Origin of the sequence: Pseudomonas parakoreensis (assembly GCF_021602155.1) — a bacterium.
In the GTDB taxonomy this organism is placed as follows: Bacteria; Pseudomonadota; Gammaproteobacteria; order Pseudomonadales; family Pseudomonadaceae; genus Aquipseudomonas; species Aquipseudomonas parakoreensis.
Genome location: NZ_BQHY01000025.1, coordinates 1 through 54215 on the forward strand (window position 1 = coordinate 1; position 54215 = coordinate 54215).

Annotated in this window: 67 protein-coding genes (1 of these 67 running past the window's edge); 53 read left to right on the forward strand and 14 right to left on the reverse strand. The window is 60.0% G+C overall.

Annotated features, from left to right (window positions below):
• The first annotated feature begins 74 nt into the window (after positions 1 to 74).
• Complete coding sequence (locus L6D63_RS26060) at positions 75 to 590, forward strand: lysis system spanin subunit (protein WP_236170457.1); 516 nt, start codon at positions 75 to 77, stop codon at positions 588 to 590.
• A 145-nt stretch (positions 591 to 735) separates the two neighbouring features.
• Here L6D63_RS26060 and L6D63_RS26065 read toward each other — a convergent pair whose 3' ends face one another.
• Positions 736 to 1416, reverse strand: coding sequence for an SOS response-associated peptidase family protein (locus tag L6D63_RS26065; protein WP_236170454.1), 681 nt, complete (start codon positions 1414 to 1416; stop codon positions 736 to 738).
• Positions 1417 to 1441: 25 nt separating this feature from the next.
• Entirely contained in the window at positions 1442 to 1780 is a 339-nt protein-coding gene (locus L6D63_RS26070; protein ID WP_236170455.1) for a hypothetical protein, read from the reverse strand.
• A 565-nt stretch (positions 1781 to 2345) separates the two neighbouring features.
• On the opposite strand from L6D63_RS26070, the gene L6D63_RS26075 reads away from it, so the two are divergent.
• From L6D63_RS26075 to recX, 45 genes are all read left to right on the forward strand, one after another.
• Positions 2346 to 3080, forward strand: coding sequence for a LexA family transcriptional regulator (locus L6D63_RS26075; RefSeq protein ID WP_047291917.1), 735 nt, complete (start codon positions 2346 to 2348; stop codon positions 3078 to 3080).
• Positions 3081 to 3620: 540 nt separating this feature from the next.
• Positions 3621 to 4043, forward strand: coding sequence for a tail fiber assembly protein (locus L6D63_RS26080; RefSeq protein ID WP_131671882.1), 423 nt, complete (start codon positions 3621 to 3623; stop codon positions 4041 to 4043).
• Positions 4044 to 4186: 143 nt separating this feature from the next.
• Positions 4187 to 4528 (forward strand): phage holin family protein, encoded by a 342-nt coding sequence (locus tag L6D63_RS26085; protein ID WP_131671881.1) that lies wholly within the window; start codon positions 4187 to 4189, stop codon positions 4526 to 4528.
• A gap of 72 nt (positions 4529 to 4600) precedes the next feature.
• On the forward strand, positions 4601 to 5122 hold the full coding sequence (locus L6D63_RS26090) for a hypothetical protein (RefSeq protein WP_095667382.1): 522 nt from the start codon (positions 4601 to 4603) through the stop codon (positions 5120 to 5122).
• Positions 5123 to 5125: 3 nt separating this feature from the next.
• Positions 5126 to 5734: a phage baseplate assembly protein V gene (locus L6D63_RS26095; protein ID WP_131671880.1), complete on the forward strand. Its 609-nt coding sequence runs from the start codon at positions 5126 to 5128 to the stop codon at positions 5732 to 5734.
• A 14-nt stretch (positions 5735 to 5748) separates the two neighbouring features.
• The gene (locus L6D63_RS26100; RefSeq protein ID WP_003222189.1) at positions 5749 to 6081 is read left to right on the forward strand and encodes a phage baseplate protein; all 333 of its coding nucleotides are present in this window, start codon (positions 5749 to 5751) and stop codon (positions 6079 to 6081) included.
• Positions 6078 to 7073, forward strand: coding sequence for a baseplate J/gp47 family protein (locus L6D63_RS26105; protein ID WP_236170456.1), 996 nt, complete (start codon positions 6078 to 6080; stop codon positions 7071 to 7073). The genes L6D63_RS26100 and L6D63_RS26105 overlap by 4 nt, the downstream gene beginning before the upstream one ends.
• A complete protein-coding gene (locus L6D63_RS26110) occupies positions 7070 to 7705 on the forward strand; it encodes a phage tail protein I (protein WP_131671879.1) in 636 nt (211 codons plus the stop codon). The genes L6D63_RS26105 and L6D63_RS26110 overlap by 4 nt, the downstream gene beginning before the upstream one ends.
• Entirely contained in the window at positions 7706 to 10096 is a 2391-nt protein-coding gene (locus L6D63_RS26115; protein ID WP_131671878.1) for a phage tail-collar fiber domain-containing protein, read from the forward strand.
• Position 10097: 1 nt separating this feature from the next.
• Entirely contained in the window at positions 10098 to 10526 is a 429-nt protein-coding gene (locus L6D63_RS26120; protein WP_131671877.1) for a phage tail protein, read from the forward strand.
• A 103-nt stretch (positions 10527 to 10629) separates the two neighbouring features.
• Entirely contained in the window at positions 10630 to 10815 is a 186-nt protein-coding gene (locus L6D63_RS26125) for a hypothetical protein (protein ID WP_047291936.1), read from the forward strand.
• A 2-nt stretch (positions 10816 to 10817) separates the two neighbouring features.
• On the forward strand, positions 10818 to 11984 hold the full coding sequence (locus tag L6D63_RS26130) for a phage tail sheath protein (protein WP_047291938.1): 1167 nt from the start codon (positions 10818 to 10820) through the stop codon (positions 11982 to 11984).
• On the forward strand, positions 11984 to 12490 hold the full coding sequence (locus L6D63_RS26135) for a phage major tail tube protein (RefSeq protein ID WP_016985055.1): 507 nt from the start codon (positions 11984 to 11986) through the stop codon (positions 12488 to 12490). Before L6D63_RS26130 ends, L6D63_RS26135 begins: the two co-directional genes overlap by 1 nt.
• 151 nt (positions 12491 to 12641) lie before the next feature.
• Positions 12642 to 13223, forward strand: a complete 582-nt coding sequence (locus L6D63_RS26140; RefSeq protein WP_095667378.1) for a phage tail assembly protein — start codon at positions 12642 to 12644, stop codon at positions 13221 to 13223.
• Between the two features lie 128 nt (positions 13224 to 13351).
• Positions 13352 to 15604 carry a phage tail tape measure protein gene (locus tag L6D63_RS26145; protein ID WP_131671876.1) on the forward strand — a complete coding sequence of 751 codons (2253 nt, stop codon included), beginning with the start codon at positions 13352 to 13354 and terminating at the stop codon, positions 15602 to 15604.
• Entirely contained in the window at positions 15604 to 15987 is a 384-nt protein-coding gene (locus L6D63_RS26150) for a phage tail protein (RefSeq protein WP_131671875.1), read from the forward strand. The genes L6D63_RS26145 and L6D63_RS26150 overlap by 1 nt, the downstream gene beginning before the upstream one ends.
• Positions 15980 to 16192 (forward strand): tail protein X, encoded by a 213-nt coding sequence (locus L6D63_RS26155; protein WP_131671874.1) that lies wholly within the window; start codon positions 15980 to 15982, stop codon positions 16190 to 16192. The genes L6D63_RS26150 and L6D63_RS26155 overlap by 8 nt, the downstream gene beginning before the upstream one ends.
• 9 nt (positions 16193 to 16201) lie before the next feature.
• Positions 16202 to 17230, forward strand: coding sequence for a phage-like tail protein (locus L6D63_RS26160; RefSeq protein ID WP_047291950.1), 1029 nt, complete (start codon positions 16202 to 16204; stop codon positions 17228 to 17230).
• Between the two features lie 172 nt (positions 17231 to 17402).
• Positions 17403 to 17987, forward strand: coding sequence for a phage tail terminator protein (locus tag L6D63_RS26165; protein ID WP_095667375.1), 585 nt, complete (start codon positions 17403 to 17405; stop codon positions 17985 to 17987).
• Positions 17984 to 18166, forward strand: a complete 183-nt coding sequence (locus L6D63_RS26170; RefSeq protein WP_041072263.1) for a DUF2635 domain-containing protein — start codon at positions 17984 to 17986, stop codon at positions 18164 to 18166. The genes L6D63_RS26165 and L6D63_RS26170 overlap by 4 nt, the downstream gene beginning before the upstream one ends.
• The gene (locus tag L6D63_RS26175) at positions 18166 to 19662 is read left to right on the forward strand and encodes a phage tail sheath subtilisin-like domain-containing protein (RefSeq protein ID WP_121184049.1); all 1497 of its coding nucleotides are present in this window, start codon (positions 18166 to 18168) and stop codon (positions 19660 to 19662) included. The genes L6D63_RS26170 and L6D63_RS26175 overlap by 1 nt, the downstream gene beginning before the upstream one ends.
• A gap of 67 nt (positions 19663 to 19729) precedes the next feature.
• Positions 19730 to 20077 (forward strand): phage tail tube protein, encoded by a 348-nt coding sequence (locus tag L6D63_RS26180; protein ID WP_007964335.1) that lies wholly within the window; start codon positions 19730 to 19732, stop codon positions 20075 to 20077.
• Positions 20074 to 20370 carry a phage tail assembly protein gene (locus tag L6D63_RS26185; RefSeq protein ID WP_003222226.1) on the forward strand — a complete coding sequence of 99 codons (297 nt, stop codon included), beginning with the start codon at positions 20074 to 20076 and terminating at the stop codon, positions 20368 to 20370. The genes L6D63_RS26180 and L6D63_RS26185 overlap by 4 nt, the downstream gene beginning before the upstream one ends.
• A 130-nt stretch (positions 20371 to 20500) precedes the next feature.
• Positions 20501 to 22498, forward strand: coding sequence for a hypothetical protein (locus L6D63_RS26190; protein WP_131671873.1), 1998 nt, complete (start codon positions 20501 to 20503; stop codon positions 22496 to 22498).
• Positions 22485 to 23720: a DNA circularization protein gene (locus tag L6D63_RS26195; RefSeq protein ID WP_131671872.1), complete on the forward strand. Its 1236-nt coding sequence runs from the start codon at positions 22485 to 22487 to the stop codon at positions 23718 to 23720. The genes L6D63_RS26190 and L6D63_RS26195 overlap by 14 nt, the downstream gene beginning before the upstream one ends.
• Before the next feature lie 3 nt (positions 23721 to 23723).
• Positions 23724 to 24773 (forward strand): phage baseplate assembly protein, encoded by a 1050-nt coding sequence (locus tag L6D63_RS26200; protein WP_047291965.1) that lies wholly within the window; start codon positions 23724 to 23726, stop codon positions 24771 to 24773.
• A 153-nt stretch (positions 24774 to 24926) separates the two neighbouring features.
• The gene (locus tag L6D63_RS26205; protein ID WP_131671871.1) at positions 24927 to 25436 is read left to right on the forward strand and encodes a phage baseplate assembly protein V; all 510 of its coding nucleotides are present in this window, start codon (positions 24927 to 24929) and stop codon (positions 25434 to 25436) included.
• Positions 25436 to 25834: a phage GP46 family protein gene (locus tag L6D63_RS26210; RefSeq protein WP_131671888.1), complete on the forward strand. Its 399-nt coding sequence runs from the start codon at positions 25436 to 25438 to the stop codon at positions 25832 to 25834. Before L6D63_RS26205 ends, L6D63_RS26210 begins: the two co-directional genes overlap by 1 nt.
• Positions 25824 to 26870 carry a baseplate J/gp47 family protein gene (locus tag L6D63_RS26215; protein WP_131671870.1) on the forward strand — a complete coding sequence of 349 codons (1047 nt, stop codon included), beginning with the start codon at positions 25824 to 25826 and terminating at the stop codon, positions 26868 to 26870. Before L6D63_RS26210 ends, L6D63_RS26215 begins: the two co-directional genes overlap by 11 nt.
• On the forward strand, positions 26858 to 27457 hold the full coding sequence (locus L6D63_RS26220; protein WP_108181847.1) for a YmfQ family protein: 600 nt from the start codon (positions 26858 to 26860) through the stop codon (positions 27455 to 27457). Before L6D63_RS26215 ends, L6D63_RS26220 begins: the two co-directional genes overlap by 13 nt.
• Before the next feature lie 14 nt (positions 27458 to 27471).
• Positions 27472 to 28350, forward strand: a complete 879-nt coding sequence (locus L6D63_RS26225) for a gp53-like domain-containing protein (RefSeq protein WP_047291972.1) — start codon at positions 27472 to 27474, stop codon at positions 28348 to 28350.
• A 17-nt stretch (positions 28351 to 28367) separates the two neighbouring features.
• Positions 28368 to 28787 (forward strand): tail fiber assembly protein, encoded by a 420-nt coding sequence (locus L6D63_RS26230; protein WP_131671869.1) that lies wholly within the window; start codon positions 28368 to 28370, stop codon positions 28785 to 28787.
• Positions 28788 to 28858: 71 nt separating this feature from the next.
• The gene (locus L6D63_RS26235) at positions 28859 to 30010 is read left to right on the forward strand and encodes a phage tail protein (RefSeq protein WP_131671868.1); all 1152 of its coding nucleotides are present in this window, start codon (positions 28859 to 28861) and stop codon (positions 30008 to 30010) included.
• Entirely contained in the window at positions 30007 to 30522 is a 516-nt protein-coding gene (locus tag L6D63_RS26240) for a hypothetical protein (protein ID WP_047291976.1), read from the forward strand. The genes L6D63_RS26235 and L6D63_RS26240 overlap by 4 nt, the downstream gene beginning before the upstream one ends.
• Before the next feature lie 137 nt (positions 30523 to 30659).
• Positions 30660 to 31754 carry a phage tail protein gene (locus tag L6D63_RS26245; RefSeq protein ID WP_131671867.1) on the forward strand — a complete coding sequence of 365 codons (1095 nt, stop codon included), beginning with the start codon at positions 30660 to 30662 and terminating at the stop codon, positions 31752 to 31754.
• 8 nt (positions 31755 to 31762) lie between these two features.
• A complete protein-coding gene (locus tag L6D63_RS26250; protein ID WP_047291978.1) occupies positions 31763 to 32329 on the forward strand; it encodes a tail fiber assembly protein in 567 nt (188 codons plus the stop codon).
• A gap of 22 nt (positions 32330 to 32351) precedes the next feature.
• Positions 32352 to 33248, forward strand: coding sequence for a gp53-like domain-containing protein (locus tag L6D63_RS26255; protein WP_131671866.1), 897 nt, complete (start codon positions 32352 to 32354; stop codon positions 33246 to 33248).
• Complete coding sequence (locus tag L6D63_RS26260) at positions 33249 to 33695, forward strand: tail fiber assembly protein (RefSeq protein WP_047291980.1); 447 nt, start codon at positions 33249 to 33251, stop codon at positions 33693 to 33695. It abuts the gene before it with no gap.
• A gap of 18 nt (positions 33696 to 33713) precedes the next feature.
• Complete coding sequence (locus tag L6D63_RS26265) at positions 33714 to 34874, forward strand: glycine-rich domain-containing protein (protein ID WP_121184065.1); 1161 nt, start codon at positions 33714 to 33716, stop codon at positions 34872 to 34874.
• On the forward strand, positions 34874 to 35128 hold the full coding sequence (locus L6D63_RS26270; RefSeq protein ID WP_121184067.1) for a hypothetical protein: 255 nt from the start codon (positions 34874 to 34876) through the stop codon (positions 35126 to 35128). The genes L6D63_RS26265 and L6D63_RS26270 overlap by 1 nt, the downstream gene beginning before the upstream one ends.
• Before the next feature lie 33 nt (positions 35129 to 35161).
• Positions 35162 to 35728: a glycoside hydrolase family 19 protein gene (locus tag L6D63_RS26275; RefSeq protein ID WP_047291983.1), complete on the forward strand. Its 567-nt coding sequence runs from the start codon at positions 35162 to 35164 to the stop codon at positions 35726 to 35728.
• Positions 35707 to 36225, forward strand: a complete 519-nt coding sequence (locus L6D63_RS26280) for a lysis system spanin subunit (protein ID WP_131671865.1) — start codon at positions 35707 to 35709, stop codon at positions 36223 to 36225. Before L6D63_RS26275 ends, L6D63_RS26280 begins: the two co-directional genes overlap by 22 nt.
• Positions 36226 to 36293: 68 nt before the next feature.
• Positions 36294 to 36794, forward strand: a complete 501-nt coding sequence (locus L6D63_RS26285) for a CinA family protein (protein WP_047291987.1) — start codon at positions 36294 to 36296, stop codon at positions 36792 to 36794.
• An 83-nt stretch (positions 36795 to 36877) separates the two neighbouring features.
• The gene (recA, locus tag L6D63_RS26290) at positions 36878 to 37936 is read left to right on the forward strand and encodes a recombinase RecA (protein ID WP_003222269.1); all 1059 of its coding nucleotides are present in this window, start codon (positions 36878 to 36880) and stop codon (positions 37934 to 37936) included.
• 8 nt (positions 37937 to 37944) lie between these two features.
• Entirely contained in the window at positions 37945 to 38415 is a 471-nt protein-coding gene (recX, locus tag L6D63_RS26295) for a recombination regulator RecX (protein WP_003222270.1), read from the forward strand.
• A 56-nt stretch (positions 38416 to 38471) separates the two neighbouring features.
• On the opposite strand, the gene L6D63_RS26300 is transcribed toward recX, so the two are convergent.
• Positions 38472 to 39590 (reverse strand): LOG family protein, encoded by a 1119-nt coding sequence (locus tag L6D63_RS26300; protein ID WP_047291990.1) that lies wholly within the window; start codon positions 39588 to 39590, stop codon positions 38472 to 38474.
• Positions 39591 to 39948: 358 nt separating this feature from the next.
• Here L6D63_RS26300 and L6D63_RS26305 point away from each other — a divergent pair, with 358 nt between their 5' ends.
• Entirely contained in the window at positions 39949 to 40143 is a 195-nt protein-coding gene (locus L6D63_RS26305; protein WP_041072222.1) for a hypothetical protein, read from the forward strand.
• Here the strand turns inward: L6D63_RS26305 and L6D63_RS26310 are convergent, their stop codons facing one another.
• Positions 40144 to 40569, reverse strand: a complete 426-nt coding sequence (locus L6D63_RS26310) for a PA3611 family quorum-sensing-regulated virulence factor (protein ID WP_041072220.1) — start codon at positions 40567 to 40569, stop codon at positions 40144 to 40146.
• A gap of 189 nt (positions 40570 to 40758) precedes the next feature.
• On the opposite strand from L6D63_RS26310, the gene L6D63_RS26315 reads away from it, so the two are divergent.
• On the forward strand, positions 40759 to 41505 hold the full coding sequence (locus L6D63_RS26315) for a tRNA-uridine aminocarboxypropyltransferase (RefSeq protein ID WP_047292042.1): 747 nt from the start codon (positions 40759 to 40761) through the stop codon (positions 41503 to 41505).
• A gap of 72 nt (positions 41506 to 41577) precedes the next feature.
• Here the strand turns inward: L6D63_RS26315 and L6D63_RS26320 are convergent, their stop codons facing one another.
• On the reverse strand, positions 41578 to 41736 hold the full coding sequence (locus L6D63_RS26320; RefSeq protein ID WP_155416796.1) for a hypothetical protein: 159 nt from the start codon (positions 41734 to 41736) through the stop codon (positions 41578 to 41580).
• Between L6D63_RS26320 and erdR the strand changes: the two genes are divergently transcribed.
• A complete protein-coding gene (erdR, locus tag L6D63_RS26325) occupies positions 41729 to 42379 on the forward strand; it encodes a response regulator transcription factor ErdR (RefSeq protein WP_041072218.1) in 651 nt (216 codons plus the stop codon). The two genes, L6D63_RS26320 and erdR, sit on opposite strands and share 8 nt — an antisense overlap.
• Before the next feature lie 74 nt (positions 42380 to 42453).
• A complete protein-coding gene (locus L6D63_RS26330) occupies positions 42454 to 42816 on the forward strand; it encodes a diacylglycerol kinase (RefSeq protein ID WP_042607041.1) in 363 nt (120 codons plus the stop codon).
• Here L6D63_RS26330 and L6D63_RS26335 read toward each other — a convergent pair.
• A complete protein-coding gene (locus tag L6D63_RS26335; RefSeq protein WP_007964377.1) occupies positions 42813 to 43739 on the reverse strand; it encodes a LysR family transcriptional regulator in 927 nt (308 codons plus the stop codon). The two genes, L6D63_RS26330 and L6D63_RS26335, sit on opposite strands and share 4 nt — an antisense overlap.
• Before the next feature lie 133 nt (positions 43740 to 43872).
• Here L6D63_RS26335 and fpr point away from each other — a divergent pair, with 133 nt between their 5' ends.
• Positions 43873 to 44652: a ferredoxin-NADP reductase gene (gene fpr, locus L6D63_RS26340; RefSeq protein ID WP_003222277.1), complete on the forward strand. Its 780-nt coding sequence runs from the start codon at positions 43873 to 43875 to the stop codon at positions 44650 to 44652.
• Positions 44653 to 44832: 180 nt separating this feature from the next.
• On the opposite strand, the gene tsaA is transcribed toward fpr, so the two are convergent.
• The 5 genes from tsaA to rimO form a co-directional block, all read right to left on the reverse strand.
• The gene (gene tsaA, locus L6D63_RS26345; protein ID WP_131671864.1) at positions 44833 to 45531 is read right to left on the reverse strand and encodes a tRNA (N6-threonylcarbamoyladenosine(37)-N6)-methyltransferase TrmO; all 699 of its coding nucleotides are present in this window, start codon (positions 45529 to 45531) and stop codon (positions 44833 to 44835) included.
• Between the two features lie 9 nt (positions 45532 to 45540).
• Positions 45541 to 46008 carry a YehS family protein gene (locus L6D63_RS26350; protein ID WP_131671863.1) on the reverse strand — a complete coding sequence of 156 codons (468 nt, stop codon included), beginning with the start codon at positions 46006 to 46008 and terminating at the stop codon, positions 45541 to 45543.
• Positions 46009 to 46080: 72 nt separating this feature from the next.
• Entirely contained in the window at positions 46081 to 46791 is a 711-nt protein-coding gene (locus L6D63_RS26355) for an rRNA pseudouridine synthase (RefSeq protein ID WP_047291998.1), read from the reverse strand.
• Between the two features lie 189 nt (positions 46792 to 46980).
• The gene (locus tag L6D63_RS26360; protein WP_121184073.1) at positions 46981 to 47454 is read right to left on the reverse strand and encodes a GNAT family N-acetyltransferase; all 474 of its coding nucleotides are present in this window, start codon (positions 47452 to 47454) and stop codon (positions 46981 to 46983) included.
• 200 nt (positions 47455 to 47654) lie between these two features.
• Entirely contained in the window at positions 47655 to 48992 is a 1338-nt protein-coding gene (gene rimO / locus L6D63_RS26365) for a 30S ribosomal protein S12 methylthiotransferase RimO (protein ID WP_047292002.1), read from the reverse strand.
• A gap of 349 nt (positions 48993 to 49341) precedes the next feature.
• Here rimO and L6D63_RS26370 point away from each other — a divergent pair, with 349 nt between their 5' ends.
• Positions 49342 to 51183, forward strand: a complete 1842-nt coding sequence (locus L6D63_RS26370; RefSeq protein WP_373873763.1) for a potassium transporter Kup — start codon at positions 49342 to 49344, stop codon at positions 51181 to 51183.
• Between the two features lie 161 nt (positions 51184 to 51344).
• Here the strand turns inward: L6D63_RS26370 and L6D63_RS26375 are convergent, their stop codons facing one another.
• Entirely contained in the window at positions 51345 to 51671 is a 327-nt protein-coding gene (locus tag L6D63_RS26375; RefSeq protein ID WP_131671860.1) for a DUF3077 domain-containing protein, read from the reverse strand.
• Positions 51672 to 52027: 356 nt separating this feature from the next.
• On the opposite strand from L6D63_RS26375, the gene L6D63_RS26380 reads away from it, so the two are divergent.
• Positions 52028 to 52189 (forward strand): hypothetical protein, encoded by a 162-nt coding sequence (locus L6D63_RS26380; RefSeq protein ID WP_179294938.1) that lies wholly within the window; start codon positions 52028 to 52030, stop codon positions 52187 to 52189.
• A gap of 175 nt (positions 52190 to 52364) precedes the next feature.
• Here L6D63_RS26380 and L6D63_RS26385 read toward each other — a convergent pair whose 3' ends face one another.
• Together L6D63_RS26385 and mprF are read right to left on the reverse strand one after the other, a co-directional pair.
• Positions 52365 to 53657 (reverse strand): virulence factor family protein, encoded by a 1293-nt coding sequence (locus L6D63_RS26385; RefSeq protein ID WP_007964390.1) that lies wholly within the window; start codon positions 53655 to 53657, stop codon positions 52365 to 52367.
• A protein-coding gene (mprF, locus tag L6D63_RS26390; RefSeq protein ID WP_047292010.1) for a bifunctional lysylphosphatidylglycerol flippase/synthetase MprF crosses the window boundary here: on the reverse strand, positions 53657 to 54215 show its 3' end. 2081 nt of this gene lie beyond the right edge of the window; the window shows 559 of its 2640 coding nt (coding positions 2082–2640); its start codon lies beyond the right edge, outside the window; its stop codon occupies positions 53657 to 53659. The genes L6D63_RS26385 and mprF overlap by 1 nt, the downstream gene beginning before the upstream one ends.

Below are 54215 nucleotides of genomic sequence, written 5' to 3' on the forward strand. Positions count from 1 at the left end.
GCGCCGGCCTGGGCGGCGAAGGCCAAGCAGACGCTCAGTTTGGGTGGGCACGTCTTCTTCAGGGATGTGCCGTGATGGTCGTTCCGTGGAAAGCGGTTGGCGTGCTGGCGCTGGTGCTGATCGGCGCCGGCAGCGCCTGGCAGTTTCAGGACTGGCGCTACGGCAAGCAGTTGGCCGAGCAGGACAAGCAGCACGCCGAAACCCTCAATCAACTGACCCAGGCCGCGGCCACTGCACAGCAGGCCGAGCAGGACAAGCGTCTGGCGCTCGAGCAGCGGCTGGCGGCCAGCGAGCAAACCCACTTTGAGAAAATGACCGATGCTCAAAAGAACCAGGATCGCCTGCGCGATCGCCTTGCCACTTCTGATATCCGGCTGTCAGTCCTTCTCGACGCCGCGGATACAGCCAGTGGCTGCAACGTGCCTGCCTCCCCCGGCGCCGTCGGCGTGGTTCATGGAGCCGCGCGAGCCCAACTTGACCCGGCGCATGCTCAACGAATTCTCGCCATCACCGGTGACGGGGACCAAGGACTGATCGCGCTGGCTGCATGCCAGGCATATGCCAGGGCTATTGCGCCGGCTCGGCGATGAACTATTCTTAGGCGGCCCGATCGTATTGCGATCACTGACTCAAAAGACAGAGATCCATGGATAAGCGGCTTGCTGGCCTTTCGTTTCTGCTGACTCTCGGCTGGATCACCGCCGTAGCTTTAGTCATGTGGTATTTCTCAGAGCTCTAGCCCAGCGGACGGACGAGCTCTGCCCCCTTGTTCCTAACATTGCCCACGCCAGCGTTGACCTTGAACCATTCGAAGGCCTCGGACGGCTCGCCCTGGTGCAGCACAATCTGCTCTGCGCGCTCCTTGGGCGTAGCCGGGTCCAGCCATTCCCGGGCCAGGTCCGGTGTCAGCACCACGGGACGCCTGTCGTGGATGTCAACCATGCCACCGGCGCTGTCGGCCGTGATAATCACGAAGCCGTCATGCTCGCCTGGGCCTTCGTCAGCGTCGGGCAGTTGGCCAATGGCGGCACAAAGGACCGGCGCGCCATCCCGCCGGCGGATCAGGTAGGGCTGCTTCTTCGGGCCGCCTTCGTCTACCCATTCAAACCAGTTGTCGATGGGCGTGATTGCCCGGTGCGGCCAGATCGCCCGAAAGAACGGCCCGTGGGATACCTTCTCGACGCGGGCATTGATCGGCGCAGCTCGGTCCTTTGCCCAGTGGGGCCGCCATCCCCAGCGCACCAGATCGGCGTGCAGCGTTTCACCCTGGAGGTGGAGCAGGGCGACCTGGGTTGTTGGAGCCACGTTGTACCGCTCCAGCGGCAACTCCCCGACGGAGTTCGCCAGAGCATTGGGCATGCCCAGCGCCGCAACAAAGTCGTGGATGCCCCTGTATTGCGACAGTCTTCCGCACATGGCCAATCCCTCTTTCCGTTTCACTTTAGACAATCGTGGTCGGTCGAGGTCTCATTTCATTGACGATTCGCTTCAGGGCTTCGTTGTCACGCCGGCTTGAATTGAGTGCAGTAGTCAGGATGTCGATCTGCTTGCGCATTTCCGCTGCTTCGCCCCCTCGTTGACGGAGGTATCCGGAAAACTCTGCGTTCTTTGCCTGGGTCTCCAGCAGCATTTGGCTGATGCCGAAAACGTCAGCCCGCGCTTTGCGTAGCTGCAGGTTCAGCTCCTGGATCTCGTTTTCCAAAAGTCGGCAGTGCTGGCGGTACATTTCCAGGGGCGAGGGGAGGCCAAGCCACCCGCAGGTGTCTTCATCGATGGGCATGGTTGGATTTCCGATTACTGTATGCGTATACAGTAATCGAGGTTTGATCGTTGCGCGATGTGAGGCGACGAGCTGCAGCGGATTTTAGTTTTGTGTTCGGTCGGCAGGACGCCGGGTAATGGAAATCTGCGCCACGTTTTATGGAGTCGCAAAACGTGGCGCGAAAAGGCAAAAAAGCCGTCTAAAACTACCTCGATATATCCAGCATTCATTGACCAAAACCTCAGCTAAATGACGGTAGAGTTTTAGACAGTAGATCGCTGAAAGCCACGTAGCGCGTGGAATGTGCACTTCTCAAGCCCATACTGCTGCATCATCGGGGTGTGGGAGGACAGGTCGGAGACGGCTTTATTCATCGGATTGTCAGGTAACTCGTTAAATGATGTAGGGCAAAAGCGAGGGCAACCGCCGGGCTTTTCCGCGATGGGCGCAAGGTTACCATGGGCGGTCGGCTCGACGCAGGCATGACGGCCTGCTGGCACTTTCTGCGTTTAATTGTGATATATGCACGATTTATGCAAATCAGCATTTGTCTTCGGAAAAAACTTCAAGCACTATGCGCGTTATGCAAAAACGCAACGTATCCTCCGTCTTAAGAGCACTGCTCGACCAGCACGGGATCTCCCCCACGGAGCTCCACCGTCGCACCGGCGTGCCTCAATCAACGCTCTCGCGGATTCTCAGCGGGAAGATCGTCGATCCTTCGGATAAACACATCTCGAAGATCGCCGAATACTTCAATGTGAGCACTGATCAATTGCGTGGCCGCGCCGATGTGGCGACCGCGACCGGTGGCGCGCGCGATGACGTGCATGCGGAACTCAAGGACATAAGCCTGTGGGACGACGATACCCCTGTCGATGACGACGAGGTGTCGGTGCCCTTTCTTCGCGAGGTTGAATTGGCTGCTGGATCAGGAAGATTCGTCATCGAAGAGAGCGAACGCTCTAGCCTGCGCTTCGGCAAGCGCAGCCTGCGCCATAACGGTGTGCAGTTCGACCAGGCCAAATGCGTGACAGTGCGCGGCAACAGCATGTTGCCGGTGTTGCGTGACGGCGCCACCGTCGGTGTGAATGCGGGCAAGTGTGGCATCGGCGACATCATCGATGGCGACCTGTACGCGATCAATCACAACGGTCAGTTGCGCGTGAAGCAGCTTTACCGCCTGCCGACCGGCATCCGTCTGCGCAGCTTCAATCGCGATGAGCATCCAGACGAGGACTACAGCTTCCAGGATATGCAGGACGAGCAGATCGTCATCCTCGGTCACGTCTTCTGGTGGGGCATGTACGCCCGTTAACCGCAATCCAGTCAGATAAAACCCGCCATCGGCGGGTTTTTTTTCGTCTGCGCAAAAACCTCAAACCCTCGTACAACGTGGCTTTCATGCATCTGCGCATTTCTCGCGCATAAATAAATGCATTTATGCATTGACTGTATATGCATCCATGCATATTCTTGCCACCAAGCCGCTCGACAAAGCGGCTGGCAACAACAGCTCTTTAGTTCCACAAGAACAGGCAGCGATGAACCGGCCTCAACGGTTCAGAGGGTTGGCAACTGACCCGGGTGTGCAGCGTAAAGCACCAGAAGCAGTTATCCGGCGGGCAGGGACCGCGGTCGGAAAAACAATTTGAACGGACTCGTACCGCGCCAGTAGCGCCGAAAAGTCAGCTTCCTTCTCGAATACAGGATTTGAAGGAAGGCGAAGGAGCGCATTACTGAAAAGCCCGGCGGATTGCCGGGCTTTTTGGAATGCCTGCCCGACATCGTTCCCCGCTGATCGGTATGCAGAACCGCGGAATCGCGACTGAAAAAAATTAACCATAGGGAAAATGAAATGAATCGTTACGTACTTATCGAGCCGGTTTACCAACTGAACTTCAAAGTCGTCCTCCAGGTGGTGGATGCTGAAGACTTTCCTTCGTTGCCTGGTGGACCTGCTTACTGGATTGACGTGCCACAAGACACGATTGTTCAAGCGGGTTGGCTGGCGCAGTTCCAGACATTCCAGTGGGTTTTTGCCGAGCCGACTTATGAGGATTATGTCGTACTTGCCAATGCGCGGATGAGCGAGCGGTTTGATGCGGCGATTCACTGGCTGACGTTCAATCCGCTGCAATACAAAAAAGATATTGGCGCCGCGACTTCTGATGATGAGACGGCATTGTTGGCTTACAAGCAATATTTCGTTGCTGTCAGCGAAGTAAAAAAACAGCCTGGCTACCCGTCAGTCATTAATTGGCCAGTCGCGCCGTTCTGATACGAATGCAACAACGCAATCGCTTTTAGGGCGCATTACTGAAAAGCCCGGTCTCACCACCGGGCTTTTTGGAATGCCTACCTGAAGAGACATCGCTTGAACCCAACACACATCACTCATCAACTGAAACCAGGAGGCGTGACATGACACACGAGCAACAAGCGTTGGCGGACATGCCGATCTGGCTGGTCATCCTCCTCGCCGTGGTGGGCGGGGTGTCCGGCGAAATGTGGCGCGCCGACAAGGAAGGCGCTCGTGGCTGGTCATTGCTACGGCGTCTGGCGCTGCGCTCCGGCGCCTGCATGATCTGCGGCGTCTCGGCGATCATGCTGCTGTATGCCGCCGGATTATCCATCTGGGCCGCTGGTGCCTTCGGTTGCCTGACCGCCATGGCCGGTGCCGACGTGGCCATCGGTCTGTACGAACGCTGGGCCGCCAAGCGCATCGGCGTCTGCGAAGTTCCCCCGCCGCGCGATCCCCAGTAACTCAACACTTTCCTGCCTCGCTGCAACTGATGCGGCGGGGCTGCGCGTGGACAATTGAAAAGGAGGTCATGCATGCCCGCACCGATCCAGCAGCCTTCGCAGCTGTTCACGGCGATGGCGACAACCCTGCGCAACAGCGCCGGCCTGAATCTGCAGGTTGGCAATCACGACGACTTCACAGCACCCGGCGCTCAGACCTGGGCATTGATTGACTTCGACCGTAATGCGCCCGGAGTGCGTGGCGCCGACGGACGTATCGCCCACGTCATGACCGTATCGCTGCAAGTCATTCCGGCACTTTCTGCGAGTGCATTTGCCGCGTGCGATCTGATCGCGGTGCTGAAAAATCTGATCACCGACAACCGTTGGAACCTGCCCGGCGATCAATGCGATTTGCCGATGAACATTGATGGTTTGCCGTCAGTGCTCACACGCGCCGAGCAGCAATACAAGGCGTGGACCCTGACCTTCACTCAGACTCTCTACCTCGGCCCGACCTTGCTCGACGACCCGCTCGGTACGCCGAAATTCGCCCGTACCTGGGAAGTCAGCAACATCGACGACCCCGACCAATACACCGCGCTGGAGGCCTGACCGATGTTCGACGCAGTACTGCGCATGCAACTGGGGCCGATCATCGAGCGGCTGGCGGAGATGGAAGCGGAGATCGACGATCTGCACCGCCGAGCCGAGAGTTTCTGTCGCATCGGCATCTGTCAGGCAGTCGATGCGGCAAGCAACACTTGCCATGTCAGCCACGGAGGACTGCTGACACCAGCCATCAAGTTCTTCAACCCGAGCGCCGGAGCGCAGAGCGAATCGCGGATTCCCAGCGTGGGCGAGCAGTGTCTGTTGCTCAACTACGGCAGCGGTGAAAGCGGCGCGCAGAGCGTGGCGTTGTTCGGCCTCAACAGTGACCGATTTCCGCCGACGGCGACGGTACCGACGCTGACGCGCCGCGTTTATGCCGACGGCACTGAAAGCGGTTACGACGACGCCACACACATTCTGCACTGGCAGAACGGCCCGGCGGCTTTCACCGGTTCTCGCGAATCGCTTGCACTGAGCATCGGCCCGGCGCAACTGACGATGACGCCGCAGCTGATCAGCCTGCAACTGGGCGGCGTCGGCCTGAGCATCGACGCCTCGGGCGTGCACTTCAGCGGCCCGTTGGTGGATCACCAGGGCCGCGTCATCAGCCCCTGAATCAAGAGCTTCCCATGATCGGAATCGATAGAGACTCCGGGGCCACGGTCGACGACTGGCTGCAGTTTGTGCAGCGCGCGACACGAGCCCTGACCACGCCGCTGGGCACCCGGCAAAAAAGGCCCCTTTATGGCTCGCTGATCCCCACGCTGCTGGGGCAGAACCTCGGTGACGACGTTTTGCTTCTGGCGCAGAGCCACGCGGCTCAGGCGTTTTACAACGCGCAGAACGGGATCAGCGATTTTCAGCCGAGCGTGATCGTCGCCAGCCGCCAGGGCGCGGGCCTGCTGCTGCGCTTCGCCGGCACCTGGAAAAACCGTCAACAGACATTCGAGGTCGTGACATGAGCATGTTGATCCCCGGCCAGAATCAATTGGCCGAACCGGCGCTGATCACTGTCGACGCTTTCGAAGACTTGCTCGCCGAGTTCAAGACCTTCGTCGTTGAATACGTCGGCGCTCGAGCGCCGGACAGCGCAGCGAAACTCAAGACCAGCCTCGATAACGAAAGCGAATTGCTGACCCTGGCGCTTGAAGCTTTCTGCGTGCGTCTGCAAACTCACGAACGCAAATACAACGCCCGCATCAAGCAGATGCTGGCGTGGTGGGCCACTGGCAGCAACCTCGATGCACGGCTGGCGGACATGGGCCTTGAAAGGCAGTTGCTCGACGCGGGCGACCCGGCAGCCTTCCCGCCAATACCACCGATTTATGAAAGCGACGACGACGCCCGGTTGCGTTATTACCTGGCGCCACATGCCCCGGCTGCGGGCTCGCGGATGCAGTATCGCCGCGAGGTATTCACCCTCGGTGAACGGCCAACGGTGAAGGTCGAATCGACGGATGGAAGTGTGGTGAATGTCACCTACACCTTCAACCCGGACGGCCTCGCCGCACAGGTCAAGGACGGCAACGGTCGCCGCACCGCACCGGGCGAAGTGCAGGTCACGGTGCTCGCTCGGGAGGGAGATGGGACACCGTCGCAAGCCCTGCTTGATGGCGTGCGTCAGCACTTCGCCCGCCCTGATGTGCGACCGGAAACCGACCTGGTCACGGTCAAGGCAGCTGACATTCACCGCTACAAGATTCGCGTGGTGGCGAAGATCAATTCCGGCCCCGACTCGGGCCTGACCAAAGTCGCCGCACAACAGCAATTGCAAGCCTACGCCGACAGTTGCCATCGCCTCGAAGGGCGGGTCGATCCGAGCTGGATCGACTACACACTGCACAGCGCCGGCGCCGTGCAACTGCAGATTCTTGAGCCGCTGGCGCCGATCATCACCAGCGCCTTCGAGGCGCCGTACTGCACGGCGGTCGAGGTCGAGGTGCTGACGCTATGAGTGAGCCAACGCATCGCCCGACGTTGCTGCCGGCCAACAGCTCGGCACTCGAACGTGGACTGGATCTGGGCTTCGGCGCACTGCTTGATCGCATCGCGCCGCCGTTCCCCGAACTGATGAATCCGAACGAAACACCGGTCGCATTCCTGCCGTATCTGGCAGCGGATCGCGGTGTCGCCGAATGGAGCACCAGCGCACCGGAAACTGAGAAGCGCCTGACCGTCGAACTGGCCTGGCCCACCGCACGCCAGGCCGGCACCCGCAAGGCGCTGGAGAACGCGGCCAAGGGTTTGCAACTGCGCCCCGAAGTCCGCGCCTGGTACGAACAGACGCCGCCCGGCGTGCCTTACAGCTTCAGCGTACGCGCCTTCAGCGAGCAGCCTTACAGCGCAGAAATCGACACCCGTCTCGACCGGCGTCTGGCCGATGCCAAGAGCGAACGGGACATTCTTTCGGTGACAGTTGGCTTGAGCGCGTTCGGCAGTCATTCCATTGCCGCTGCGACCTTTTGCGGTGAGCTGACCACGGTTTATCCGGTGTTCATCGAAGGGCTCGAAACCTCGGGAGAGGCGTTCCTGGCTGCCGGCATGTACACCGTCGAAACATCCACTATTTATCCTCAGGGGGCCTGAATGGCTGACTATTACACCCTGCTCACCAACGCAGGGATTGCCTACGAAACGGCGTGCAAGGCTGCGGGCCTGCCGATCAAGCTGACGCAGATTTCCGTCGGCGACGGCGGCGGCGCGGTCTACAACCCGGCCGCGACGGCTACCGCGCTGAAGCGCGAAGTCTGGCGCGGTCCGCTCAACGCGCTGTTCCAGGACGAGAAGAATCCGAGCTGGCTGCTCGCCGAAGTCACCATCCCCCCGGACGTCGGCGGCTGGTACGTGCGTGAAGCGGGGCTTTGGACCGACACCGGCATTCTCTACGCCATCGTCAAATATCCGGAGTCGTTCAAGCCGGTGTTGGCGACGTCGGGCTCGGGTAAAGAGTTCTACATTCGCTCGATTTTCGAGACCAGCAATGCGTCGTTGGTGACGTTGCTGATCGACGACACCGTGGTCAAAGCCACCCGCGCTTGGGTAATGAGTTACCTCGCCGAAGAACTCGGAAAACTCGATGGCAAGCAGTCGGTGCGTGTCGCCGCAAGCACCAATATCGTGTTGAACGGCGCGCAGCAAATTGACGGTGTCGCAGTGATTGCTGGCGACCGCGTGCTTGTTGCGAACCAGACGCTGGCCAAGGACAACGGCCTGTGGATTGTTGCCAACGGAGACTGGGGGCGGGCGAGCGATGCCAATAGCAGCGCCAAGGTGACGCCGGGGCTGACGGTGATGGTGGAGGAGGGCACGGCGAACGGCGACTCGCTGTGGCACCTGACCACCAATGCGCCGATCACCCTTGGCACCACCGCGCTGACCTTCAAGATGCTCGCCGGGCGTACCGGGATTGCTGCCGGGACTTACAAGAGTCTGACGGTTGATGAATATGGCCGGGCGACTGCGGGTGCCAATCCTGAAACGCTGGCCGGTTTTGGCATCAAGGATTCCTACACCAAGGCTGAAGTTGAAGCGCTGATCGCCAAGGCATCGGCATTGCCCGTGGGTTCGATTGTGGCGTTTCCGGTTGAAGCCTCGCCGCCAGGTTTTCTGGAGCTGGATAACAGCGTCAAGAGCAGTGCGACGTATCCGGACTTGAGCGCTTATCTGGGCGGCAAGTTCAATAAGGGTGATGAAGGGGTTGGGAATTTCCGCTTGCCTGAGGCGCGTGGTGAGTTCCTGCGCGGTTGGGATCATGGGCGTGGGGTGGATGCTGGACGTGGTCTTGGTAGTTGGCAGGCGGACGACAACAAATCCCATATTCACGGGACGACCTACGACGTTATCGCCGATATTTTCATGGCCGGCGACGTCAGGCGGAACTATCTCCAGCAGTACAACAATACGGACGATGTTGTAACAAAGGCATCGGGTGGGGCGGAGGCACGCCCACGCAACATCGCCGTCATGTGGTGCATCAAAGCCTGGAACGCTCCGGTCAATCAGGGAACCATCGATGTAGCGGCCTTGGCGAAGGAAGTCGAACGGCTCAAATCCGCCGTTCCGGTGGGCGCTGTTCTGGCATTCCCGACAGGCATCGTCGCTCCCGGTTATCTGGAACTGGATGGCAGTGTGCAGAGCATTGCGACTTATCCGGATCTAGCGGCTTTTCTTGGTACCACTTACAACAAGGGTAACGAGGGGGCGGGTAACTTCCGCTTGCCGGAGTCGCGCGGTGAGTTCCTGCGTGGCTGGGACCATGGGCGTGGTGTGGATGCTGGAAGGGGTGTCGGCACGACTCAAGCAGAGGCATTTGCTGCGCACAACCACCGCTATTTTGATGGCACTGCTGCGACCTTTGATCCCGCAGGTAATTGGCAGGCAGGCAATATTAATGGTGCGGCAGCGAGTATCTCAGTGGGTGCATTTCTTTCCACGGTAGATAGCGGTTCCACTATGCAGATGGTGAACGCCCAGAATACGGTGAACACTGGCGGAACTGAAACCCGCCCCCGCAACCTCGCCGTCATGTGGTGCATCAAGGCCTGGAACGCAGCGGTCAATCAGGGAGGCATCGATATCGCGGCTCTGGCCGTTCTGTCGCAACAGGCCACTGAAACCAACCAAGGCACAGCGAAAGTCGCTACCCAGAATCAAACCAACGCAGGAACCGACGATACAGTCATTGTATCGCCAAAAAAACTGCGCCTCGGATTCGAGATCAGCCTCGCCACCAATGGATACATCATTTTCCCCTCGTGGCTCGGTGGCTTGATGCTGCAATGGGGGTTGGCGAACATGCCGGGGACATCCGCAAACTTCACTTTCCCAATTGCCTTCCGTAACAACGTCTTTCAAATGATAGCTACTGATGGGGGTGGGGGGGCTCATCCTTTGGGTGTAAGTCCAGTAACGACCGGCTTCACCGCTTGGAGTAACGTGGCGACGACGAACCTCCGCTATCTGGCCATAGGTAACTAAAATGCGTTATTACATCAAATCAACAGACTGCACTTATTTGGACCGTGTGCATTCGGTGATGCCGGATGACGTAATTCAAATCAGTGATGCCCTCTATCAGGAAGTCTTTGCCAATCCCGAGTTCGGAAAAGTCCGAAGTCAGGATGAAAACGGACTGCCGATCTTGATTGATCCGCCGGAATTGACTTCAAAGGAGAGAGCAAAGCAGGAACGCAGTTGGCGAGACAAACAGATCAATAGTGTTCTTTGGTTGCGCGAACGTCATCGCGACCAACTCGATCTGAACCAGACAGCATCGCTGACAACTGAGCAGTTTAGTGAACTGTTGATCTACATTCGCAACTTGCGCGACTGGCCCCAATCGGCAGCTTTTCCATCGCCAGAATCGCGTCCGGTCGTGCCCTCCTGGATCGCTGCACAGCCTCAGTAAACGCCCCGCACCCCGGGGCGTTTTCTTTCCCGGCAAAAAACATGTCAACACCCGCCAAAGCCCCTCCCCACGAGGGGCTTTCCCGTTTATGGAGAAACGAAAAATGGCAACCCGCCAAACCTACACCGTGCTCGTTCCATTCCCCACCGGCGGTGGGCACTGGTCGAGCGTCGGTCAAGACCTGGATCTGCTCGACGTCGAGGCCAGTGCGCTGCACAGCGCCGGTCGACTGGAACTGAAAACACCTACCACCCAGGCCAAAAAGGCCGCTGCCAAGAAGGCTGACTAACCATGGCTGAGGTTTTGAACTTCGAGCACAACGGCATTACCGTCAATGCCACCGAATCCCCCGAGGCCATGGGTGGCCTGGGTGACAACGTCATCGGTCTGGTCGGCACCGCGCCGAAAGCCGATCCGCTGATCCCGCGTAACGCCCCGTTCCGCATCAACAGCTTCACCACTCACGCGTTGCTCGATCCGACCGGTGCCGAAGAGGGCACGCTGTACCACGCGGTTTACCAGATTCTCAAAGTGGTCAAGGTGCCGGTGTACGTGGTGATCGTCGAGGCGGGCGCGACCCCGGCCGACACCGTCAACGCAGTGATCGGCGGTGTCGATCCAACCACCGGCCGCAAGCTCGGTCTGGCCGCACTGGGCAGTGTCCCGGAAGACCTGACCATCATCGGCGCGCCGGGCTTCACCGGCACCAAAGCGGTAGCCAGCGAGTTCGCCTCGTTCGGCAAGCGCATCAAGGCCCGTGTGGTGCTGGATGGCAAGGACGCGTCGGTCGCTGATCAAGTGACTTACAGCCAGGAACTGGGCGGCGCCGATCTCGGTTTCGACCGTTGCCTGGTGGTGCACAACATGCCGGCCGTGTACTCGAAAGCGGCGAAGAAAAATGTGTTCCTAGCACCGTCCAGCCTGGCGATTGCCGCGCTGGCCAAGGTCAAGCAGTGGGAAAGCCCGGGCAACCAGGTGACCTACGCCGAAGACGTGTCCCGCGTCGTTGAATACAACATCCTCGACACCTCCACCGAAGGCGATCTGCTCAACCGTTACGGCGTCAGCTACTACGCCCGCACCGTGCTCGGCGGCTTCTCGCTGCTGGGTAACCGCTCGATCACCGGCAAGTTCATCAGCTACGTCGGCCTCGAAGACGCGATCAGCCGCAAGCTGGTCAAGGCCGGCCAGAAAGCCATGGCCAAGAACCTGACCAAGTCGTTCATGGATCAGGAGGTCAAGCGCATCAACGACTGGCTGCAGACCCTGGTCGCCGACGAAACCATTCCTGGCGGCAGCGTGTACCTGCACCCGGAACTCAACAGCGTCGAGAAGTACAAGAACGGCACCTGGTACGTGGTCATCGACTACGGCCGCTACGCGCCGAACGAACACATGGTTTATCAACTCAACGCCCGCGATGAAATCATCGAGCAGTTCCTGGAGGACGTTCTCTAATGTTTACCAACCGCGTAAGACAGGCCATCGCGGCCACCCTGCAAGGCCTGCCGTTGTCGGCGACCGTTGAGGAATTCACGCCACCGAAGATCGAATTCGACGTGGAAGAAATGCGTGGCGGCCGTTTCATCGTCGAAGAAATGGCCAAGGGTGGCAAAGCGCTCAACGCCAAGCTGACCCTGCAGGGCCTGGGTGCCGAAGTCATGCTCGCACTGGGCGTGAAGCTGGGCGACGACATACTGCTGAACGTGCGTGAAGCCGGTCAGGATCAGGACGGCAACACTTGGTTCACCTATCACACGGTCGGCGGCAAGCTGAAATCTCTTGAAGAAACCGCCGTGAAAATGGGCGAAAAACCCAAGACCAACCTGGAGCTGTCCTGCCGCACCTACAACCGCCTGGAAAACGGCGTACCGGTGATCGACATCGACGTGCGCACCCAGAAATTCGTGCTCAACGGCGTTGACATCCTCGGTGATGCGCGTCGTGCGGTGCTGATGCCGTAACCCCGGCTTACAGGCAATCATAAAACCCTGTGGGAGCGAGCTTGCTCGCGAAGGCGCCAGGTCAGTGGCCATCAATGCTGAATGTCTGGCCGCTTTCGCGAGCAAGCTCGCTCCCACAGTGGATCTAAAAGAATCACCAAGGAATTCATACATGTCGTGGATGCCACCCCAGCATGACCTGCTGTCGCCGATCACCGGCGACGACGGCGCGCAGATCGAGCAGATCCAGCTCAAGCCACTGTTCTACGCCGCGCAGAAAGAAGCGCTGGAGCGCGCCGGTGATGATGAAGACGATCAGTTCTTCGAACTGGCGCTGCTCGCCACCGGCCTGTCGGTCAAGGAACTCGACCAGCTCAAACGCCCGGACTATGTGAGCATCGCCCAGTACGTGCACGAGATGTCGACCCGTCCGGCGTCGTACTTTCTTGAGCAGGTCGAGGACGCGGAAAAGTCCGACGATCCTGACGAAGTGCAGCTGCTGCAACCGCTCGCCGTGACCGGCCGTACCGTGACCTCGCTGTCGCTGGAAATGCCGGCACTGCGCGCGACCAAAGTGATGAAGAAACTGAAAACGGCCAAGGAACGCGCCGAGTTCATCACTGCCCACTGCACCGGTCTGATGATCCCCGATCTGGCCCACATGAGCGTCCCGGACTGGACCCAATTGCAGGTGCGCATCGACGATTTTTTAAACCAGCCGGCGGCCTACTTTCGGAACGCGACATCGAAGTAATCCTCGATATCGTCCCGCTCATTTACCCGGTAAGTGAGGCGGAGATTCTGGAATGGGACGCCGAAAAGGCGTTGCGCCGCTACGACATAGCGATCACTCGCCTTGGCGTGAAACAGGAGTAGAGCGGCATGGCAGAGAACAAATACGCGCTCGCATACGCCGGTGAGAGCGGCACCCCATCTGGCGGAATTACCCTGCCCAATAACCTCGGCAAACCGCTGCAGGATCTGAACCTGACACTGTTGCTGGCAAGCGTGGATATTCGCTTGCTGACTCAGGAGCAGATCAAGCTGCGCGAGCTGCTGGTCAGCCAGCAATCGTTGTTCAAGGTCGTCGCGGCGCCGCCAGCCGCCAACAGTGAGCCGAAGTCAAAACTCAAGGCGGAAATCGAGCAGCGTCCGCCACCGAAAAAGCTGCAATCGGCGATGGCTAACGAGACCGCGCTGGTTGAGCTCAATCGGTTGATTGGGCTCAACAAAGACCAGCTTCAAGCGCATTCAGAGCAGACCCTCGAACTCGCGACTCAGCGTACTGTTGCAGCCAGTGGCGCGACGGGTGCGGATCTGTTGCAAATCCAGCAGGTCGGGGCGCGAGCTGGTATTGCCGACGGCGCCAAGGGTGATCAGCGAGCGACAGAGCTGAGAGCGTACTCCGGCGACGCGGCGATCAATGCCACGGCCTTCCGGCTTGACGTCAAGGCCGCGGGGGAAATGCTTGCGGTCTGGCGTTCCTCCTTGAAGCTGGATCGATACCAAGGTCAGGATCTGGCCGATGCGGTCAGTTATCTGGGCAGCAGCGGTCTGGACGCCAAACCTGCCGATATCGGCGCGGTCGTTCAACGCTCTGGCGAGAGCGCTGTTGCATCGGGAATGACACCGGAACAGGTTGCAGCATTTGCCACTGCGCTGTTGAACAGCGGGGCCGATAAGGACGCTGCGAGTACGGCGTTGAAGAGCTTTACCTCGGTCTTCGGCAAGGAAAATGCTGCGTCAACCGAACAGCGTTCGGCGATGACCCGGTTGCACCTGGACCCCGATTCATTGCGTGAGAAGATGCGCACGGATGCGCCGGGTGCGATTGATTCGGTACTCGCAGCACTTGGCAAACAATCCGTACCCGAACGTGCAGCCACGGCGAAGACGCTGTTTGGCGAGAGCAGTACCAGCATTCTTGAGTTGCTGAAGAAGCCCGACGACGTCAAGACCGCCTTCACTCGGGTGTCCGACAAGCACCACTACGCAACGTCGGAACTGGGTTCCGGCGCCGGTGCCGCGACGAAAACGGCCGAAGCCTTTGGCGATACGTCACAAGGGCGCTGGAATGCGCTGGATGCGAGTCTTAATCGTTTGTCGACAGCGGTGGGAAATGCACTCGCGCCCATGACTGACGCGCTGGCAGTGTCGCTAACGGCTGTGGTCAATGGCTTGAGTTCAGCTGCTGAAGCACTGCCGTTCCTGGCGGCTGGCCTCACGCTGGCCGGTGTGGCCGCCATGCCGTTCGTCGGTGGTGTCCTGAAGACCGGGGTCGCCTCGGTGCTGGATGCGGTCAACTCGAAACTGTTGCGTCTGGCGACGGCGCGATTGCCCGCTGATATTGCCGATGTGATCAATGGCGGTGACGACGGCGGCGGCGAGGGGCCTAAAAGAAAGCGCCCCGGTCGACGCGCATCTTCCAGCGCGCGGTCTCGTGTTCCTTCCTCTGGCGCCGGTCGAGGCGGACGTTTGAGCACGATGACGGCCAAAATCGCCCCGATGTTTGACGATGCGATAACCCGCGTGAAAATGGTCGGCGAGATGGCCAAAAGCATGCGCCCGAGTTGGCTCAGCGGCGCGACTGCCAAGCTCATGCCGCTGGTCGATGGCGCCAAATCCAAGCTTCTACCGCCGCTGGTCAAATCATTGCCCGCCTTCAAGATGGGCGCTCCGCTGGCGATTGGTCATGCCGCTTACGCAGGTTTGAAGGGCTGGCGTGACGGCGATGATCAAGCTGTCAAAGGTGCTGCCGGCGAGTTGGCTGGAACGGCGATTGGTGCCACGATCGGCTCGTTCATTGCACCTGGTATTGGCACATTCATCGGCGGCACTCTGGGCGGAATGCTCGGCTCCTATGTGGGGGAACAATGGGGGAAACCTGCCGATGACAAACTCGCGCCCCCCGCGCAAGTGGTCAAGGATCTGACCAGCGCTCAGACGCAACTGTCCAATTACACCTACTCGCCGTTAGTGCAGATCAGCGGCGGTGATGTGCTCAATGCCGAAAAAATCGGCGATGTGGTTTCGCAGGTTATGCGCAACCATTTCGATACCGCATTCACACCCGCAGTAGGCACCAACGCTCTCGCCACCCGCCGTGACGCAGCCCTGACCGATGGAGTCGCCTGATGAAACAACAAATGGCGCTGGGCAGTTTCATCTTCGGCCTGTCGCGCGACTTCGCCTACAGCTCGCTGGCGCGCAAGTCCGATGGAGGCTGGAGCGAAATCCAGATTCTCACCAGCAAACCCAAGTCCAGCCAGACCGGGCAAAGACCGGAAACCCTGACTATCACCGGCAAGTCGATGTATGCCGTGGCCATGGATCGGCTCGACGAATTGCGCGCGTTGCAGGCCCAGCGTATCCCGCTGCCGTTGATTGACGGCATCGGTCGCAATTGGGGCCTGTGGCGAATCAACAATATTCAGGAAACCCAGAGCCAGATCATCGATGACGGCACGGCAATGGTCGTTGACTGGGTCATTGAGCTAGCGGAGTTCAACAATGCGTAAAGTCCGAAGCGTGGCCGGTGATTCGCTGAATCTGCTGCTCTACCGCGAAACCGGGCGCAGTGATGACAACGCCGAAGAGGCCCTGTGGACACTCAACCCGACCCTGGCCGAATACGGCCCGATCCTGCCGGCGGGTGTTTGGGTCACGTTGCCGGAACTCGACTCGAAACCGGCCACGATCAAACCGGTTACGGCCTGGGATTAAGGAGGTTGCATGGCACTGGGTTTCACCCCGGCGGTAAGACTTTACGGGGCCCATTCGGCCCTGCTTAATCAACGCCTGATCAGTTGGGAACACATCGACGCTGCCGGTTTCGAGTCCGATCAACTGACGTTGACCATCGATCTTGAAGGCCTCGAAGGGCTGCCGGATCTGGGCGGGAAAATCGGCCTGGAGGTCGGTTATCTGGAGTCGGGGCTGGTCGACAAGGGCCAGTTCAAAGTGACACGTCTGACGCCGACGCTGTTCCCGTTTCGCCTGACGCTGGTGGCCACGGCGGCGCCGTTCAGCAAGGAGGATGAAACGGGCTTCAAGCAACGTCGCACGGCCAGTCATGGCCCGACCACTTTGGGTGCGCTGTTTCGCAAACTGGTGTCGAGCCATGGCTTTTCACCGCGCGTCGCGCCCGAGGTGGCGATGATCAGGATCGAGCACGTCGACCAGTCCAACGAAACCGACATGAGCTTTCTGACGCGCCTGGCAAAAAAGTACAACGCGGTGACCAAACCCTACAACGACGTGTACGTGCTGGCCCGTCCCGGCCAGACCAAGTCGTTGTCGGGCCAGGTGCTGGCGGACGTGACTTTGTCGGTGACCAGCAACAACCGTCCGGGCGATCACGCGTTCGTCAGCGCCACGTTGGAGGAGTCTGCCCGCGAGCAGACCAAGGGCTGCAAGACCTGTTTCTGGGATGGCGCCGCAGGTGTGTTGCGCTGGGTTGAAACGGGGCTTGCGCCGTTCAAGACCCTGCGCCAGAAACAACCCACTGAAGCCGATGCGATCGCCGTCGGCGAGGGCGAAGTGCGCAAGATGCTCCGGCAGAAGTACAAGGTGAAGATCACCTGTCCCGGCAATCCACTGCTGGCGGCCGAAGGTCTGGTGCTGCTCGATGACACCTGGCCAGACTTCATGCGCGGGCGCTGGTCGATTGAAAAAGTCACCGCCAGTGGCAATCGCGAGAACAGCTATCGCTGCGTGATCGATGCCAGCGGCCTTGATCCCAAGGCCGCAGCCAAGGACTGATTCCCCGCTTTGTCACTGCGATGAAGATCCCTGTGGGAGCGGGCTTGCCCGCGAAGAGGCCAGCCTATTCAAAAGAGACGCCGGTTGATCCACCGCCATCGCTGGCAAGCCAGCTCCCACAGGTTTTGCAGTGTTCTGCAGACCGCTTTTCATTCAACTCTGGAACACCCCAATGAAGATCACCCCGATCCTCACGCAACTGCGTGCGCAATGCCCTGGCTTTGCCAATCACATTTCGGTGGGTGTCGATCTGGCTTTGCTGCAAGGCAATGCCGATCTGCCAACACCCTCGGCCCACGTGCTGCCGCTGGCCGATCTGGCCAGCAACAGCACCGCACAAAACCTCACCACCCAACCGATCCGCGACCGCTTCGAAATCGTCCTCGCGCTTGACGCAACCGACGCTACAAAAGCGCTGGATCTGTTGCACGACCTGCGCGCCGAACTGTGGCGCGCACTGGTGGGATTCAAGCCCGGCAACGACTACAGCGCCATCGTCTACGACGGCGGCGAAACGGTCTCGATCAACAGCAGCCGCGCCTTTTACCGGCTGCGCTTTTTTGCCGAGTTCCAGCTCGGCCGCAATCTGCCCAGTCAGCCTGCGGAGAGTTGGCACGAACGTGAACTGGACGGTTTGTCGTCCTTTACCGGGGTCACCTTGCGGGTCGATGCGATCGACCCGGCCGACCCCAATCTGAAACACCCGGGCCCTGACGGGCGCGTGGAACTGACTTTCTCTGGAGACGTAACCCCATGAGCAATCGCATTACCGTACTGCCGGCCGCTGGCCGTGCCGTGCCTGACCCGGAAGCGGGCGATCTGCTGCCCAAGGAAGGCCGTGAAGTGCTGGACAGCGCCTGGTGGCGCCGGCGTCTGGCCGACGGCGATATCACACTCAAAACCGCAAAAGCGGCTAAACCACAGGGAGCCAAATGATGGCGATCGGATTCAGCAACATCCCCGCGGACATTCGTGTACCGCTGTTCTATGCCGAAATGGACAACTCGGCCGCCAATAGCGCGAGCTCGAGCCTGCGTCGCTTGATCGTCGCTCAGGTCAACGACAACATCGCCCCGACTGAAGTCGGCAAACTGGTGCTGGTCTCCAGCGTTGCACTGGCAAAAAGCATCGGCGGTCAGGGCTCGATGCTCGCCTCGATGTACGAGACCTTCCGCAAGGCCGACCCGATCGGCGAGATCTGGTGCCTGCCGCTGCACAACGCTGAAGGCGCCATCGCCAAAGGCGTGCTGACCCTGACCGGCACCGCGACTCAGGCTGGCGTGCTCAACCTGTACGTCGCTGGTGTGCGTGTGCAAGCCACCGTGGTCAACGGTGCCACCGCTGCTCAGGCAGCCACCGCACTGGCGCAGAAAATCAACGCCACCGCCGATCTGCCAGTCAGCGCTGCGGCTGCTGAAGGCGTGGTCACTCTGACCGCCAAATGGACCGGCGACAGCGGTAACGACATCAGCCTGCAGTTCAATCGTCTGGGCAAGAGCAACGGCGAAGAAACCCCGGCCGGCCTGACCACTGCGATCACCGCCATGACCGGTGGCGCCGGTGTACCGGACCAGGTCGCAGCCGTGGCCGCACTGGGCGACGAGCCGTTCGAGTTCATCGCTCTGCCGTGGTCGGATCTGTCGACCCTCAACACCTGGCAAGCGGTGATGGATGACAGCACCGGTCGCTGGTCCTGGGCCAAGCAACTGTTCGGTCACGTTTACAGCGCCAAGCGCGGCACCGTCGGCACCCTGGTTGCTGCTGGCCAGGCACGCAACGACCAGCACATGACCATTCAGGCGCTGGAGCCGGGCGTACCGCAACCGTTCTGGGTACAAGCTGCCGCACTGGCTGCGCGCACCGCGGTGTTCATCTCCGCCGATGCCAGCCGTCCGACCCAAAGCGGCAGCCTGCCGGGTGTTGATCCAGCGCCTGCCAGCGAGCGTTTCACCCTGACCGAGCGTCAGTCGCTGCTCAACTACGGCATCGCGACTGCGTACTACGAAGGCGGTTACGTGCGCATCCAGCGTTCGATTACCACCTACCAGAAAAACGCTTACGGCCAGGCCGACAACTCCTACCTGGACAGCGAAACCATGCACCAGTCGGCGTTCATCGTGCGTCGTCTGCAAAGCGTGATCACCAGCAAATACGGCCGGCACAAACTGGCTTCCGACGGCACCCGTTTCGGCGCTGGCCAGCCGATCGTGACGCCAGCGACCATTCGCGGCGAGCTGATCGCGCAGTACGCCAAGCTGGAACTGGAAGGCCACGTGGAGAACGCCGAGCTGTTCGCCGAGCACCTGATCGTCGAGCGTGACGTGCAGGACCCGAGCCGCGTGAACGTGCTGTTCCCGCCGGATTACATCAACGGTCTGCGCGTGTTCGCACTGCTCAACCAATTCCGTCTGCAATACGACGACGCGGCCTGATCGCCGCGCTTGGCCGTAAGCATTCAGCCCACCTCGGTGGGCTTTTTTATTTGAAGGGAGTAACACCATGGGTCAAGTGATTGCAGGCACCTGCTACGTCAAAGTCGACGGTGCACAACTGACTATCAACGGCGGCTGCGAAGCCCCGCTGATGGCCGTCAAACGCGAAACCGTCGTACCGGGTTTCTACAAGGAAACCGACGTCGCGCCGTCGTTCAAAGTGACTGCGCTGCACACCGCCGACTTCCCGCTGAAGAAGCTGATCGAAGGCACCGACATCACCGTCACCTGCGAATTCAGCAACGGCAAGGTCTACGTGCTGGCCGGTGCCTACCTGGTCGAAGAGCCGGTTTCCAAAGGCGATGACGCCACCATCGAACTGAAATTCGAAGGCATCAAGGGGACTTGGCAATGAGCGGCGCCGTGAAGCTTCAGGTTGCGATCGAAGCTCACGGCGAGCCCCTGACCGAACTCGTCCTGCGCCGTCCGACGGTGCAGGAAGTGCGAGCGATCAAGGCGCTGCCGTACAAGATCGACAAGAGCGAAGAAGTCAGCCTCGACATGGACGTGGCGGCCAAATACATCGCCGTGTGCGCCGGCATCCCGCCGTCGTCGGTCAACCAGCTCGATCTGGCTGACCTCAATGCGCTGAGCTGGGCCGTTGCGAGTTTTTTCATGAGTGCGGCGTCGGAGCCATCACCGACCTGATCGCAGTCGCCTATGACCTGGCCTGGTTCTGGAAGGTTGACCCCGAACAGATGATGGCCAGGCCACTGGATGTGCTCCGCGAGTCGCTGGAGCACGCGCAACGGATCAATGCGATGCAGCAGGTGCAGTGATGGCGAATACTAATTTGAGCCTGATCCCGCAGAACTTTCCCGTCACGGTCAACATGCTTGTGGTGCTCAAGGGCGCCGAGAAGATGGAGGCCGAGATGAAGGGGCTGCGCGGCAAGGTCGCAGCATTCAAGAAAAGCATGGAAGACAGCGGCCTTGAGCCGCTGGACGTGGCCGGTTTCATTGCCGAAGGTGGTTTGCTCAAGCCGTTTCAGGACGGCATCAAAAAAGCCATCGAAGCGCAGGATGCGCTGGCGAAGAAAGCCAGGGCACTCAAGGTCCTTAAAGTGCCGAAGGTGGTGCAGGGCGAAACCTCGGCCAACCTGGAAAAATTCAACAAGGCGCTGGATAACATCTCGCTGAAAATCGGTCAGGCGTTGTTGCCGGCGGTTAACGGCATCGTCACTGCATTGACGCCGGTAATGACTTCGATTGGCCAGTTTGTCGCCAACAATCCGTATCTGGTCGAAGGGCTGGCGGCCGCTGCCGTAGCGTTTACGGTGGTCACGGTCGGGGCGATGGGGCTGGTCGCGGTGCTGGGGATTTTGACCTCACCCATCGGGCTGATTGCGGCGGCTATCGCCGCAGCGGTGGCCATCATCGTGATCGGCGCGCGGTTGATTACCAATAACTGGGCGTCGATTTCCGGATTCTTCGGCGGGATGTGGGACTACGTCTCGACGAAATTCAAGGCTGGAGTCGCGGCGACCACACAGGCAATCGAGTCGATGAGCGCATCGATCAGCAAAACATGGGGAGAGATCAGCGCGGACTTCTTTGCCGGCGTCGACAGCGTCGTCAATATTTACAACGGCTTGGTATCGAAAGCGCAGGCAGGCACTGACAAGCTCGCGGCGGCTTTCGACTTCTCGCCGCGTGAGCTGTGGAACAAGGCGTTGGCGAAAGCCAGCAGCGTTGTCAGTGATTTTTTCGCCAGCACGATGGCGGATGCACAAGCAGGGATCGACAAGCTCAGTACGAAGTTCGCTTTCTCACCGCGTGAGGTGTGGAACAAGGCATTGGCGAAAGCCAGCAGTGTTGTGAGTGAATTCTTCGTCAGCACCATGGCGGATGCGCAAGCGGGTATCGACACGCTCAGGGCGAAATTCGGTTTCTCGCCGAGTGAAGTGATGAGCAAGGCTTTTGCAACTGCGAGCAATGTCGTCAGTGATTTCTTCGCTGGCGCACAGGCCAAAGCTGCTGCCGGTGTGGACGCGCTCAAGGCGAAGTTCAGTTGGTCGCCGGTGCAGACGATTACCGGCGCCTGGGGTTCGCTGAACAATGTGTTTGGCAATCTTGTTGGCGGTGTTGCAGGTAACGCCACCGCGCAGTGGGAGCAGGTCAAATCGATTTTCACGCAATCGCCGGTGGCGACGATTGGATCGGCTTGGCAACCCGTGGTTGGCGTTTTTTCGGCGCTTTGGGATGTCCTGCGGGCATCGATGGGCACGTTGCAGGAAAACCTGCGCAGCGTGTTCGACGTCTTGCCGGTGGAGTCGGCAACGGCGGCCTGGAGCGGCGTGAGCGGGTATTTCTCCGGTTTGTGGGCGTCGTTGACCACGGATGCACAGGTGCTGAAGAGCGTCTTTGGCGATCTGTTCAGCCAGTCGCCGCTGGAGTCGATCCAGCAGAAATGGCAACCAGTGCTGACCTGGTTCGGTGAGATGTGGACCAAGCTGCAAGGCATCTTCGGGCAGGTCAAAGAACTGCTCGGTGGCAACTTCACCGCTATCTTCGCCACCCTCACCGGCACCAGCACGGCGGCACCTGCCGGCGGCGCGGCACTGAACAGCACGTTGCCGCAATCCTCCAGCGCCCTGATCCAGCAAAGTGCTGCCAACAACCGCACGCAACTCGAAGGCGGCCTGACCGTGCGCTTCGAAAACGCACCGGCGGGCCTGCGTACCGATCAACCACAAACCAATCAACCGGGCCTGGCGTTGTCGTCGCGCATCGGCTATCGCTCGTTGTCGGCAGGAGGTTCCAATGAACTGGCGTGACCGCTTGTTGCCGGCATCGTTTCGCGGTGTCGGGTTCTGGATCGATCAGGCGAAAACCCCGGTCGGTCGTAAAGGTCAGTTGCACGAATACCCGCAACGCGACCTGCCGTATTTCGAGGATCTCGGCCAGCAGGCCAAGACCCACGACATTACGGCGTTCATCATCGGCGCCGATTGCCTGGAGCAGCGCGACAAGCTGCTCAAGGCCTTGGAGGCGGGCAGTGGTGAACTGGTGCATCCATGGCTTGGGCGTTTGCAAGTCAAGGTCGGCGAATGCGACATGACCCACACCCGCCAGGACGGAGGGCTGGTGACGTTCAGTCTGAAGTTCTATCCCGACCGGCCATTGCCGTTTCCGACTGCCACGGTCAGTACGCAAAAAGTCCTGTTGGCCAAAGCTGACACGCTGTTGGGTTCGGCGGTGGCGCGCTTCGAGCAGGCGATGACGCTGATCAAGGCGGCGCGCATCGGCGTCGCCAATTTGCGCAATAGCCTGACCGGGGTCTACGAGGTGATCAAGGAGCAGCTCAAACCGCTGATCGAGCAGTATCGGCAGATCACCGAACTGGTCAAAGCAGTCAAGGAGTTGCCCAAGGAAGTCGCGGCGGAGTTCAAAGGCTTGCTCGGCGATATCAAGGAACTGAAGGCATTCGCGAAGGAGGGCTACCGTGGCGTGATTGCCGACGTGTCCCAACAACTCGAAGCCATCCGCAAGGCCGATGCGCCGAAGATCACCACCGGCAAGGACACCAACGCGGCGGCACAAGCCATGGCCGATCTGGTGCAGGACACGGTGCTGGTCAAAGTCGCGCAATGGGTGGCATCGATGCCGGTGGCGACAAGCCCGGTGAAACTGTCATCGACACCGGCGGTAGGGCAGCAGGCGACGAGCCCGGTGACCCGCCAGGAAGTCCCGGTCAGTGACGACATGCAGGCATTGCGTGACGCCGTGGCGGTGGCAATCAACCCGATGCTGGACAAGGCCGACCCGGCGCACTACCAGGCCATCAGCGATGTGAAAGAGGCGCTGCTTGCGCACCTCAAGGCCGTCGCGTCGTCGGGTGTGCGGCAAGTCAGCAAGTCGTTCCAGGAAAGCTTTCCGGCACTGGTGGTGGCCTACAAGTACCTTGGCGATGCGACGCGGGTCACGGAAATCACTCAACGCAACGGGATCACCCATCCCGGTTTCTCACCCAACGAAGTGAAAGTCTCCGGGGAGTAAACCATGAGCGAGATAGACAACCGCGTCACGCTGACCGTCAACAATATGGAATACGGCGGCTGGAAAAGCGTGGAAATCACCGCCGATCTTGAGCGTCAGTTCCGCACCTTCAAACTCGACATCACCTGGCAGTGGCCGGGGCAGACGGTGGATCAGCGGATCAAACCGGGTGACCCGTGCGAAGTGAAAATCGGCCAGGACCTGGTGCTCACCGGCTACGTGTTCAAGGCCCCGATCAGCTACGACGGACGCCAGATCAGCCTGAGCATCGAGGGCAGCTCCAAGACTCAGGATCTGGTCGATTGCGCAGCCACCAACCGGCCGAACCAATGGCAGGAGCAACCGCTGCTGAGCATCGTCCAGGCTCTGGCGGCGGAATACTCGCTGTACGTGGTCAACGAAATTCCCGAGACCGCGCGGCTCGCCAAACACACCATCGTGCCGGGCGAAACGGTGTTCCAGTCGATCGACCGTCTGCTCTCGCTGTTCCGGGTGTTTTCCACTGATGACGAGCAGGGCCGGCTGGTGCTGGCCAAGCCCGGTAGTGGTGGTCGGGCCAGTGACGCGCTGGAGTTGGGCAAGAACATTCTGTCGGCGAACGCGCCGATGGATCAGAGCCAGGTATTTTCTGAATACCGAGTGATCGGTCAGCAGAAAGGCTCGGACAAGAAGAGCGGGGCGGCCGTCAGCGAGGTTCAATCCAGCGCGGCTGATCTGAGCTTCAAGCGCCGCCGCACCACGATCATCAACGAAGGCACCGCACTGACGTTCGAGTTGGCCCAGCAACGCGCCCAATGGGAAAGCGCCACCCGCATGGGCCGGGCGCAGACCACCACCTATCAGGTGCAGGGCTGGCGTCAGTCCAATGGCGATCTGTGGCGCCACAACACGCTGGTGAAGGTCACGGATCCGGTGCTCGGGTTCGACAGCGACATGCTGATTTCCAAAGTCACGTATTCGCTGTCGTCTCAAGGCTCGGTGACCACGTTGCAAGTGGCGCCACCGCATACCTTCGATCCTGATCCAACGCCCCCGAAAAAAACGCCGGCCTGACACCGAAACCGAAGGGCATCACCTGATCCTGTGGGAGCGGGCTTGCCCGCGATAGCGCAGGTTACCGCAAACACTTCTTTGCCTGACACGCCGCCATCGCGGGCAAGCCCGCTCCCACAGGTTTTGTGTTGGCAAAGTATCGAGGATCAATTCATGAGCCTACTGACACGCCTGCTGGCGCGCGGCACTGTCGTGCTCGCCAACTCGGCTTCCAAGCTGCAATCGCTGCAAATGCGCCTCACCGCCGGTGAAGTGAACGACGACCTGGAGCATTTCGAACCGTACGGTTTCACCAGCAACCCGCTGGCCGGCGCCGAAGGCATCGTCACTTTTCTCGGCGGCGACCGTTCCCACGCCATCGCCCTGGTGGTCGCCGATCGCCGTTATCGCCTGCAGTCGCTGGCCTCGGGCGAAGTGGCGATCTACACCGACGAAGGCGACAAAATTCACTTCAAGCGCGGGCGGATCATCGACATCGAAACCGCCACCCTGAACATCCGTGCCAGCCGCGCGGTGAACGTCGACACGCCGGTGATCAACCAGACCGGCAAGATCGTTTCCACCGGCGATCAACTCGCCGGTGGCATCAGCCAGATCAAACACGTGCACGTCGGCGTGCAGGCCGGCAGCGGCCAGACCGGTGCGCCGGCAGGAGGCCAATGATGTTTATAAGCCAGAACCTCCACGCCGCACTGACCCGCGCCGTGCTCATCAGCCTGTTCACCTGGCGCCGCGCCGCCGATGACGACGCCCTCGACGACGATGAGCGCTTCGGCTGGTGGGGCGACAGCTTTCCCAGCGTCGCCGACGACCGCATCGGTTCGCGACTGTGGCTTTTGCGTCGGGTCAAGCTGACCCGACAGACCCAGATGGACGCCGAGTTCTATGCCCGCGAAGCCCTGCAATGGCTGATCGACGACGGCCACTGCAGCGCCATCGACATCATCAGCGAACGCCTCGACGCCCAGCGCCTGAACCTGCGCACGGTCCTGACCCTGGCCGACGGCGAACGTCTGGACATCAACCCCGATAACAGTTGGCAGGTGATCTATGCCGTTTGAAACCCCTTCGCTGCCGGTGCTGATCAAGCGCACCCAAAGCGACCTGGCCGGCGATTCGCTGCGCCAGTCCGATGCGCAAGTGCTGGCCCGCACCCTCGGTGGCGCGGCTTATGGTCTGTACGGTTATCTCGACTGGATTGCCGAGCAGATCCTGCCGGACAAGGCCGACGAATCGACCCTGGAACGCATTGCCGCACTGCGTTTGAACCAGCCACGCAAACCGGCGCAAGTCGCCACCGGCAGCGTCAGTTTTACCGCCACTGCCGGCGCGGTGCTCGACGTTGACACGCTGCTGCAAGCAAGCGATGGCCGTACCTACAAAGTCACCGCCGCGCGCACTACCGTCAGTGGCGGCAACACCACCACGATTGCTGCACTCGACGCTGGCAGCCTGGGCAATGCCGACGCCGGTCTGGCGCTGAACCCGGTGCAGCCGATCGCCGGCGTGGTCGGCAACAGTTTTGTGGTGCTCGCACCCGGCCTCAGTGGTGGCGTGGCGCGAGAAAGCCTGGAGTCGTTGCGCTCGCGGGTGATCCGCTCTTATCGCGTGATCCCCCACGGCGGTTCGGCGAGCGATTACGAGACCTGGGCGCTGGAAGTGCCGGGTGTGACGCGGGCCTGGTGCCGTGGCGGCCTGCTCGGGCCAGGCACAGTGACGGTGTTCATCATGCGTGATGAAGACCCGCAACCGGTGCCCAACGATGAACAACTGGCGGAGGTTCAGGCGTACATCGAACCGCTGCGTCCGGTGACCGCGGAAGTGCATGTGCAGCGGCCGATTCAGGTACCGGTGGTGTACCGTTTCAAGAGCGTCAATCCGGACACCACCGCTGTGCGCGCCGCCGTGGAAGCGCAGCTGCGCGACTTGCACAACCGCGAGGCCGACCTCGGTGTGGCGCTGCTGATCAGCCATATCCGCGAAGCCATCAGCAGCGCCGGCGGTGAGTACGATCACACGCTGACCGAACCGGCCGCTGACGTGCCTGCCGGGCAAAGCGAGCTGCTCACCTTCGGAGGTTGCGTATGGGGGGCATAAGAACCGCCGCGCAATACCAGGCGCAACTACGCGCCTTGCTGCCGAGCGGCCCAGCATGGGATCCGGAACGCGTCCCGGAACTCGAGGACGTGCTGCAAGGCGTCGCCGTCGAGCTGGCCCGTCTCGATGCCCGTGCCGCCGACCTGCTCAACGAGATGGACCCGGCAGGCGTCAGCGAACTGGTGCCGGACTGGGAGCGAGTGATGGAGCTGCCCGACCCGTGCCTGGGCGCTACACCGCTGTTCGACGACCGCCGCCTCGCCGTACGCCGCCGCTTGCTCGCGGTCGGCAGCCAGGCCGTCGGTTACTACCTCGACATCGCCAAAAGCCAGGGCTACCCCAACGCCAGCATCACCGAACACGAAGCCCCACGCATGGGCCGCTCGCGTTTTGGCGCAGCGCACTGGGGGACCTGGGAAGCGCAGTTCATGTGGACCCTCAACACCGGCGGCCGCCTGCTGCTCGGTCGGCGCTACGGCGCGAGCTACTGGGGCGAGCGCTTTGGCGTGAACCCGGGCTCGGCGCTGGAGTGCCTGATCCACCGCAGTGCGCCGGCGCATACCAAGGTGCACATCAATTATGACTAGGGAGGAATGAGGGGATGGATTATCCGAAGAGCATGCCCGGTGTCGGTTTGGTCAACAGTCGTTTTGTCGATGAGAACCCGATCACCGGAACCCCCGGATCGTTGATTCCTGCGGAGTGGGGCAACGCCCTGACCGAAGAGGTTTTGACGGTTATCAAGGCTGCCGGGATTGAACCCACCGAGGGGCTCAACACGCAGTTACTCGAGGCGCTGCGTGGCAAGAAACTGTATGAAACGCCACCGCAGTTCGATGTCAGTCAGAAGGTTGCGACGACAGAATTTGTTCAGCGCGCGCTGGGCAGTCTGGCAGGGCAGACCAACTATGCAGGGGATGTCACGCTGACGGCTGCTGATGTTGGCAAGCTTTCAGTCTTCACTGGCCCATGTACGGTGACTCTGCCTGATTGGTCCAGTGTTTCTCCTGGTGGACTGGTCAGGATTCTGAGCAGCACCGGTAGTTTGACGGTAAAGGCTCGTAATGGTGAAAGTCTGAGCACCATCAATGGGGTATCCGCTACGTCCTTGTCATTTGCAGGGGGGTGTTTCGTAACCTTCAGGCGACTGCTATTGGGTGGGGGGTGGGGGCTGGACTCCGGCGATGGCGCGCTCAAATATTCGCCGATGTTTACCGCTTCACTGGGTACGAGCGGGGGCTACCAACGTCTTCCAAGCGGCCTGATTTTGCAATGGGGCCTTGCCACCGGTGGTGCATTGAGTGAAACCATCACCTACCCGATTGCCTTTCCGAACTCGGTACTTTTTCTGTCTGGCAGTGATATCTCACCGGGATTCGCGGATATACGTTTTTCTTTTTACAGACTCTCGCTCAGCCAGTTCCAGCGCTTCTCCAATATCGATCCTGGTGGCTGGAACTGGTTCGCCATGGGCTTTTGAAATCGGAGGTGAACACCATGAAATACATTGATTTCGATGCCCAGGGCGAACTTCTTGGGCGATACGACTCGGCTATTCACCTGCAGATTCCTGTCAGCGCGGTGGAAATCTCAGAAGAACTGTTCCTGCGCACGATTGATGAGCGCGACGGCATCTGGCGATATACCGACGGCAAGGTCACCAAACATTCTTTGCCGAACGCTTCGCAAGTGGTTGATGGCGAGCGAAGAGCTGCCGCCTTGGCGCGCCGTGATGAGCTGTTGGCCGAAGCCGATCAGCAAACCGTCGGCATGGCGGACGCCTACATCGCGGGCCTGCTCGATGCAGACGATATGCAGCGATTCAAGGCATTCGCGACCTACAAACTGGCGCTGAACAAGATCGACAAGCAGCCGGGCTATCCGCAAAACGTGGTCTGGCCTGTGCTGCCCGCCTGAGAACTGTTCCGGTCGGAAGCCTGAAAACCTGTCTAAAAAATCCATCACTCTGAATAACGGGAGGTCCGTCCGTGGACTATCCAAAAAGTGTGCCCAGCGCCGGTCTGGTGAATGGCAAGTTTATTGATGAAAACCCGCTGACCGGGACGCCGGGGTCGCTGATTCCTGCTGATTGGGGCAACGGGGTCACGCAGGAAATTCTCAACGTGATCAAGGCTGGGGATCTGACTCCGGACGAGAAGAAATACGACCAGTTGTTGCAGGCGATTCAGAGCGTTTCGGCCAAGGGCTGGAATCTGGATTCGGCGCTACCGATCGGTGCTCTCCCGACCGCGACAGTGGCGACGCCGGACGGTCGTCTGGCGATCACGCCGGCGGCGGTTTCGACGGGTGGTGGTCGGGTATCAATTCCGGCTGGAGTGCTGATCAGCCTTGGTCAGGAGGTGGTGGCCGGGCAGTTGGGGCGTGCGCGTACGTTCACCACCCAGGTGTGGAGCAGTCCCGATTTGCTGCCAAGTACCGGCTACTTTCTCCGGGCGCAGGTGATTGCGGGCGCGCTGACCTTTTACATGCAGCGCGGCACGATTTACGACGCTACGCCAGACGGTTTGAAAGGGACGGTCAATGGTGCGGCGGGCGGTGGTTTCCAGTCGACGCCGCTGGACATCTGTCTGGCCTGGGTCGTTACGGCGGGACCCGGGTCTATACCCATTGTCAGGGCGATCTACAACCGTAACCGCTTGTCGTGGACGCAGACCGTCAATGGCAATGGCGTGGTTTACCTGCCACTTGATCCGCATGCCCGAGCGGCACGGTTGGTGGTGGGTAACCCGACGCCGCATCCCACCGGGATTACCAGCGTGAACTTCGCGCCGACGGGTTGGCTTGGAGGCAATTACTGCTACCTCAACCCGACTGTCGGGACGTCCAACAACTGGGATGGCTGGGCAACAGCGGGCGGCGCCGTACTGATTTTTTCCAGCAATGTGGTCAGCGACACAACCGTTTCGACCTTGACTGCCAGCTTCGATCACAACGAATTGCGCTCGCTGTGGCAGTCGTATCAGGCCGAACACACGTTGGGCGCAAGTAATGCCGCCAGTGACGAATTATTGTTCAGCATGGGGCTCAAGAGTGTTGGCCCGGCCGATTACGCAAATGGCATTGCGGTCAATTTCGCCGCCGCCGTGAACGTGAACTTTTCCTGGGAGCTGATCCGATGATCATCATTCAAGAGCTGCATCAGTTCGAGGAAGGCTTGCGTCCAGCACAGCCCTCCAGTGCCCATGTCTGGGATGGAGAAACGTGGCAGTTGAACGCTTCCAGAGTCGCCGAGCTGGAGCTTCACGAAGCCGAGCAATGGTGTTCCAAGGTCGACTCGGCGGCCGACAGTGCTCGCACCGTTTTGGCCGGCGACCCGCTCAAAGCCATGGAGTACGCCCAGGCCGCCGCCGACGCCCAGGCCTATCAGGACGCCGGTTATCCGAAAAAAGAGGTGCCACTTTCGGTTGCTGCTTGGGTAGTCAAAGGTCGAACTGCCAAACAGGCTGCCGAACAGATTCTGAGCAAGGCCGATCAGCTTACCGATCACTTGTTGGCCCTGCGCACTTTGCGTCTGAAGGCCAAACAGCAGATCCGTGCGCACGCGGCCAAAGGCAATCCCGATCTGGCGCGAAGAGCGAGCGATGACGCGTTGGCGGCGATTCGCGAACTGGTCAGCAGCCAGAATCTCTAGTCGCAACGCCTTCGTTCTGCATCACCCAAGCCCACTTCGATGTGGGCTTTTTATTTTCAGAAAACAGACCGCCGCTGGCTCGTACTCGCGATCGCCACGACGCGGTTCATTTGTTATTTCAGAGGAACGAAAAACCTATGGATTATCCAAAAAGCGTCCCCAGCGTCGGCCTGGTCGATGGCCGCTTCGTCGATGAAAACCCGGTGGCAGGCACACCGGGTTCGTTGATTCCGGCGGTGTGGGGCAACAGCGTGACTCAGGAAATTCTGAGTGTGATTAACGGTGGCGGGTTGGTGGCTGCTGAAGCCGATACCGGGCAGTTGTACAAGGCGATTCAGTCGATCATTGGCAGAGCCAGCCCGATGCGTTCGGTCATCACCCGCCTGGCCGCGTCGAAAACCCTGACCGAGGCCGAGCTTGGCCTGGTACTGATCGACGGCAGCCCGGGGCCAGTAACCTTGCTGCTGCCACCGGCCAACGCCGCACTCGGTGTGCGCGATGTGATTGTCCGGCGAGTGGACAACAGCGGCAATCGCATGGTCATCCAGGCGTCAGGTACTGACGGGATTCGTTTTCACACCCATCTGTCGGCCAGCGGTTATCCGTTCTTCGTATTGATGGGCGGCGGTGACTGGTGGCACCTGCGCAGTGATGGGGCGGGGAGTTGGTGGCCGGTCGGGCGCTTTGACAATACGCCGTTGGGGCGGCCGTTTTTCGAGACGACCCTGATGCTCAGTCCCGGCGGATACGGTGCATTGAATGGCACCGTGATGAAACGCACGGAATGGCCGTGGCTGTGGGATCACGCCCAGCAATCGGGAATGCTGGGGACTGAAGCCTTACGCGTGGGCTCCGAGGGGAAATGGACCACGGGTGACGGTGCGACGACCTTTCGTGGTCCCGAAGGGCGAGGGGAATTTCTGCGGGTTCTGGATGAAGGTCGTGGTGTTGATGCCGGGCGGGCGATGGGTACTTTTCAGCCTGGCTCTTTGCACTCGTATGCCCAGGGCGCCAACGGCGGAGGTGCTGTCGGCGCTTATTGGTCGGATAGCCTGACCAACTTTGGCGCAGATACGCGTGAAGAGCCCCAATACGTTACAGGGCTGGTCAATGGCGGCCCGATCTTTCCGGTCAACACCACCTACCAGAGGGATACCGCAGCAGTTTTGCTCTACGCCTTCAAATCCCGCCCGCGCAACATCGCCTATCCCGGCCGCATCAAACTCATCTGAGGCACTTTATGTTCAATTATCTATTTGATGGCTCGGGCGCTCTGTCCGGGCCTGTCGAGTTCATTGTCACGCCCGGCATTGGTGTCCAGCTACCCGGTAATGCTGTTGAGCTGGCGTACGAGTTACCTGAGCCGGAAACCGGTCGTAGCTGGGCACTGATCAACGGTGTACCGCGTGAGGTGATCGATCGTCGAGGCATGGTTTATCGCAAGGACGGCGGTGCGCAACAGATCTGGACCGAGCTGGGTGAGTTGCCGGACACCCTGACCGCGCAACCATGGCCAGGTGAATTCCACATCTGGCGCGACAACGCTTGGGAACTGGATGAGCAAGCTCGTTTGGCGAGCATCAGACAGCAATCGCTCGGCCAGCGCGACGCATTGTTACGTGATGCCGTCCTGCGCATCGCCCCGCTGCAATACGCCGAAGATATCGGCGATGCCAGCGATGACGAACAACTGCTGCTGATCGAGTGGAAGCTTTACAGCGTAGAGCTGAACCGGATCGAAAAACAGGCTGGTTTCCCCGATGAAATCACCTGGCCGGTTGCGCCCGGGTCAGCAGTAAACACCTGACTCACACACAAGGAGAAGTACCGTGGACTACCCAAACAGTGTTCCGAGTGCCGGTCTGGTCAACGGCCGGTTTGTCGATGAAGACCCGATCGCCGGCAAACCGGGGTCGCTGATTCCGGCCAGTTGGGGCAACGGCGTTACCCAAGAGTTGCTGAATGTCATCCAGGCAGCGGGCCTCGCCGCGTCAGAAGCCAAGACCGATCAGCTGCTGACTGCCTTGCGCAGCAACCGATTGTTTGCGACACCACCACAGTTCGATAACAGCCAGAACGTAGCCACCACCGGGTTTGTGAACCGCAGCGGTACGCAATTTTCCGGTTTCACAACCTATGCGACTAGCGCTGCTCTGACAGCGGCTCAAGCGGGGGGAGTAGTAAGTTTCAACAGCAACACGTCGGTCACGGCCACGATGCCGGTCACCACCAGTGTCATAAGCACGAGCACGCTGACCATCCTTAATCTTGGCACTGGTGTACTGACGATCAACCCGGCGCCGAACGACCGTATTGTCAGCAGTAATACGGTGGGGTCGCTGGTACTGGGTATCGGTGACTCCGCGCAGCTTTTCCGCACAGGTAACGACTGGCGCCTTTATGGCGGCTCGGTCAGCGACCGGTTCGCTTCGATTCATTCCGGTGTCTTTGGTGATGCCGGCTATCAGCGGTTTGCGAGCGGCGTTATCGAGCAGTGGGGATCGGCAGTTTCGGATGCCAACGGCGATATCAATGTCGTATTCCCTATCGCTTTCCCCAATGCATTCAGCAACATCGTGGCGACTCATGCCGGGGGCGATAGCGCCATAGTGATTCTGAGTGGCAACCCGGCGGCAAACAAATTCGGGTGCCATTTGAAAATACGCAGCTATCTCGGCACGGTCTCTGCCGGCTGGACTGTCCACTATCAGGTGAAGGGTTATTGAATGAACGTCTACAGTGTTCTCTTCAGCGCCAGCACCCGGGGCGTTTATGTACCGGGTATCCATTTGTCGCACATTCCCGACGACGTTATCGAAATTCCCCAAGCTTATTGGACCTCGCTCCTGCAGCAGTTGTCGGTCTCGGCAAAAGTGATTGGTGTGCGGCCCGATAATGGCTTCCCCATTCTCGTTGACCCGCCGCCGCCTTCATTAGAAGAGGCGGCCGACGCTGAACGTCATTGGCGCACCGCGCAACTCGCCGCCACCGACGGTCTGGTAGCACGTGACCGCGATGAACTCGAGGACGGCGGCGGCACTACATTGACCACCGAGCAATACGCCGAACTGCAAACCTATCGCCGTGAGTTGCGAGACTGGCCGCAAGATTCTTTTTTTCCGTTCACCGAGCACCGGCCGGTAGCGCCGAGGTGGCTGGCTGCTGCGCTGTAATTCATCAGGGAAGTTGAAATGGATTATCCAAAAAGCGTTCCCAGCGTCGGGCTGGTGAACGGCAAGTTCGTCAATGAAGACGCCGTCGCTGGCCTGCCCGGATCGCTGATCCCGGCAACCTGGGGCAACAGCGTTACCGATGAACTGTTGAATGTCGTCAAATCTGCAGGTCTTGAACCCAGCGAAACCGATGCCACACAACTGTTGCAGGCGCTGAAAAAAATCAGTCAGGCCGGTGAAGACAAGCATGCGACTGATATCGGTGCGACCAATCTGTACATGGCCAACTACCTGCCCGCCATCACTACGTTGAAGGACGGTCTGGCGCTGCGCTTCACCGCTGGCAACGCCAACACCGGGGCGAGTACGTTTGCTCCGAATGGCTTGCTGCCCAAGCCGCTGGTGAGCCTGGCGCTGAGTGCGTTGCGGCCTGCCGAGATTGTCGCCGGCAGTGTGTGTTCGGTGGTGTACAGCGCGGCGCTGGACAGTTGGGTACTGGTGTATGCCAGCGGTGCTGGTGCGGCGAGTGGACGGTTATTGGGAGTGAAGACGTTTACCTCGTCTGGCACTTATGTGCCGACGGTGGGGATGAAGAATGTGTTGGTGAAAATTGTCGGCGGAGGTGGCGGGAGTGCAGGGATTGCCGCGACGAATGCCAGTCAGATCACCGTCTCGGGAGGTGGCGCTTCAGGCAGTTATGCCGAGGCCTGGATCCCTTCCTCAAGTGTTGGCGCTAGCCAGATCGTGACAGTGGGCGCAGCAGGTGCTGGGGGCGTAACCGGTGGTAATGCCGGGCCCGGTGGAACGAGTTCAATCGGATCCTTGGTCTCCGCACCAGGTGGTGGCGGCGCACCAAACGTCGGTGTGATTGGACTCGCTGATTTTGGCTTGTTTGTCGGTGGTTTCCCCAGCACTGCGGCCACTGGCGCAAATATTGTCAGCAGCGCAGGGGCTGCGGGCAGTCCCGGAATCAGCGTCAACGGTTCGATTCTTGCCGGGCATGGAGCGCTTTCGCCCTTGGGCGCGGGCGGATTTGGCAGCAGCGTTGCGGCAGCTGTGGCTGCACCCGGCTCGGGTTATGGCTCCGGCGCGGGCGGCATCGCCAATGCTATGAATCAACCGGGCAGACCCGGCGCCACCGGAGCCCGTGGCGTTGTGATCATCTACGAGTACGCCTGATGAAAACCTACGCACGCATCGTCAACAACACTGTGGCCGAACTGTTCTCGACTGACGGCAACATGGCCGAGATGTTTCACCCGGATCTGATCTGGGTCGATATCACCGACATTACTCCGCTACCGCAAATTGACTGGAGCGCCAACTTCGGCACCCTCGGCTGGGTGTTCACAGCCCCCGAAGTCGCGGCACCGAACAACACCCTGACAACTCTGGCAAAAAAATGGCTGGGGGGCGTTGTCCGCCATCCATGATTCAATCGGAGCATCCAGGGAGGATTACGCATCATGCAAATCACTGAAGACAACCTTAAAACCATCATGCCCAACGCCCGCTCCCAAGCGGGCGTTTTTGTTTCTGCACTGAATAACGCAATGACTCGCCGCCATATCGACTCGCCAAAACGCATCGCCGCGTTTCTCGCGCAAATCGGCCACGAGTCGGGGCAGTTGCAGTACGTGCGCGAACTGGGCAACAACCAGTACCTGAGCAAATACGACACCGGCACGCTGGCCTTGCGTCTGGGGAACACGCCCGAGGCCGACGGCGACGGGCAGAAGTACCGGGGTCGCGGGCTGATCCAGATCACCGGGCGCAGCAACTATCGCCAGTGCAGCCTCGGCCTGTTCGGCGATGAGCGTCTGCTGTCCTTGCCTGAATTGCTTGAGCAACCGCAATGGGCAGCGGAATCGGCGGCATGGTTCTGGGAACAGAACGGCCTGAACGATCTGGCCGACCGCGACCAGTTCAACAGCATCACCCGGCGGATCAACGGCGGGTTGAATGGCCTGCAGGATCGGCTCGACATCTGGGCGCGGGCGAGGGCGGTGCTATGTCCATCTCCTGGCGCCTGATCGGCATTTTGCTGCTGGCTGCGGTGGCCGCTGCGCTGGCCTGGCAGTTTCAGGACTGGCGCTACGGTCGACAACTCGCGGAGCAGGCGCGGTTAAACGCCGACACCCTCAATCAGCTGAATGTGGCCGCAGCCACCGCGCAGCAGATCGAGCAGGATAAACGTCTGGCCCTTGAGCAACGCCTGGCGGCCAGTGAACAAACCCACTATCGAGCCATGAGCGATGCCCAACGTGATCAAGATCGCCTGCGCGATCGTCTTGCCACTGCTGATCTGCGCCTGTCAGTCCTCATCGACGCCGGCGATGCTGCCCAAGGCTGCGGGGTGCCAGCCACCGCCGGCGCCGGCGGCGTGGATCATGCAGCCGTACGCGCCCGACTTGACCCGGCGCATGCTCAACGAATTATCGCCATCACCGACGCCGGCGACCGCGGACTGATTGCCCTGCAGGCCTGTCAGGCCTATGTCAGAGCTCTGGCGCCCGAACATTTTGAATGAGTCTGTGTATTGAAAGCGCAACCGGGTCGTGTACGGTGGTAGTCATTCCACCCGATCCGGAGCGCACCGTGAAAGAGATCACTCAACTGGCTGCCGAGCTTGGCCGACGTTTGCAGTTGCTCAACGCCCACGTCACCACGGCCGAGTCGTGTACCGGTGGCGGGATTGCTGAGGCGATCACGCGGATTCCCGGGAGTTCGGCGTGGTTCGAGGCCGGGTACGTGACCTACTCCAACCGGCAGAAGACCCGGCAACTGAATGTGCCCGCCGACTTGTTCGGTACGGTGGGTGCGGTCAGTCGCGAAGTCGTCGAGTCGATGGTGCGTGGTGCGCAGAAGCACAGCCTGGCGCGGTTTGCCGTCGCCGTCAGCGGCGTGGCCGGGCCCGATGGCGGTACACCGAACAAACCGGTGGGCACGGTGTGGCTGGCCTGGGGCGTGGGCGATGCGATTTCCAGCGAGGTTCAGCACTTCCCCGGCGGCCGCGACGAAGTGCGCCGACAAACGGTGAAGGCCGCGCTAGAGGGGCTGTTGCGACTAGCGGCACGAGAAATCGAAAATCAGGGGTAGGCGATCCGCGAACGCTGTGGAATAATACTGGCTACTTATACAGGTGTTGGCCGTCAGGCCTTATTGATTACGTGAGGACTTTAATGGACGACAACAAGAAGAAAGCCTTGGCTGCGGCCCTGGGTCAGATCGAACGTCAATTCGGCAAGGGTGCCGTAATGCGTATGGGCGATCAGGACCGTCAGGCGATCCCGGCCATCTCCACCGGCTCTCTGGGTCTGGACATCGCACTCGGCATCGGCGGTCTGCCAAAAGGCCGTATTGTTGAAATCTACGGTCCTGAATCTTCCGGTAAAACCACACTGACGCTGTCCGTGATCGCCCAGGCGCAAAAAGCCGGTGCGACCTGCGCCTTCGTCGACGCCGAACACGCCCTCGACCCTGAGTACGCCGGCAAGCTGGGCGTCAACGTCGACGATCTGCTGGTTTCGCAGCCGGACACCGGCGAACAGGCACTGGAAATCACCGACATGCTGGTGCGCTCCAACGCAGTCGACGTGATCATCGTCGACTCCGTGGCGGCACTGGTACCGAAGGCTGAAATCGAAGGCGAAATGGGTGACATGCACGTGGGCCTGCAAGCCCGTCTGATGTCCCAGGCGCTGCGTAAAATCACCGGTAACATCAAGAACGCCAACTGCCTGGTGATCTTCATCAACCAGATCCGCATGAAGATCGGCGTAATGTTCGGCAGCCCGGAAACCACCACCGGTGGTAACGCGCTGAAGTTCTACGCTTCAGTCCGTCTCGACATCCGCCGTACCGGCGCGGTGAAGGAAGGCGACGAAGTGGTCGGCAGCGAAACCCGCGTCAAGGTTGTGAAGAACAAGGTGGCGTCGCCGTTCCGTCAGGCCGAGTTCCAGATCCTTTACGGCAAGGGCATCTACCTTAACGGCGAGATGATCGACCTGGGCGTGCTGCACGGTTTCGTCGAGAAGTCCGGCGCTTGGTATGCCTATGAAGGTACCAAGATCGGTCAGGGCAAGGCCAACTCGGCCAAGTTCCTGGCAGACAACCCGGAAGTCGCTGCCAAGCTCGAGAAGCAGCTGCGTGACAAACTGCTGTCGCCAGCAGTGATTGCGGACTCCAAGGCCTCTGCGGTCAAAGAGACCGAAGATGACCTGGCTGACGCTGATATCTGATCGCAGCGATGACCACCGCTGTACTGGATACCCTCGTCGCGGTGCGGCGAACCGCCATGGACCTGCTTGCTCGACGCGAGCACGGTCGAGTTGAGCTGACGCGTAAACTGCGTCAGCGCGGCGCTGAGGCGGAAATGATCGAAACAGCACTCGACCGGTTGACGGAAGAGGGACTGCTTTCTGAAGCCCGTTACCTTGAAAGCTTTGTTTCCTACCGTGCCCGCTCCGGTTATGGCCCCTTGCGCATTCGCGAAGAGCTGGGGCAGCGTGGTTTGCAACGCGCCGACATCGAACTTGCCCTGCGTGAAAGCGGTATCGACTGGCAGGAGCAGCTTCGCGAGACGTGGCAACGCAAGTTCTCCGGACACTTGCCGATCGATGCCAAGGAACGCGCCAAGCAAGGTCGATTCCTCGCCTATCGGGGCTTTTCGATGGAGATGATCAACCGCTTGTTCAGCGGCAGAGGGATGGACGACTAAGTCGGTTTAAATAGAAACGGCCTGCTATGAAAATAGCGGGCCGTTTTTTTTTGCCTTCAAATAACCTTCGAGGGTTCTCGCGTGCGTTGTGTGGTCTGCGGTTTGCTGTGGGCCCAATTCTCCGGAAGGTTGATGTAATCCACCAGTTCCCTGAGTCGGCCGTGGTCCCGGGCGTTGAAGGCGAACGCCAGCCGCACCAGATGGCTGTACTGCGCTTCGTCGTGTTCTTCACCGCTGTAGGCGTGTTGATGGAACTGGTCGCTCAGACACAGATCGGCGAAAGCCGTCTGCATATGCGCCAATGCCTGGTCGCTGAGCTTGTGGTGCATACGAATAACGAACTGACGCTTGAGCCAGCGGCTGGAGTGGAAGTTGCTATAGAACTGGTTGATTTGCTGCACCGCCTCATCGACGTTATAGACCAGTCGCATCAGTTTCAGGTCGGTGGGCAGGATGTAGCGGTTTTCTTCAAGTTGCTGGCGAATGAAATCCAGTGCTCCCCGCCAGAACGTTCCACCCGGTGTATCCAGCAATACCACAGGCACCAGAGGACTTTTGCCGGTCTGGATCAATGTCAGGACTTCCAGTGCTTCGTCCAGTGTGCCAAACCCGCCAGGGCACAGCACCAGCGCATCGGCTTCCTTGACGAAGAACAGTTTGCGGGTGAAGAAGAAGTGGAACGGCAGCAGGTTGCCTGTGCCGTCCACAGTCGGATTGGCATGCTGTTCGAAAGGCAGGGTGATATTGAATCCGAGGCTGTGGTCACGTCCGGCACCTTCGTGCGCGGCGGCCATGATTCCGCCACCAGCGCCGGTGATGACCATCATGTCTGAACGTGTCAGGGCCGCGCCGAGTTCCCGGGCCATTGCATACAGAGGATGCTCGACCGGCGTGCGTGCCGAGCCGAACACGGTGACCTTGCGTCGCCCCTTGAATTGTTCCAGCACCCGGAACGCCTGCTCCAGTTCACGCAGGGCCTGCAGGGTGATCTTGGCGTTCCAGCGGTTGTGATCTTCCTGGGCCATGCGCAGCACGGTCAGGATCATGTCGCGATAGATCGGCAGGTTCGGGCTGTTGGGAGAAACCTGGTTGAGTTGTTCTTCGACCTTGTTGATGAGGTCGGGAAGTTGTTCCTGAAAATGCAGGCTGAGCAGGTCATTCGGTTGGTAAGGCATTCAACGTCTCCTTCTGCACAGAGCTTGTGGCCCTGACGTGCGGCGTCAGTGCCGCGCTGCAAAAAAACACACATTCGGCAGCTCCTTGTCCTGCCGTGAACAGATGATCGGGAATACTTTGAATCTAGACCCTCGCGAGCCATTGCGCTGAGTTGATCATTACGCCGAGCAGTATTTTCTGGCAGGTCTTGGGTATCGATTGGCAAAGAATGTTCACCGCTCGTCCGAACGTACGCCGTAGAGCAATCGCTCTGATTTACTAACTTACAGGCACTGTACGACAGCTTGGAGTCAGCCGACGTACGCAGGGTGCGCGCTTTTCAGGGATTCGCGGGTAGCAGGCAAGGAGGCGGGATAGATGGCCAGAGTGGTTCTGGAAATCGATACGCAGCTGTATCGGATGTTGAAAGCGTCAGCCGAGGCCAATCAAGTCAGTCTCGAAGAGGAGTGCTGCCGACGTCTGGCGGGTGGTGAACGGCGTTCACGCTATTTACAGGCCCTGGTGGCCGAATTGCGCGCCGAGGATGAACAGCGGCGCGCCAATACCCGGTGATTACTTCTTCTTCGCCGGGGCCGCTTTCGGGCAATCGGAATCCTGATAGCTGGCCGAGCCGATGGCTTTGTTGGTTTTATATTCAGTGAAGTCGTAACGCATGACCGCGCCTTTGGCCATCAGCTTGCGGTACGACGGGTTATTGCACACCGAAGCACCCAGCTGGAAATACACCGCTTTTGGATCAGCGCGCATCTTTTCGGCGTGGCTGGCCTGCACGCTCAGGTGGTTGATCAGGGTGATGCCTTCAACGGTGTAGCCCTGATCGAGAATGTCTTCGTTGATCGCCCGTGGCGTACCGACGCTGCTTTGTTCGGCGATGTTGCGCAGTTCTTTGTTCAGATTCTGCTCTTTCAACGACGCTGCTTGTGCGCTGAAGGACAACGCCAGCGCGATGGCGGCGGTGGGAACGATAAGGCGCAGCATGAAACTCTCCTGATTCAGTGACTGGTGGTTCGACCAGCCCTGTGGCTGTGCGTTCAGTGGCGCAGGATTATAGGGGAGCCGGTCGGGACGGTACAGGTTTGCGCTCGCCGCTCTGGTAAACTGCCGGCCTTTATTACCTTGCCGAGTGCTGTGCGTGTCGAGTTTTCCTGCTGTGGTGCGTTGCCTGTGATCAAACATGCCCCCAACGCTGTAGCCCGTTTGCGCGACCAGCGCGAGGACGAGGGCATCAAGCCGATTCAGGCCCGAGGTTTTCGCTCCGAACGTTGCCGCGACTGCCGGGTGATCATTAGCCATTGCCTGTGCGCCTGGCGACCAACGGTCGAGTCCCGTTCCGGCGTGTGCCTGATCATGACCGGCAAGGAAGTGTTCAAACCGAGCAACACCGGCTGGCTGATTGCCGATGTGGTGCGCGACAACCACGCGTTCATCTGGTCGCGCACCGAGCCTGACCCGCAGATGCTCGCGCTGCTCAACGACCCGCAATGGCAGCCGTACCTGGTATTTCCTGGCGAATACGTAGAACCGTCACGGGTGACCAACACCGTCGCCGTCGATTGCAGCAAGCGTCCGCTGTTCATTTTGCTGGATGCAACCTGGACCGAGGCGCGCAAGATCTTCCGCAAGAGTCCGTATTTCGATCGCTTGCCGATTCTCAGCCTGTTGCCCGACAGACTCTCGCGTTATCGCCTGCGTCGCTCCACCCGTAGCGAACACCTGTGCACTGCCGAAGTTGCGGCGTTGTGCCTCGAATTGGCGGGGGACAGCGATGCGGCTTCGGCACTGGACGCGTATTTCGATGTGTTCAGCCAGCATTACCTGGGCGCCAAACAACAGCTGGACATGAACGAGTCGACCCCGGCCCACGCCGAGTTGCTGCCTTATATACGAAAGCCGCAGGCAGTGTTGGCGCCATAGTGGCCCATACTTCACGCAGCGGCGGCGGTGCTGCTTGACCACCCCGGCTTCGCTGGGCATGCTTGGCGCCGATTAGGGTGCGGCCAAGGTTTGAAACGCCGTGTTTGCTTGTGATTGGCGTTGAACGTGCCCCTGTGGATAGCGCTGTGCAGCGCTCTCTTGAGTTGCTTTGGCGAGGCCCGAATGCGTCGGGTCTGCCATCAAAAACAGGATCATTTGAATAATGGCCACATACGACATCCTGATTGCCGATGATCACCCTCTGTTTCGTAGCGCACTGCATCAAGCGGTGACGCTGGGCCTTGGCCCGGATGTACGACTGGTGGAGGTGGCGAGCATCGCCGAGCTGGAAGCGCGCCTGACCGAAAAGTCCGACTGGGATCTGGTCCTGCTGGACCTGAACATGCCCGGCGCTTTCGGCTTTTCCGGTCTGGTCATGCTGCGCGGGCAATATCCGCAGATTCCGGTGGTGATGGTCTCGGCGCAGGAAGAGGCCTCGGTCATGGTCAAGTCCCGCGAGTTCGGTGCCAGTGGCTTTATTCCCAAGTCCAGCGACCTGAGCATGATTCAGCAAGCCGTGCGCAAGGTGCTCGATGGCGATGTGTTCTGGCCACCGCAGGCGTTCGAAGCGGTCAGCGTCTCCGCCGAAGCCAAAGCTGCCAGCGACGGCCTTGCCAGCCTGACTCCGCAACAGTTCCGCGTATTGACCATGGTCTGCGAAGGCCTGCTGAACAAGCAGATTGCCTATGAGCTGAACGTGTCCGAAGCGACCATCAAGGCTCACGTTACGGCGATCTTTCGCAAGTTGAACGTACGCACCCGGACACAGGCGGCATTACTTCTGCAACAACTTGAGTCAATTCCGAGCCAATAAAGGCTGGCGTCTTCACGCTTTTTTGACTTTTGTTGCTCTAGCTTTCCCACTCCTTTCTGGTTGGTTTTTACCTTATGTCACCTTTCAAGGGCCAGACCGGCCTGAAACGCATCCTCAACGCTTCCGGTTATTCGCTGGACGGCCTGCGCGCAGCCTTCACCGGCGAAGCGGCATTTCGCCAACTGGTGCTGCTCAATGTGGTGCTGATTCCGCTGACGTTTTTCCTGAATGTCAGCCGCGTCGAACAGGCAGTGCTGATCGCCGTCTGCCTGCTGGCGCTGATCGTCGAGTTGTTGAACTCGGCAGTAGAAGCGGCGATTGACCGCATTTCCCTGGAACTTCACCCACTGTCCAAGAACGCCAAGGACATGGGCAGCGCCGCGCAATTCGTGGCCCTGAGCATGATTGCCCTGGTGTGGGCGGTGATTCTGCTTTAAGCGATACTTGGCAAGACGATCTCGTCGCTGCGCTGCACCCCGGCGGTGAAAGCGCGGCACAGATCGAGAAACTCGCGCATGGCCGACGTCTGATACTTCTGCTTGTGCCAGATGAAGTAGAACTGCCGCGCCAGATCCAGATCCGGGGTTTCCACCGCCACCAGGCTGCCGCGCCGAAACGCATCGCGCAGCGCCAGCCGCGAAATACAGCCAATCCCCAATCCTGATTCCACCGCGCGTTTGATCGCTTCAGTGTGCTCCAGCTCCAGACGGATATTCAGCGCACTGCGATGGTGACGCATGGCCTGATCGAACGTCAGCCGCGTACCGGAGCCTTGTTCGCGCAGAATCCACGCTTCGTGCGTCAACTCTTCCATGGTCGCGCTGCCGCGTTTGGCCAACGGATGTTGCGGCGCGCAGAACACCACCAGCTCATCTTCGACCCAGCTCTGCACTTCGATGTCCGGGTGGCTGCAGTCACCTTCGATTAGACCCAGATCAATTTCGTAGTGGGCGACTTGATGCACGATATTGGCCGTGTTCTGCACATGCAGCTTTACCTGGCTTTCGGGATGGCGCTGCATGAAGCCGCCGATCAACAGGGTCGCCAGGTAATTGCCGATGGTCAGGGTGGCACCCACCGACAGTGAGCCGAAACCGGATTTGCCGTTGAGCAGGTCTTCGATTTCCTTGGACTGATCAAGCAGGGCCACCGCTTGCGGCAGCAGCTGTTTGCCCAGAGCATTGAGGCTCAGGCGTTTGCCGGCGCGGTCGAACAGCTGGCAGCTGGACTGGCGCTCCAGTTCGGTAATAGAGGTGCTTGCCGCCGATTGCGAGAGGTTGAGCAGACCCGCAGCACGGGATACGCTTTCCTGCTGGGCGACGGCAACGAAGACTTGCAGTTGACGAAGAGTAAATCGCATATCGATATAACCGATAACCCTTATCTTAATAATCCAGTTAACAGATATTGTCGTCGCTATTAGAATGCGTTGCAATTGCGCACTGTCGGCCGCAAAGGCGAGCGCAGACCCAATATCCAGGAGTCCCACGTACATGAGCAACATGAACCACGAGCGTGTCCTCAGTGTTCATCACTGGAACGACACTCTGTTCAGCTTCAAGTGCACCCGCGATCCGGGCCTGCGCTTCGAGAACGGTCAGTTCGTGATGATCGGCCTGCAACAGCCAAATGGCCGCCCGCTTATGCGCGCTTACTCGATCGCCAGCCCGAACTGGGAAGAGCATCTCGAGTTCTTCAGCATCAAGGTGCCTGATGGTCCGCTGACTTCGCAGTTGCAGCACCTGAAGGAAGGCGACGAGATCATCATCTCGAAGAAGCCTACCGGCACCCTGGTACTGGACGACCTGAACCCGGGCAAGCACCTGTATCTGCTGAGCACCGGCACGGGTCTGGCGCCGTTCATGAGCGTGATTCAGGACCCGGAAACCTACGAGCGCTTTGAAAAAGTGATCCTGGTGCACGGCGTGCGCTACGTCAACGAAGTCGCCTATCGCGAGTTCATCACCGAGCACCTGCCGCAGAACGAGTTCTTCGGTGAAGCGCTGCGTGACAAGCTGATCTACTACCCGACCGTGACCCGCGAGCCGTTCGAGAACCAGGGCCGTCTGACCGATCTGATGCGCAGCGGCAAGCTGTTCAGCGACATCGGCCTGCCACCGATCAACCCGCAGGACGACCGTGCGATGATCTGCGGCAGCCCGAGCATGCTCGACGAGACCAGCGAAGTGCTCGACAGCTTCGGCCTGAAGATCTCGGCGCGGATGCGCGAGCCGGGTGATTACTTGATCGAGCGTGCGTTCGTCGAGAAGTAAGCCCCACGAAAAAGCCCCCATTGCCGGCGAAGGCAATGGGGGCTTTTTCATGCCCGAAATATTCCCTTCCTTCCTGCCTGCCACAATCCATGTAGGAGCTGCCGAAGGCTGCGATCGTTTGATCTTAAAAAACAAGATCAAAAGATCGCAGCCTTCGGCAGCTCCTACAAAAGCGATGTCTCAGGTATTGGCCGGGATGACTTCCAGCACGCAAATCTGCTCCGGCGTCGGGTAATGCCAGCGCACGTCCAGATCCCAGAACTGTGCACCGTACTCGCGCTCCGGTGCTGGCGTCTGATACGCCGGACGCGGATCCTGCGCCAGACACTGCTCGATCAACTCGACCAGTGGCTCGCCAAGGCGCTGAGCATGCCCGTGCGCCTGTTGCAGCGCGGCGTCCGTCCACTGCACGTCAATCAGCTGTGGCGCGGCGCTGGCGATGCTGTTGGACGCTTTGGAGATGATATCGGCGTAAGGCACATAGGGTTTGATGTCGAGGATCGGCGTGCCGTCGAGCAGGTCGATGCCCGAGATGAACAGCCGATGCGCCTCGACTCTGTCCAGCTTTACCACCGACTGACCGATGCCATTGGGACGGTGAGTGGCGCGGGTGGCGAATACGCCCATGGACTTGTTGCCACCCAGACGCGGTGGGCGCACTTTCAGGCGCGGTTTTTCTTCCAGCGCCTGATGAAACAGGAACAGCAGCCAGACATGGCTGACCTGCTCCAGACCCTGCACCGCGTCACCCTGATCGAACGGCGCCACCAGCTCCAGCACACCACGAGCGGCGGGGGCCAGTTGTGGCTGGCGCGGGATGGCGAACTTCTCCTTGAAGCAGGAGCGCACAAAGCCAATGGGGGAGACGCTGTAAGTCATGTTGCGTGATCAGCCACGAACGCGCAGGGTCAGGCCCTTGAGGAAATTGCGCAGCAACTGATCGCCGCACGGGCGGTAATTGGTGTGGCCGACTTTGCGGAACAGCGCGCTCAGCTCAGGCTTGGACACCGGGAACTCGGCAGCCTTGAGGATCGCGTGCATGTCGTCTTCCTTCAGTTCGAAAGCCACGCGCAGCTTCTTCAGAATGATGTTGTTGGTCACCGGCACTTCGATCGGCTGTGGCGGACGGCTTTCGTCCTTGCCACGTTTGAAGATCACCAGGCCATCGAGAAAGTGCGCCATGACCTCGTCCGGGCAGCGCACGAAGCCTTCTTCGTCTTCTTCTTTCTTGTCGAGGTACGCGACGACGTCTTTCAGCTCCACGTCCATGCCGCCGAGCTTGATGATCTCGACGACTTTCTTGTCGCTGATGTCGAGCATGTAGCGCACGCTACGCAATATGTCGTTATGAATCATGTGGGTCATCCTGATAATCGTTGTGGGCAACGCGCAGGCACGCTGCCGGAATGTGTGGCGGCAACAGAGGTGTCAGAACTTCTCTTTGCCGGACAGGTAGCGCCATTGGCCGACTGGAACCTTGCCGATCGACACGCCGCCGATGCGGATGCGGCGGATGCCGACGACCTTCAGGCCAACCGCTTCGCAGAACTGCGCGATGATCCCCGGCTGCGGGTTCTTCATGGCGAAGCGCAGGCGGTTTTCGTTCTGCCAGCTGGCCTTGACCGGCGGCAGCTCCTTGCCCTTGTGGGTCAGACCATGCTGCAGGCGATTGAGGCCGTGGGCAACCATGTCGCCTTCGACCTCGACCACGTATTCCTGCTCGATCTTGGCCGCATCGGCAGTCAGTTTGCGCAGCACTTTCCAGTCCTGGGTGAATACCAGCAGGCCACTGGCCTTGGGCTGCAGGTCGGCGCTGGCGGTCAGACGCAGGAAGTGTCCGCGCAACGGCCGTTTGCCGTAGCGGTGCTCTTCGCTGAGGGTGTCGGCGCTGAGCGATTGCATGGCGGTGTCGACGTCCATACCGGCCGGCACGTTGAGCAGAATCGTGACCGGCTCCGGCGCGGTGGCCTTGGCGTCCTTGTCGAGTTCGACCTTCTGGTCGCCGACCTTGAACTGCGGTTCGTCGATCACTTCGCCGTCCACGGTGACCCAGCCGCCCTCGATGAACAGCTCGGCCTCCCGGCGGGAGCAACCGACCAGTTCGATGAGGCGTTTGGAGAGGCGAATCGGGTCAGTCATGACAGGGCCGTAACAAAAAAGGGGTGGGCATTGTACCTGCCTGGCGCCGGTTAAGCCCGGTTCCATTTGTAGGGTGTTCGCAATTCCTGTGGGAGCTGGCTTGCCAGCGATGGCATCACCTCGGTGCATCTGTCAGACCGAGTCGCCCGCATCGCTGGCAAGCCAGCTCCCACAGGGTTCTACGATGTGTCAGCCGTTACTTGAGCGCTGCTGGCTCTGGCGCAGGCGCATATGCAGCAGCGGGTACGGCTGGCCCATGCCGTCGACTTCTGAGCGGCCGATCACTTCAAAACCCTGTTTGAAGTAAAACCCCAGCGCCTGCGGGTTCTGTTCGTTGACGTCCAGTTCATCGGCATTCAGATGTTGCATGGCGTAATTCAGCAACTGCTTGCCCAGCCCCTGACCGCGATGCGCGGGATCGATGAACAGCATCTCGATCTTGCCCGCCGCGACCCCGGCGAATCCGGTGATGCGCTGCTGATGATCCTTGGTGCAGATCAGCATCACCGCATCCAGGTAACGGGTGAGCACCAGATTACGCAGCAATTCGATGTAACTGTCCGGCAGAAAATCATGGGTCGCGCGGACCGAGGCCTCCCAGACCCGGGTCAGTTCCTGATAGTCGCTGAGTTTCGGCGTGTGAATGACCGAATGCTGACGCATGCCCGTCGCCTCTTTCCAGTGGATAAGCGGGATTCCTTCCCACAGCAAACAATAGCCGTAAAAAAGCCCCGCATCTCGTAAAAAGAGCGGGGCTTTTGATATCAGCGCAATCCCTGTAGGAGCTGTCGAGTGAAACGAGGCTGCGATCTTTTCAGATCAAAAGATCGCAGCCTTCGGCAGCGCCTACGGGTGTGCGGTGTTTAGATCTGCTCAGCCCACAGGTCGTATTCGTCAGCGTCAGTCACCTTGCACCAGACCTTGTCGCCCGGCTTGAGGTTGCTGCCGTTGTCGATGAACACGTTGCCGTCGATTTCCGGGGCATCGAAGAAGCAGCGGCCGACGGCGCCTTGCTCGTCGACTTCGTCCACCAGCACTTCGATCTCGCGGCCGATGCGCATTTGCAGGCGTGCCGAGCTGATCGCCTGCTGGTGCGCCATGAACCGCTCCCAACGATCTTGCTTGACGTCGTCCGGGACCACTTCCAGGTCCAGGTCATTGGCCGGCGCGCCATCGACTGGCGAGTACTGGAAGCAACCGACGCGGTCGAGCTGGGCTTCGGTCAGCCAGTTGAGCAGGTACTGGAAATCTTCCTCGGTTTCGCCCGGGAAGCCGACGATGAAGGTCGAACGGATGATCAGGTCCGGGCAGATTTCACGCCAGTTCTTGATCCGCGCCAGGGTCTTGTCTTCGAACGCCGGGCGTTTCATCGACTTCAGGACTTTCGGGCTGGCGTGCTGGAACGGGATGTCCAGGTACGGCAGGATCTTGCCGGCGGCCATCAGCGGGATCAGCTCGTCAACGTGCGGGTACGGGTAAACGTAGTGCAGACGCACCCACACGCCCAAGGTGCTCAGCGCTTCGCAGAGTTCGGTCATGCGGGTTTTCACCGGCGCGCCGTTCCAGAACCCGGTGCGGTATTTCACGTCGACACCGTAGGCGCTGGTGTCTTGCGAAATCACCAACAGCTCTTTGACGCCGGACTTGACCAGGCGCTGGGCTTCGTCGAGCACATCACCCACCGGACGGCTGACCAGTTTGCCGCGCATCGACGGGATGATGCAGAAGCTGCAGCTGTGGTTGCAGCCTTCGGAAATCTTCAGGTACGCGTAGTGGCGCGGGGTCAGCTTGATGCCTTGCGGCGGCACCAGGTCGATCAGCGGGTTGTGGTCCTGTTTCGGTGGCACCACTTCGTGCACCGCGTTGACCACTTGCTCGTACTGCTGTGGACCGGTCACGGCCAGCACGCTCGGGTGCACGTCGCGGATGTTGCCTTCTTCCACGCCCATGCAACCGGTGACGATGACCTTGCCGTTTTCCTTGATCGCTTCACCGATCACTTCCAGCGATTCAGCCTTGGCCGAGTCGATGAAACCGCAGGTGTTGACCACCACCACGTCGGCGTCCTGATAGGTGGACACCACGTCATAGCCTTCCATGCGCAGCTGGGTCAGGATGCGCTCGGAGTCGACCAGTGCTTTCGGGCAACCCAGAGATACAAAGCCAACCTTTGGATTGGCCGGCGCAGGAGTGGTGGACATGTCTAACCTCGGTGTTTTGTGACGTCGCTTGCCGTGTGGAAAAGTCGACGGACGGGCGCTCAGGGTGCGCCTCTGATCAAAAAGTGCGCAATTCTAGCGATGAGCAACGCACTTGACCAGCTTTATGCAGGGAAATACGACGAGTGCTGCGCTATGCTTCGCGCCGTTGAGCTTTACCAATTTTTTACAGTCAACAAAACGTCTGTAACAACAGGTAAAACAGCGCATGCTGCACCATAAAGCATAGTGCTTCATTCAAAGAAGCCGGTTTGAGAATCAGGAGTGTTGGATGGGTCAGGCAAGTAGTCAGGCGGCGGGCGCCGAGCATTCGGCTGCAAAACCGCTGAGCATGCTGGTCGCGGCAGTCGGGGTGGTTTACGGCGACATCGGCACGAGCCCGTTGTACACCCTCAAAGAAGTGTTTTCCGGCGCATACGGCGTACCCGTCAATCACGATGGAGTGCTGGGCATTCTGTCGTTGATCTTCTGGTCGCTGATCTGGGTCGTTTCAATCAAATACATGATGTTCGTCCTGCGCGCCGACAACCAGGGCGAGGGCGGCATCATGGCGCTTACCGCACTGGCACGTCGTGCGGCGGGCAAGCGCAAGCGGTTGCGTTCGTTGCTGGTGGTGTGCGGGCTGATCGGCGCGGCGCTGTTTTACGGTGACAGCATGATCACCCCGGCGATTTCCGTGTTGTCGGCCATTGAAGGCCTGGGCCTCGCGTTCGACGGCATCGACCACTGGGTGGTGCCGCTGTCGCTGGTGGTGCTGGTCGGCTTGTTCCTGATCCAGAGCCACGGTACGGCGCGGATCGGCATTCTGTTCGGGCCGATCATGGTCACCTGGTTCCTGGTGCTCGGCGCCCTCGGCGTGTACGGCATCAGCCATTACCCGGAAGTGCTGCATGCGCTGAACCCGGTCTGGGCGGTGCGTTTTTTCATGGTGCACGCCGGCATGGGCGTGGCGATCCTCGGCGCCGTGGTGCTGGCGCTGACCGGTGCTGAAGCGCTGTACGCCGACATGGGCCACTTCGGCCGCAAGCCAATTGCCCGTGCGTGGTTCCTGCTGGTGCTGCCGGCGCTGGTGCTGAACTACTTCGGTCAGGGCGCCTTGCTGCTGGAAAACCCGGAAGCGGCACGTAACCCGTTTTACCTGCTGGCGCCAAGCTGGGCGCTGATTCCGCTGGTGGGGCTGTCGACCCTGGCCACGGTGATCGCTTCGCAAGCGGTGATTTCCGGTGCGTTTTCCCTGACCCGTCAGGCGATCCAGCTCGGCTACATCCCGCGCATGTACATCCAGCACACTTCCAGCGACGAGCAGGGCCAGATCTACATTGGCGCGGTGAACTGGTCGCTGATGGTCGGCGTAGTGCTGCTGGTGCTCGGCTTCGAATCCTCAGGTGCACTGGCCTCGGCTTACGGCGTGGCGGTAACCGGCACCATGCTGATGACCACCATTCTGGTGTCAGCCGTCATGCTGCTGCTGTGGAAATGGCCGCCGATTCTCGCGGTGCCGGTGTTGATCGGTTTCCTGTTGGTGGACGGTTTGTACTTCGCCGCCAACGTGCCGAAAATCGTGCAGGGCGGTGCGTTCCCGGTGATCGCCGGTATTGCGCTGTTTGTGCTCATGACCACCTGGAAGCGCGGCAAGCAATTGCTGGTCGAGCGCCTGGATGAAGGCGCGCTGCCGCTGCCGATCTTTATCAGCAGCATCCGCGTGCAACCGCCGCACCGCGTGCAGGGCACTGCGGTGTTCCTCACCGCGCGTTCCGACGCCGTTCCGCACGCTTTGTTGCACAACCTGCTGCACAACCAGGTGTTGCACGAGCAAGTGGTGCTGCTGACCGTGGTCTACGAAGACATCCCGCGCGTGCCGCCATCGCGACGCTTCGAAGTCGAGGCCCACGGCGAAGGCTTCTTCCGGGTGATCCTGCACTTCGGCTTCACCGACGAGCCGGACGTGCCGCAGGCGCTGAAACTGTGTCACCTGGAGGAACTGGACTTCAGCCCGATGCGCACCACCTACTTCCTCAGCCGCGAAACGGTGATCGCCTCGAAACTCGAAGGCATGGCCCGCTGGCGCGAGGCGCTGTTTGCGTTCATGTTGAAGAATGCCAACGGCAACCTGCGATTCTTTAATCTGCCGCTGAACCGGGTGATTGAACTGGGGACGCAGGTGGAGATGTAGTTCTACATCCACTGAAAAGCCCCCGTCAGCCTTGTGGCTGGCGGGGGCTTTTTTGTGGGCGGCAACTTCAGATCAAAAGATCGCAGCCTTCGGCAGCTCCTACAGGTTTCGCATTCCATGTAGGAGCTGCCGAAGGCTGCGATCTTTTGATCTTTAAACCTCTACAGGCTTTCAGGTATCTCTGTTTCAGACTCGGTCTTCGTGCGCGCAGGTCGCGGTATCAATGCCTGGATCACATCATCAAGCAAAGCCTTGCCCATCACCGTCAGGTAATGCGCAGCCCAGGCATGGCGGTCGGTGTCTTTGATGAAGGCGGCGTCCTCGGCGAAGGATTTGGCGAGGGACAGCAGGTCGGAAGATTGGGACAGGGCATCGATGATCGGGATGCCGGCGCGGACGTTGAAGAACGCTTGATCCGAGTGGTAGGGGAAGGGGGTGCAGCCGATGTTTTTAACGTTTGCGGGTCCGTGCAGATCAGTTTCGGTCATCGTGTTACTCCTTGGTTCGAAGTGCCGCGACTTTCGTTACCACACGAAAGGGAGGCAACTGTACGCGGGGTGGTAAACCGGGAACCAAGGAAACCGGCACGCTCGAAAGCGTCCCACGCACAGCCGCCATTACTCGATGAGCGGGCTCTTGCGCTGGTTTCTCCGGGTTACCACACCCGATCGCTGAATGGGTCAGCGACGTCCGGAGAGTATCTCGTCAAAAAACCGCGCAATAGAGCCGCAAAGCGCCCGAACACGAGTTTCGGAGTTTGCCTACAAGGTCTGTGGGCGTCATCTGATATTGCGAAACTGGAAGTAAACGATACTAAACGTCTGACACGAACTGGCGTGTGCAAATGAGCGAGACGCGTATGACGGAATCATCGAAACAAGAAAAGCAGGATGATCTCGAGAACCTTCGGATTGAAGCGCAAGCTATGGAGCGATTGATCAACTTCGATCCGGCTCAAGCGATCAGCCATTACGATATGCGGGCAAGATACGCCTGCCGGGGCTAATGATTACTTGAGTCCAGCGCAATTCCCCTGTGGGAGCGAGCTTGCTCGCGAAGGCGTAGTGTCAGCCAGCGAATCTGTTGACTGACCCGCCGTATTCGCGAGCAAGCTCGCTCCCACAGGGAATTTAGCTGGAGGCTGGAATGTGAGGCTGCGGGGGCTTTTTTATCAGCTCAGATCACTCTGCCGGCTGATCCTTGCTCTGACGCTTCTCGATCAAGTCCACCAGACGCTTGGCCAGCGCCGGGTAGTTCTCGTCGAAGTGGTGGCCACCAGGCAGTTTTACCGCTTCGCCGACGGCAGTCTTGTCGGTGCAGCCGCTTTCGTCGGTTTCTTCGGCGCCGTAGATGCACACCACTTTGGCGGCAGGCAGTTTGGCCATTTCCGGGCCGGTGGCGGCTTCTTTGCCGGCGTTGCCGAGCCAGCCTTCGACTTCGATTTCGAAGCTGCCGGTGCGGGCGAAGGCCAGCAGGATGATGGCGTCGACGCGTTGCTGCTCGGTGTCCGGCAGGCGATTGTAGATCGCCGGCAGGACGTCGGCACCGAACGAGTAACCGGTGAGGATGAAGCGCTTGGTGCCCCATTTCTGGCGGTAGTGCTGCATCAGTTCGGTCAGGTCCAGTGCGCTTTGCTCCGGGCTCTTGTGCTGCCAGTAGTAGCGCAGGGTGTCGATGCCAACCACCGGGTAACCGATCTTGGCCATCTCGCCGGCCACGTCGCGGTCGAGGTCGCGCCAGCCGCCGTCACCGGAGAGGAACAGGGTCACGGTGTCTTTGGCCTGACCAGCCGGCACTTCAACCACCGGGATCGCCAAGCCACCGTTGGCCTTGTCGCCGCCAACGAGGATCTTGCGCAGTTCGTTGTTCAGCACTTGCGGCAGGTTGATGTCGTAATCGCTGATGCTGGTTTCGGCGTTGGGTTGATCACGCACGAAACCGGCGCTGGTGTCGTCCGGGTTGTCGTTCCACGCCACCAGCCAGTGGCCGTGGGCGGCAGATTTCGGCAGCAGGTGGGTGCAGCCAGGTTTTTCCAGGGCCAGGTCAACCGAGATCGCCTGGGCCTTGTCGTCCTTCTGCTCGGACAACCAGCGCCAGGCCAGTACCGCGCCAGGGCCGATCCCGCTGACCAGCGTGGCCGGGCCATTCAGTTCGCGCAGGCCGGTTTGCAGGGCGCGGCTCTGTTGCAGGCAGTCCTTGGGCAGAATCACCTGAACGATCTGCGCCGAGGCGCTGCGGCTCAGGGTGCTCAATTGGTTGTCGGTCAGCTTCTGGTCGTCATTGACCGCGACCAGCACCTGAGCCTTGGGCTGGGTGCCGGGAATGACGCGGGTCATGACCGTGCCGTCGGCAGCCGTCAGTGGTTGCAGTGTCGGTTGCGGTGCCGGGCGTTTGAGGTACCAGTAACCGCCGCCGGCAATCACGGCCAGCACGATCAGTGCGGCCAGGATGTACTTCAGGGAGCGTTGAATCATCAGCGTTTCACCAATCCAGTCAAGCCGCCCGCGATCAGGGCAGCAGTATCGGCCAGCGCCACCAGCGGATCGAGTCCGGCGGGCACTGCCATATAACGGGGTTCCCAGTCAGGCTGGAACTTGTCTTTGAAGCGGCGCAAGCCTTGGAAGTTGTACAGCTGCTCACCACGGCGGAAGACCATCGAGCCCAGACGCTGGGTCAGCGGTGCACCTCGCCGGGGTTGCAACCCCGACAACGGCACCATGCCCAGGCTGAAGCGCGCGTATCCGTGACTCTTATAGTGTTGAATCAGGCCGACCATGAGGAACTCCATGGTCAGCTTGGGGGCGTCCGGGTGCGAGCGCATCAGGTCGAGACTGGCCAAGTCATGGCTGTAAGTCTCGAGCAGGTTGGCGAACGCCACCGGGCGGCCTTCGAAGCGAATCACCGCAATGCGGAAATGCTTCAGGTAATCGTCGCTGAAACGGCCGAGGGAGAAGCCTTTCTCGCGCACGTTCTTGCCGGTCAGCCACGCATCGGAGATCTCTTTCAACTCATCCATCGGCGCCTGGCCCGGC

Excerpts from the sequence above, each read along its gene's own strand:
- L6D63_RS26225 (WP_047291972.1), top strand. The coding sequence starts at position 27,472 with ATGGATTATCCGAAGAGCATGCCCGGTGTCGGTTTGGTCAACAGTCGT.
- L6D63_RS26060 (WP_236170457.1), top strand. The coding sequence starts at position 75 with ATGGTCGTTCCGTGGAAAGCGGTTGGCGTGCTGGCGCTGGTGCTGATC.
- L6D63_RS26370 (WP_373873763.1), top strand. The coding sequence starts at position 49,342 with ATGCTGGTCGCGGCAGTCGGGGTGGTTTACGGCGACATCGGCACGAGC.
- L6D63_RS26300 (WP_047291990.1), bottom strand. The coding sequence starts at position 39,590 with ATGCCTTACCAACCGAATGACCTGCTCAGCCTGCATTTTCAGGAACAA.
- L6D63_RS26210 (WP_131671888.1), top strand. The coding sequence starts at position 25,436 with ATGTTTATAAGCCAGAACCTCCACGCCGCACTGACCCGCGCCGTGCTC.
- L6D63_RS26105 (WP_236170456.1), top strand. The coding sequence starts at position 6,078 with ATGAGCATGTTGATCCCCGGCCAGAATCAATTGGCCGAACCGGCGCTG.
- L6D63_RS26180 (WP_007964335.1), top strand. The coding sequence starts at position 19,730 with ATGGGTCAAGTGATTGCAGGCACCTGCTACGTCAAAGTCGACGGTGCA.
- L6D63_RS26070 (WP_236170455.1), bottom strand. The coding sequence starts at position 1,780 with ATGCCCATCGATGAAGACACCTGCGGGTGGCTTGGCCTCCCCTCGCCC.
- fpr (WP_003222277.1), top strand. The coding sequence starts at position 43,873 with ATGAGCAACATGAACCACGAGCGTGTCCTCAGTGTTCATCACTGGAAC.
- L6D63_RS26115 (WP_131671878.1), top strand. The coding sequence starts at position 7,706 with ATGGCTGACTATTACACCCTGCTCACCAACGCAGGGATTGCCTACGAA.
- L6D63_RS26170 (WP_041072263.1), top strand. The coding sequence starts at position 17,984 with ATGAGCAATCGCATTACCGTACTGCCGGCCGCTGGCCGTGCCGTGCCT.
- L6D63_RS26385 (WP_007964390.1), bottom strand. The coding sequence starts at position 53,657 with ATGATTCAACGCTCCCTGAAGTACATCCTGGCCGCACTGATCGTGCTG.
- L6D63_RS26195 (WP_131671872.1), top strand. The coding sequence starts at position 22,485 with ATGAACTGGCGTGACCGCTTGTTGCCGGCATCGTTTCGCGGTGTCGGG.
- erdR (WP_041072218.1), top strand. The coding sequence starts at position 41,729 with ATGGCCACATACGACATCCTGATTGCCGATGATCACCCTCTGTTTCGT.
- L6D63_RS26265 (WP_121184065.1), top strand. The coding sequence starts at position 33,714 with ATGGATTATCCAAAAAGCGTTCCCAGCGTCGGGCTGGTGAACGGCAAG.
- recA (WP_003222269.1), top strand. The coding sequence starts at position 36,878 with ATGGACGACAACAAGAAGAAAGCCTTGGCTGCGGCCCTGGGTCAGATC.
- L6D63_RS26080 (WP_131671882.1), top strand. The coding sequence starts at position 3,621 with ATGAATCGTTACGTACTTATCGAGCCGGTTTACCAACTGAACTTCAAA.
- L6D63_RS26310 (WP_041072220.1), bottom strand. The coding sequence starts at position 40,569 with ATGCTGCGCCTTATCGTTCCCACCGCCGCCATCGCGCTGGCGTTGTCC.
- L6D63_RS26075 (WP_047291917.1), top strand. The coding sequence starts at position 2,346 with ATGCAAAAACGCAACGTATCCTCCGTCTTAAGAGCACTGCTCGACCAG.
- L6D63_RS26380 (WP_179294938.1), top strand. The coding sequence starts at position 52,028 with ATGAGCGAGACGCGTATGACGGAATCATCGAAACAAGAAAAGCAGGAT.
- L6D63_RS26135 (WP_016985055.1), top strand. The coding sequence starts at position 11,984 with ATGTTTACCAACCGCGTAAGACAGGCCATCGCGGCCACCCTGCAAGGC.
- L6D63_RS26230 (WP_131671869.1), top strand. The coding sequence starts at position 28,368 with ATGAAATACATTGATTTCGATGCCCAGGGCGAACTTCTTGGGCGATAC.
- L6D63_RS26065 (WP_236170454.1), bottom strand. The coding sequence starts at position 1,416 with ATGTGCGGAAGACTGTCGCAATACAGGGGCATCCACGACTTTGTTGCG.
- L6D63_RS26125 (WP_047291936.1), top strand. The coding sequence starts at position 10,630 with ATGGCAACCCGCCAAACCTACACCGTGCTCGTTCCATTCCCCACCGGC.
- rimO (WP_047292002.1), bottom strand. The coding sequence starts at position 48,992 with ATGTCCACCACTCCTGCGCCGGCCAATCCAAAGGTTGGCTTTGTATCT.
- L6D63_RS26220 (WP_108181847.1), top strand. The coding sequence starts at position 26,858 with ATGGGGGGCATAAGAACCGCCGCGCAATACCAGGCGCAACTACGCGCC.
- L6D63_RS26165 (WP_095667375.1), top strand. The coding sequence starts at position 17,403 with ATGAAGATCACCCCGATCCTCACGCAACTGCGTGCGCAATGCCCTGGC.
- L6D63_RS26110 (WP_131671879.1), top strand. The coding sequence starts at position 7,070 with ATGAGTGAGCCAACGCATCGCCCGACGTTGCTGCCGGCCAACAGCTCG.
- L6D63_RS26175 (WP_121184049.1), top strand. The coding sequence starts at position 18,166 with ATGGCGATCGGATTCAGCAACATCCCCGCGGACATTCGTGTACCGCTG.
- L6D63_RS26355 (WP_047291998.1), bottom strand. The coding sequence starts at position 46,791 with ATGACTGACCCGATTCGCCTCTCCAAACGCCTCATCGAACTGGTCGGT.
- L6D63_RS26095 (WP_131671880.1), top strand. The coding sequence starts at position 5,126 with ATGTTCGACGCAGTACTGCGCATGCAACTGGGGCCGATCATCGAGCGG.
- recX (WP_003222270.1), top strand. The coding sequence starts at position 37,945 with ATGACCACCGCTGTACTGGATACCCTCGTCGCGGTGCGGCGAACCGCC.
- L6D63_RS26150 (WP_131671875.1), top strand. The coding sequence starts at position 15,604 with ATGAAACAACAAATGGCGCTGGGCAGTTTCATCTTCGGCCTGTCGCGC.
- L6D63_RS26335 (WP_007964377.1), bottom strand. The coding sequence starts at position 43,739 with ATGCGATTTACTCTTCGTCAACTGCAAGTCTTCGTTGCCGTCGCCCAG.
- L6D63_RS26155 (WP_131671874.1), top strand. The coding sequence starts at position 15,980 with ATGCGTAAAGTCCGAAGCGTGGCCGGTGATTCGCTGAATCTGCTGCTC.
- L6D63_RS26190 (WP_131671873.1), top strand. The coding sequence starts at position 20,501 with ATGGCGAATACTAATTTGAGCCTGATCCCGCAGAACTTTCCCGTCACG.
- L6D63_RS26085 (WP_131671881.1), top strand. The coding sequence starts at position 4,187 with ATGACACACGAGCAACAAGCGTTGGCGGACATGCCGATCTGGCTGGTC.
- L6D63_RS26260 (WP_047291980.1), top strand. The coding sequence starts at position 33,249 with ATGAACGTCTACAGTGTTCTCTTCAGCGCCAGCACCCGGGGCGTTTAT.
- L6D63_RS26245 (WP_131671867.1), top strand. The coding sequence starts at position 30,660 with ATGGATTATCCAAAAAGCGTCCCCAGCGTCGGCCTGGTCGATGGCCGC.
- L6D63_RS26160 (WP_047291950.1), top strand. The coding sequence starts at position 16,202 with ATGGCACTGGGTTTCACCCCGGCGGTAAGACTTTACGGGGCCCATTCG.
- L6D63_RS26305 (WP_041072222.1), top strand. The coding sequence starts at position 39,949 with ATGGCCAGAGTGGTTCTGGAAATCGATACGCAGCTGTATCGGATGTTG.
- L6D63_RS26145 (WP_131671876.1), top strand. The coding sequence starts at position 13,352 with ATGGCAGAGAACAAATACGCGCTCGCATACGCCGGTGAGAGCGGCACC.
- L6D63_RS26130 (WP_047291938.1), top strand. The coding sequence starts at position 10,818 with ATGGCTGAGGTTTTGAACTTCGAGCACAACGGCATTACCGTCAATGCC.
- L6D63_RS26200 (WP_047291965.1), top strand. The coding sequence starts at position 23,724 with ATGAGCGAGATAGACAACCGCGTCACGCTGACCGTCAACAATATGGAA.
- L6D63_RS26215 (WP_131671870.1), top strand. The coding sequence starts at position 25,824 with ATGCCGTTTGAAACCCCTTCGCTGCCGGTGCTGATCAAGCGCACCCAA.
- L6D63_RS26140 (WP_095667378.1), top strand. The coding sequence starts at position 12,642 with ATGTCGTGGATGCCACCCCAGCATGACCTGCTGTCGCCGATCACCGGC.
- L6D63_RS26100 (WP_003222189.1), top strand. The coding sequence starts at position 5,749 with ATGATCGGAATCGATAGAGACTCCGGGGCCACGGTCGACGACTGGCTG.
- L6D63_RS26240 (WP_047291976.1), top strand. The coding sequence starts at position 30,007 with ATGATCATCATTCAAGAGCTGCATCAGTTCGAGGAAGGCTTGCGTCCA.
- L6D63_RS26185 (WP_003222226.1), top strand. The coding sequence starts at position 20,074 with ATGAGCGGCGCCGTGAAGCTTCAGGTTGCGATCGAAGCTCACGGCGAG.
- L6D63_RS26280 (WP_131671865.1), top strand. The coding sequence starts at position 35,707 with ATGTCCATCTCCTGGCGCCTGATCGGCATTTTGCTGCTGGCTGCGGTG.
- L6D63_RS26350 (WP_131671863.1), bottom strand. The coding sequence starts at position 46,008 with ATGATTCATAACGACATATTGCGTAGCGTGCGCTACATGCTCGACATC.
- L6D63_RS26090 (WP_095667382.1), top strand. The coding sequence starts at position 4,601 with ATGCCCGCACCGATCCAGCAGCCTTCGCAGCTGTTCACGGCGATGGCG.
- L6D63_RS26375 (WP_131671860.1), bottom strand. The coding sequence starts at position 51,671 with ATGACCGAAACTGATCTGCACGGACCCGCAAACGTTAAAAACATCGGC.
- L6D63_RS26120 (WP_131671877.1), top strand. The coding sequence starts at position 10,098 with ATGCGTTATTACATCAAATCAACAGACTGCACTTATTTGGACCGTGTG.
- L6D63_RS26330 (WP_042607041.1), top strand. The coding sequence starts at position 42,454 with ATGTCACCTTTCAAGGGCCAGACCGGCCTGAAACGCATCCTCAACGCT.
- L6D63_RS26360 (WP_121184073.1), bottom strand. The coding sequence starts at position 47,454 with ATGCGTCAGCATTCGGTCATTCACACGCCGAAACTCAGCGACTATCAG.
- L6D63_RS26205 (WP_131671871.1), top strand. The coding sequence starts at position 24,927 with ATGAGCCTACTGACACGCCTGCTGGCGCGCGGCACTGTCGTGCTCGCC.
- L6D63_RS26250 (WP_047291978.1), top strand. The coding sequence starts at position 31,763 with ATGTTCAATTATCTATTTGATGGCTCGGGCGCTCTGTCCGGGCCTGTC.
- L6D63_RS26275 (WP_047291983.1), top strand. The coding sequence starts at position 35,162 with ATGCAAATCACTGAAGACAACCTTAAAACCATCATGCCCAACGCCCGC.
- tsaA (WP_131671864.1), bottom strand. The coding sequence starts at position 45,531 with ATGACTTACAGCGTCTCCCCCATTGGCTTTGTGCGCTCCTGCTTCAAG.
- L6D63_RS26270 (WP_121184067.1), top strand. The coding sequence starts at position 34,874 with ATGAAAACCTACGCACGCATCGTCAACAACACTGTGGCCGAACTGTTC.